This is a genomic window from Streptomyces luteolifulvus (assembly GCF_008806595.1).
GTDB classification, from domain to species: domain Bacteria; phylum Actinomycetota; class Actinomycetes; order Streptomycetales; family Streptomycetaceae; genus Streptomyces; species Streptomyces luteolifulvus.
Map to the genome: position 1 here is coordinate 282,354 of NZ_VZRB01000003.1, position 56,423 is coordinate 338,776.

At 70.5% G+C, this 56,423-nt stretch carries 53 protein-coding genes and 2 tRNA genes (2 of these 55 cut by a window edge); 30 read left to right on the forward strand and 25 right to left on the reverse strand.

What is annotated here, in order from left to right; all coding sequences use genetic code 11:
- Both F7R91_RS06305 and F7R91_RS06310 read right to left on the reverse strand, forming a co-directional pair.
- A protein-coding gene (locus tag F7R91_RS06305) for a serine/threonine-protein kinase (RefSeq protein WP_150945325.1) crosses the window boundary here: on the reverse strand, positions 1-937 show its 5' portion. 764 nt of this gene lie to the left of the window's left edge; only the first 937 of its 1,701 coding nucleotides appear in the window; the start codon lies at positions 935-937; its stop codon lies beyond the left edge, outside the window.
- A 196-nt stretch (positions 938-1,133) separates the two neighbouring features.
- Positions 1,134-1,682, reverse strand: a complete 549-nt coding sequence (locus tag F7R91_RS06310) for a helix-turn-helix domain-containing protein (protein ID WP_150945327.1) — start codon at positions 1,680-1,682, stop codon at positions 1,134-1,136.
- A gap of 181 nt (positions 1,683-1,863) precedes the next feature.
- Here F7R91_RS06310 and F7R91_RS06315 point away from each other — a divergent pair.
- Positions 1,864-1,936 (forward strand) — tRNA-Ala (locus F7R91_RS06315).
- Positions 1,937-2,355: 419 nt separating this feature from the next.
- On the opposite strand, the gene F7R91_RS06320 is transcribed toward F7R91_RS06315, so the two are convergent.
- On the reverse strand, positions 2,356-3,060 hold the full coding sequence (locus F7R91_RS06320) for a DUF5324 family protein (protein ID WP_150945329.1): 705 nt from the start codon (positions 3,058-3,060) through the stop codon (positions 2,356-2,358).
- A 353-nt stretch (positions 3,061-3,413) separates the two neighbouring features.
- Between F7R91_RS06320 and F7R91_RS06325 the strand changes: the two genes are divergently transcribed.
- Both F7R91_RS06325 and F7R91_RS06330 read left to right on the forward strand, forming a co-directional pair.
- Positions 3,414-3,947, forward strand: coding sequence for a peptidylprolyl isomerase (locus F7R91_RS06325; protein WP_150945331.1), 534 nt, complete (start codon positions 3,414-3,416; stop codon positions 3,945-3,947).
- A 117-nt stretch (positions 3,948-4,064) separates the two neighbouring features.
- Complete coding sequence (locus F7R91_RS06330; RefSeq protein ID WP_150945333.1) at positions 4,065-4,967, forward strand: rhomboid family intramembrane serine protease; 903 nt, start codon at positions 4,065-4,067, stop codon at positions 4,965-4,967.
- Between the two features lie 259 nt (positions 4,968-5,226).
- Here the strand turns inward: F7R91_RS06330 and crgA are convergent, their stop codons facing one another.
- Complete coding sequence (gene crgA / locus F7R91_RS06335; RefSeq protein ID WP_150945335.1) at positions 5,227-5,481, reverse strand: cell division protein CrgA; 255 nt, start codon at positions 5,479-5,481, stop codon at positions 5,227-5,229.
- 142 nt (positions 5,482-5,623) lie between these two features.
- On the opposite strand from crgA, the gene F7R91_RS06340 reads away from it, so the two are divergent.
- Genes F7R91_RS06340 through F7R91_RS06365 form a run of 6 tightly spaced genes read left to right on the forward strand, consistent with a single transcriptional unit; the run spans position 5,624 to position 9,745 of the window.
- Positions 5,624-6,403, forward strand: a complete 780-nt coding sequence (locus F7R91_RS06340; RefSeq protein WP_150945337.1) for a DUF881 domain-containing protein — start codon at positions 5,624-5,626, stop codon at positions 6,401-6,403.
- Positions 6,404-6,431: 28 nt separating this feature from the next.
- Entirely contained in the window at positions 6,432-7,121 is a 690-nt protein-coding gene (locus tag F7R91_RS06345) for a class E sortase (protein WP_150945339.1), read from the forward strand.
- 52 nt (positions 7,122-7,173) lie between these two features.
- A complete protein-coding gene (locus F7R91_RS06350; protein WP_191971371.1) occupies positions 7,174-7,335 on the forward strand; it encodes a hypothetical protein in 162 nt (53 codons plus the stop codon).
- Entirely contained in the window at positions 7,332-7,970 is a 639-nt protein-coding gene (locus tag F7R91_RS06355) for an aminodeoxychorismate/anthranilate synthase component II (RefSeq protein ID WP_150945343.1), read from the forward strand. Before F7R91_RS06350 ends, F7R91_RS06355 begins: the two co-directional genes overlap by 4 nt.
- Positions 7,967-8,983 carry a class E sortase gene (locus F7R91_RS06360; RefSeq protein WP_150945345.1) on the forward strand — a complete coding sequence of 339 codons (1,017 nt, stop codon included), beginning with the start codon at positions 7,967-7,969 and terminating at the stop codon, positions 8,981-8,983. The genes F7R91_RS06355 and F7R91_RS06360 overlap by 4 nt, the downstream gene beginning before the upstream one ends.
- A gap of 12 nt (positions 8,984-8,995) precedes the next feature.
- A complete protein-coding gene (locus tag F7R91_RS06365) occupies positions 8,996-9,745 on the forward strand; it encodes a class E sortase (protein ID WP_408056010.1) in 750 nt (249 codons plus the stop codon).
- Between the two features lie 102 nt (positions 9,746-9,847).
- Here F7R91_RS06365 and pknB read toward each other — a convergent pair whose 3' ends face one another.
- The 6 genes from pknB to F7R91_RS06400 all read right to left on the reverse strand — a co-directional run bounded on the left by pknB (position 9,848) and on the right by F7R91_RS06400 (position 17,975).
- Positions 9,848-11,854 carry a Stk1 family PASTA domain-containing Ser/Thr kinase gene (gene pknB, locus F7R91_RS06370; RefSeq protein ID WP_150945348.1) on the reverse strand — a complete coding sequence of 669 codons (2,007 nt, stop codon included), beginning with the start codon at positions 11,852-11,854 and terminating at the stop codon, positions 9,848-9,850.
- 169 nt (positions 11,855-12,023) lie between these two features.
- Positions 12,024-13,490: a peptidoglycan D,D-transpeptidase FtsI family protein gene (locus F7R91_RS06380; protein ID WP_150945350.1), complete on the reverse strand. Its 1,467-nt coding sequence runs from the start codon at positions 13,488-13,490 to the stop codon at positions 12,024-12,026.
- On the reverse strand, positions 13,487-14,926 hold the full coding sequence (locus tag F7R91_RS06385; protein WP_150945352.1) for an FtsW/RodA/SpoVE family cell cycle protein: 1,440 nt from the start codon (positions 14,924-14,926) through the stop codon (positions 13,487-13,489). Before F7R91_RS06385 ends, F7R91_RS06380 begins: the two co-directional genes overlap by 4 nt.
- Positions 14,927-14,953: 27 nt before the next feature.
- Positions 14,954-16,522: a Stp1/IreP family PP2C-type Ser/Thr phosphatase gene (locus F7R91_RS06390; protein WP_191971383.1), complete on the reverse strand. Its 1,569-nt coding sequence runs from the start codon at positions 16,520-16,522 to the stop codon at positions 14,954-14,956.
- 90 nt (positions 16,523-16,612) lie between these two features.
- Positions 16,613-17,128 carry an FHA domain-containing protein FhaB/FipA gene (locus F7R91_RS06395; RefSeq protein ID WP_150945355.1) on the reverse strand — a complete coding sequence of 172 codons (516 nt, stop codon included), beginning with the start codon at positions 17,126-17,128 and terminating at the stop codon, positions 16,613-16,615.
- A 10-nt stretch (positions 17,129-17,138) separates the two neighbouring features.
- Positions 17,139-17,975: an FhaA domain-containing protein gene (locus F7R91_RS06400; protein ID WP_150945358.1), complete on the reverse strand. Its 837-nt coding sequence runs from the start codon at positions 17,973-17,975 to the stop codon at positions 17,139-17,141.
- 568 nt (positions 17,976-18,543) lie between these two features.
- Between F7R91_RS06400 and F7R91_RS06405 the strand changes: the two genes are divergently transcribed.
- The 4 genes from F7R91_RS06405 to F7R91_RS06420 all read left to right on the forward strand — a co-directional run bounded on the left by F7R91_RS06405 (position 18,544) and on the right by F7R91_RS06420 (position 21,630).
- Positions 18,544-18,627 (forward strand) — tRNA-Leu (locus F7R91_RS06405).
- Positions 18,628-18,898: 271 nt separating this feature from the next.
- Positions 18,899-20,335, forward strand: coding sequence for a DUF2252 domain-containing protein (locus tag F7R91_RS06410; RefSeq protein ID WP_225320551.1), 1,437 nt, complete (start codon positions 18,899-18,901; stop codon positions 20,333-20,335).
- Between the two features lie 91 nt (positions 20,336-20,426).
- Positions 20,427-21,272 carry a J domain-containing protein gene (locus tag F7R91_RS06415; protein WP_150945362.1) on the forward strand — a complete coding sequence of 282 codons (846 nt, stop codon included), beginning with the start codon at positions 20,427-20,429 and terminating at the stop codon, positions 21,270-21,272.
- A 28-nt stretch (positions 21,273-21,300) separates the two neighbouring features.
- Entirely contained in the window at positions 21,301-21,630 is a 330-nt protein-coding gene (locus F7R91_RS06420) for a rhodanese-like domain-containing protein (RefSeq protein WP_150945606.1), read from the forward strand.
- Positions 21,631-21,667: 37 nt separating this feature from the next.
- On the opposite strand, the gene F7R91_RS06425 is transcribed toward F7R91_RS06420, so the two are convergent.
- The 6 genes from F7R91_RS06425 to paaA all read right to left on the reverse strand — a co-directional run bounded on the left by F7R91_RS06425 (position 21,668) and on the right by paaA (position 26,548).
- Positions 21,668-22,816 carry an acyl-CoA dehydrogenase family protein gene (locus F7R91_RS06425; RefSeq protein ID WP_150945364.1) on the reverse strand — a complete coding sequence of 383 codons (1,149 nt, stop codon included), beginning with the start codon at positions 22,814-22,816 and terminating at the stop codon, positions 21,668-21,670.
- Between the two features lie 100 nt (positions 22,817-22,916).
- Positions 22,917-23,981, reverse strand: coding sequence for a 2Fe-2S iron-sulfur cluster-binding protein (locus F7R91_RS06430; RefSeq protein ID WP_150945366.1), 1,065 nt, complete (start codon positions 23,979-23,981; stop codon positions 22,917-22,919).
- On the reverse strand, positions 23,981-24,508 hold the full coding sequence (paaD, locus tag F7R91_RS06435; RefSeq protein WP_150945368.1) for a 1,2-phenylacetyl-CoA epoxidase subunit PaaD: 528 nt from the start codon (positions 24,506-24,508) through the stop codon (positions 23,981-23,983). Before paaD ends, F7R91_RS06430 begins: the two co-directional genes overlap by 1 nt.
- Entirely contained in the window at positions 24,502-25,227 is a 726-nt protein-coding gene (gene paaC, locus F7R91_RS06440) for a 1,2-phenylacetyl-CoA epoxidase subunit PaaC (protein ID WP_150945370.1), read from the reverse strand. The genes paaD and paaC overlap by 7 nt, the downstream gene beginning before the upstream one ends.
- Positions 25,224-25,511, reverse strand: a complete 288-nt coding sequence (gene paaB, locus F7R91_RS06445) for a 1,2-phenylacetyl-CoA epoxidase subunit PaaB (protein ID WP_073944895.1) — start codon at positions 25,509-25,511, stop codon at positions 25,224-25,226. The genes paaC and paaB overlap by 4 nt, the downstream gene beginning before the upstream one ends.
- Complete coding sequence (gene paaA / locus F7R91_RS06450) at positions 25,508-26,548, reverse strand: 1,2-phenylacetyl-CoA epoxidase subunit PaaA (protein ID WP_150945372.1); 1,041 nt, start codon at positions 26,546-26,548, stop codon at positions 25,508-25,510. Before paaA ends, paaB begins: the two co-directional genes overlap by 4 nt.
- A gap of 541 nt (positions 26,549-27,089) precedes the next feature.
- Here paaA and F7R91_RS06455 point away from each other — a divergent pair.
- From F7R91_RS06455 to F7R91_RS06465, 3 genes are read left to right on the forward strand one after another with little or no spacing between them, the layout of a single operon-like run.
- Positions 27,090-28,010 carry a DUF5819 family protein gene (locus tag F7R91_RS06455; RefSeq protein ID WP_225320542.1) on the forward strand — a complete coding sequence of 307 codons (921 nt, stop codon included), beginning with the start codon at positions 27,090-27,092 and terminating at the stop codon, positions 28,008-28,010.
- Entirely contained in the window at positions 28,007-29,221 is a 1,215-nt protein-coding gene (locus tag F7R91_RS06460) for an HTTM domain-containing protein (protein WP_150945375.1), read from the forward strand. The genes F7R91_RS06455 and F7R91_RS06460 overlap by 4 nt, the downstream gene beginning before the upstream one ends.
- Entirely contained in the window at positions 29,218-29,991 is a 774-nt protein-coding gene (locus F7R91_RS06465) for a TrmH family RNA methyltransferase (protein ID WP_150945378.1), read from the forward strand. Before F7R91_RS06460 ends, F7R91_RS06465 begins: the two co-directional genes overlap by 4 nt.
- A 48-nt stretch (positions 29,992-30,039) precedes the next feature.
- Here F7R91_RS06465 and paaN read toward each other — a convergent pair whose 3' ends face one another.
- Complete coding sequence (paaN, locus tag F7R91_RS06470) at positions 30,040-31,731, reverse strand: phenylacetic acid degradation protein PaaN (protein WP_150945380.1); 1,692 nt, start codon at positions 31,729-31,731, stop codon at positions 30,040-30,042.
- A gap of 160 nt (positions 31,732-31,891) precedes the next feature.
- Here paaN and F7R91_RS06475 point away from each other — a divergent pair, with 160 nt between their 5' ends.
- Both F7R91_RS06475 and F7R91_RS06480 read left to right on the forward strand, forming a co-directional pair.
- The gene (locus F7R91_RS06475) at positions 31,892-33,409 is read left to right on the forward strand and encodes a 3-hydroxyacyl-CoA dehydrogenase (protein ID WP_150945382.1); all 1,518 of its coding nucleotides are present in this window, start codon (positions 31,892-31,894) and stop codon (positions 33,407-33,409) included.
- Entirely contained in the window at positions 33,406-33,996 is a 591-nt protein-coding gene (locus F7R91_RS06480; RefSeq protein WP_150945384.1) for a TetR/AcrR family transcriptional regulator, read from the forward strand. The genes F7R91_RS06475 and F7R91_RS06480 overlap by 4 nt, the downstream gene beginning before the upstream one ends.
- Before the next feature lie 33 nt (positions 33,997-34,029).
- Here the strand turns inward: F7R91_RS06480 and F7R91_RS06485 are convergent, their stop codons facing one another.
- Positions 34,030-34,530 carry an Lrp/AsnC family transcriptional regulator gene (locus F7R91_RS06485; protein ID WP_408056009.1) on the reverse strand — a complete coding sequence of 167 codons (501 nt, stop codon included), beginning with the start codon at positions 34,528-34,530 and terminating at the stop codon, positions 34,030-34,032.
- Positions 34,531-34,705: 175 nt separating this feature from the next.
- Here F7R91_RS06485 and pdhA (F7R91_RS06490) point away from each other — a divergent pair, with 175 nt between their 5' ends.
- From pdhA (F7R91_RS06490) to F7R91_RS06515, 6 genes are read left to right on the forward strand one after another with little or no spacing between them, the layout of a single operon-like run.
- Positions 34,706-35,839, forward strand: a complete 1,134-nt coding sequence (gene pdhA, locus F7R91_RS06490) for a pyruvate dehydrogenase (acetyl-transferring) E1 component subunit alpha (RefSeq protein WP_150945386.1) — start codon at positions 34,706-34,708, stop codon at positions 35,837-35,839.
- The gene (locus tag F7R91_RS06495) at positions 35,839-36,843 is read left to right on the forward strand and encodes an alpha-ketoacid dehydrogenase subunit beta (RefSeq protein ID WP_150945388.1); all 1,005 of its coding nucleotides are present in this window, start codon (positions 35,839-35,841) and stop codon (positions 36,841-36,843) included. Before pdhA (F7R91_RS06490) ends, F7R91_RS06495 begins: the two co-directional genes overlap by 1 nt.
- Complete coding sequence (locus tag F7R91_RS06500; protein ID WP_150945390.1) at positions 36,843-38,198, forward strand: dihydrolipoamide acetyltransferase family protein; 1,356 nt, start codon at positions 36,843-36,845, stop codon at positions 38,196-38,198. Before F7R91_RS06495 ends, F7R91_RS06500 begins: the two co-directional genes overlap by 1 nt.
- A 55-nt stretch (positions 38,199-38,253) precedes the next feature.
- A complete protein-coding gene (locus tag F7R91_RS06505) occupies positions 38,254-39,240 on the forward strand; it encodes an NTP transferase domain-containing protein (protein ID WP_191971373.1) in 987 nt (328 codons plus the stop codon).
- A complete protein-coding gene (locus F7R91_RS06510; RefSeq protein WP_150945392.1) occupies positions 39,237-40,619 on the forward strand; it encodes a molybdopterin molybdotransferase MoeA in 1,383 nt (460 codons plus the stop codon). The genes F7R91_RS06505 and F7R91_RS06510 overlap by 4 nt, the downstream gene beginning before the upstream one ends.
- Entirely contained in the window at positions 40,607-41,713 is a 1,107-nt protein-coding gene (locus F7R91_RS06515; protein WP_150945394.1) for a potassium channel family protein, read from the forward strand. Before F7R91_RS06510 ends, F7R91_RS06515 begins: the two co-directional genes overlap by 13 nt.
- Here the strand turns inward: F7R91_RS06515 and F7R91_RS06520 are convergent, their stop codons facing one another.
- Both F7R91_RS06520 and F7R91_RS06525 read right to left on the reverse strand, forming a co-directional pair.
- Complete coding sequence (locus tag F7R91_RS06520) at positions 41,714-42,562, reverse strand: ABC transporter permease (protein ID WP_150945396.1); 849 nt, start codon at positions 42,560-42,562, stop codon at positions 41,714-41,716. It abuts the gene before it with no gap.
- Positions 42,559-43,572, reverse strand: coding sequence for an ATP-binding cassette domain-containing protein (locus F7R91_RS06525; RefSeq protein WP_150945398.1), 1,014 nt, complete (start codon positions 43,570-43,572; stop codon positions 42,559-42,561). The genes F7R91_RS06520 and F7R91_RS06525 overlap by 4 nt, the downstream gene beginning before the upstream one ends.
- A gap of 162 nt (positions 43,573-43,734) precedes the next feature.
- On the opposite strand from F7R91_RS06525, the gene F7R91_RS06530 reads away from it, so the two are divergent.
- The gene (locus F7R91_RS06530) at positions 43,735-44,715 is read left to right on the forward strand and encodes an NAD(P)H-quinone oxidoreductase (RefSeq protein WP_150945400.1); all 981 of its coding nucleotides are present in this window, start codon (positions 43,735-43,737) and stop codon (positions 44,713-44,715) included.
- Between the two features lie 135 nt (positions 44,716-44,850).
- On the opposite strand, the gene F7R91_RS06535 is transcribed toward F7R91_RS06530, so the two are convergent.
- Entirely contained in the window at positions 44,851-45,492 is a 642-nt protein-coding gene (locus F7R91_RS06535; protein ID WP_150945402.1) for a hypothetical protein, read from the reverse strand.
- Positions 45,493-45,636: 144 nt separating this feature from the next.
- On the opposite strand from F7R91_RS06535, the gene F7R91_RS06540 reads away from it, so the two are divergent.
- Positions 45,637-46,179, forward strand: a complete 543-nt coding sequence (locus tag F7R91_RS06540; RefSeq protein WP_150945404.1) for a bacterial proteasome activator family protein — start codon at positions 45,637-45,639, stop codon at positions 46,177-46,179.
- A gap of 68 nt (positions 46,180-46,247) precedes the next feature.
- On the opposite strand, the gene F7R91_RS06545 is transcribed toward F7R91_RS06540, so the two are convergent.
- The gene (locus F7R91_RS06545) at positions 46,248-47,909 is read right to left on the reverse strand and encodes a protein kinase domain-containing protein (RefSeq protein WP_150945406.1); all 1,662 of its coding nucleotides are present in this window, start codon (positions 47,907-47,909) and stop codon (positions 46,248-46,250) included.
- Positions 47,910-48,243: 334 nt separating this feature from the next.
- Here F7R91_RS06545 and F7R91_RS06550 point away from each other — a divergent pair, with 334 nt between their 5' ends.
- On the forward strand, positions 48,244-49,827 hold the full coding sequence (locus F7R91_RS06550) for a protein kinase domain-containing protein (RefSeq protein WP_150945408.1): 1,584 nt from the start codon (positions 48,244-48,246) through the stop codon (positions 49,825-49,827).
- A gap of 94 nt (positions 49,828-49,921) precedes the next feature.
- Here the strand turns inward: F7R91_RS06550 and F7R91_RS06555 are convergent, their stop codons facing one another.
- Positions 49,922-50,953: a phosphotransferase gene (locus F7R91_RS06555; protein WP_150945410.1), complete on the reverse strand. Its 1,032-nt coding sequence runs from the start codon at positions 50,951-50,953 to the stop codon at positions 49,922-49,924.
- Positions 50,954-51,362: 409 nt separating this feature from the next.
- On the opposite strand from F7R91_RS06555, the gene pdhA (F7R91_RS06560) reads away from it, so the two are divergent.
- The 3 genes from pdhA (F7R91_RS06560) to F7R91_RS06570 are packed head-to-tail and all read left to right on the forward strand — an operon-like array spanning position 51,363 to position 54,974.
- On the forward strand, positions 51,363-52,559 hold the full coding sequence (gene pdhA, locus F7R91_RS06560) for a pyruvate dehydrogenase (acetyl-transferring) E1 component subunit alpha (protein ID WP_150945412.1): 1,197 nt from the start codon (positions 51,363-51,365) through the stop codon (positions 52,557-52,559).
- 2 nt (positions 52,560-52,561) lie between these two features.
- Positions 52,562-53,542, forward strand: a complete 981-nt coding sequence (locus F7R91_RS06565) for an alpha-ketoacid dehydrogenase subunit beta (protein WP_150945414.1) — start codon at positions 52,562-52,564, stop codon at positions 53,540-53,542.
- A gap of 10 nt (positions 53,543-53,552) precedes the next feature.
- Positions 53,553-54,974 carry a dihydrolipoamide acetyltransferase family protein gene (locus F7R91_RS06570; RefSeq protein ID WP_150945416.1) on the forward strand — a complete coding sequence of 474 codons (1,422 nt, stop codon included), beginning with the start codon at positions 53,553-53,555 and terminating at the stop codon, positions 54,972-54,974.
- Between the two features lie 72 nt (positions 54,975-55,046).
- On the opposite strand, the gene F7R91_RS06575 is transcribed toward F7R91_RS06570, so the two are convergent.
- Complete coding sequence (locus tag F7R91_RS06575) at positions 55,047-55,985, reverse strand: D-alanyl-D-alanine carboxypeptidase family protein (RefSeq protein WP_150945418.1); 939 nt, start codon at positions 55,983-55,985, stop codon at positions 55,047-55,049.
- Positions 55,986-56,155: 170 nt separating this feature from the next.
- Positions 56,156-56,423, reverse strand: partial view of a D-alanyl-D-alanine carboxypeptidase family protein gene (locus F7R91_RS06580; protein ID WP_150945420.1) — the 3' end only. 635 nt of this gene lie beyond the right edge of the window; the window shows 268 of its 903 coding nt (coding positions 636-903); the start codon falls outside the window, past its right edge; the stop codon is at positions 56,156-56,158.

The following is a 56,423-nucleotide window of genomic DNA, read 5'->3' on the forward strand; positions in this document are numbered from 1 at the left end:
GGGAAGTCCCCGCACCCGCCCCGGCCCCCGGTCCCGCGACCACGCCCCGCGCAGGTTTGAGCGGACCGTCCGGACCGAACCCCGGTGGCAGTGGCCCGAGTTGGTCGAAGATCTCGATCAACTCGTCGTCGGGGCCCGGATCCGGCAGGAGGTCGGGCACCGAGGCGAGCGCCTTGCGCGCCCCCGTGGCCGTCCGGAACCGTGCCTGCGGATCCGGCTGCAGCAGCGAGGCCACAACCTGCCACAGCGGCTCGGGAACGCCCTTGGGCGCACTCGGTGTTCCGTGCTCCGCGAAGTACTGGATGATCGCCTTGGCGTCCGGTTTGGCGCCCTCCAGCAGATACAGCGCCACCAGTCCCACGGCGAACAGGTCGGCGGGGAAGTCCGGTTCCGCACCCATCATCTGTTCGGGCGCCAGATAACCCGGCGTCCCCACCACGAGGTTGGTCTCCGTCAGACGCGGCTCACCCAGCCGCATCGCGATGCCGAAGTCGGACAGCCGCAACCGCGGCCGTGCCGTGCCCGTGGCTTCGAGCAGCACATTGGCGGGCTTGACGTCACGGTGCACGACACCTTCCGCGTGCACCGCGGCCAGTCCCGCCAGCAGTTGGTCGAGCAGCGTGCAGACGAACGCCGGCGGCAGCGGGCCGTAGTCCCCGACCAGGTGGACCAGCGAACCGCCGCCGACCAGGTCCATCGTGAACAGGACCTTGTCGTCGTCGGCGGCCCAGCTGGCGGGCGCGAGCACATGGGGGTGATCGATCCGCAGCGCCTGCTCACGGACGAAGCGCAGCAGCGAGTGCGCGTCTCGCTGCTGAAGGACCTTGGCCGCCACATACCGTCGGCGGCGATGGTCCCAGGCACGCCATACGGCGCCGACTCCTCCACGCCCGATCGGGTCGGCCAGTTCGTACCGGCCGGCGAAGACCTCACCCATGGCAGTGCGCCGCTCCTCCCCCTTCGGTTACCCCCCTTGCTTCCCCCACGAGGAGCGATACGACCCTCCCGGCGCCGCATTCCTGTGAGGGACACACCCCCGCGTGTCCCGCACGGAGAGGGCGCGTACCCCCCTCGCGCCCCTCCTCGGCCGTCGGCCCGGTCCCCGAACCCCCTTCGGTGACGGGCCCGTTGGCTCAGTTCTGGTGGGACTGGTAGTGCGCGACCGCGTCAGAGGTCCGGCCCGCGCCGTACACCCGGAGGAACTCTGCCAGTTCCGGGTAGGTCGGGGCGAGGGTGTCGGCCGCATCGATGATGTCCCCCGCCGCCGCCACCGAGCGCAGCAGCGACTGGATCTCGCGGACCACCCGCTTGACGGTGGGCGCCCCCGAACTGCTCGTCGTCTGCGTCGTGTTGCTGAGCACCGATCCCCCCTGGGACTTCTTGATCTCGTCCATGCGATCGGTCGCCTCTGCCGCGCTCACGCTGCCGTCCGCGACCTGCCCCGCCAGATCCTGCAGCAGCTGGACCCGCTGCACCACTGCGGGATTGCCGATCTTCGCCCGCTGCCCGCTCATCAGCTGCGACAGCATCGGTGCCGACAGACCGAGTACCCCCGCCAGGCGAGCCTGATTGAGCCCAAGATCGTCTATGAGCTTACGGAAGAGCGCCCCCAGAGGCTCCCCGTACCAGTTCCGCTGCAGTTCCCGCGCTCTTGCGGTCGCTTCCTGCTGTGCGGCGTCCATTGCGTCTCCCCATCGCTTCCCCAAGTACTGTGGTTCGCTGTAGCGAACCACGCCGAGCATCTTACGGAGAGTGGTCGTTCATAGGGACCCCCAATCTTTTTGCGAGATACCCGGGGCGACCCGGTACTCTGGTCTGCGGCGCCCGACGGAATGCGGTTCACCGGTCGGACGCTCCTCTTCCGGGGCCTTAGCTCAGTTGGTAGAGCGCTGTCTTTGCATGGCAGATGTCAGGGGTTCGACTCCCCTAGGCTCCACACCTCGGACCGGCCGGACGCCCTCAACGGGCCTCTGGCCGGTTTTTGCATGCACGGGACTCGCCGACGTGACGTGCGTCACGCAGCATTGTGAGGGGCGTTGCAGGCCTTTGCGCAAACATCCCCGGCGGTCGGTCGCGGTGGGGTGGCGGCGCAGGTGCCCACGAGGAGGCTGGAGGTCCGTCGAGGGGTGCAGACCGTGCGTGAGCTGGGCTTCAGTAAGGTGCGTAATCAATGAGCAGCAGAGCGTAAGGAAAGTCTGCACGGAATCTGCACGCTCAAGCCGTTGCAAACGTCATCAAGGGCGGGGGCGGTAAACGCTCTGTGCCGGTTCCACGTGAAACATCGCCCGGGGGCAGGAGACATGAAGTCTCCTGCCCCCGGGCGATGTTGACGAGAACGAGCGAGGCCCGCCGGGCTCACGGACGATCGTCGCGGTCCGCGGCCTCCTCCTCGGCTTGCTTGGCCTCTACCTCGGGGTCAAGCACGGACTGATGGCCGCTGCCGTCCACCGACGACAATCCGCTCGACTCGGGCACCTCCGTCGCGGCAGGCGGCTCGACCAGCCAGTCCGGGTTGGCCTGCTTGTCCCACCACTTCCAGGCGGCGAAAGCGCCACCCGCGACAAGCCCCAGAACCGCCAGCGCCCTGGCGAGACGACCGGCCCGCGCCCGTCGCTCTTGCCTGCGGGCGAGCTTCTGGATCTCCTTCGCCGAGACCTGGCCGCGCAGTGCGGCCAACGCGGCGACGGACCGCGCGGCGGCTTCCTCCCTCACGGGCCCGGCCGCGGCCACCGCCTGCTCGATCCTCGGCCGGGAGTAGTCGGCGGCCTGCTGGGCAGCCTTGCGGGTACGGATGGCAGCCTCTTGCGCGGCCTGATCCACCTTCGGCGGCACATGGGTACGGGCCTGCTCCAGGCGCGGCACGACATGTGTGTCGTACTGGACGCGGGCCTGTTCGGCGGCCTGCGACACCCTCGGCGCGAGCCGTACGCGTGCCTCATGTGCGTAGTGCGCGGCCCTGTCCTTGGCCGTGTCGGCGTAGGGCGCCACCACTTCCGCGGCGTGCAGCACGCTGTCCTTCGCCGAGCCGGTCGCGGCGCGCACGCTGTCGATGCGGGTCACGGGTTCCTCCTCCTCGGTGGCGTACGGTATTTCGACTTTCCACCCTTTTACGGATCATGCCTGCCAACGAGCCCTGGGGCATGTGAGGGCGGGCATCCGGGTCACGCGGGATGACTCCGATCAGGAACTGCTCAACAGCTGATCAACTGCAATAGCGGATGAATACGGGGCAACAGGAGCTTGTCGTCGACAATGCCACGGATCGCCGCCCGGCGCCCCCGGCCCGGGACCACTCGACCGGCTTTTCTGCGACCGAACCTCCCGAACCGCCCGTCTTGCCCGGCTGTCGGGCGACGCACAGCCCGAAGCGTGCAAGGATCGGAGGGGCACAAGAAGACAACGGAAGGCAGATCGTGGCCGAGCAGCTCTACGCCACCCTGAAGACGAACCACGGCGACATCGAAGTCCGGCTCCTGCCGAACCACGCCCCCAAGACGGTCCGGAACTTCACCGAGCTCGCGCAGGGCGAGCGCGAATGGACCCACCCCGCCACCGGTGAGAAGTCCACCAAGAAGCTCTACGACGGCACGATCTTCCACCGCGTCATCAGCGGTTTCATGATTCAGGGCGGCGACCCCCTGGGCACCGGCATCGGTGGCCCCGGCTACGAATTCGAGGACGAGTTCCACCCCGACCTCGCCTTCAACAAGCCCTACCTGCTCGCCATGGCCAACGCCGGCCCGGGTACCAATGGCTCGCAGTTCTTCATCACCGTCGCCCCGACGGCCTGGCTGAACCGCAAGCACACCATCTTCGGCGAGGTCACCGACCCCGCCAGCCAGAAGGTCGTGGACGCCATCGCCACCGCCCCCACCACTCGCCCCAACGACCGCCCGGTCAACGACGTCGTCATCGAGTCCGTCGTCATCGAGACGCGCCAGAGCTGAGACACCCCTGCCCACGGGCAGATCCCAGCGGACCGCGCCCGAAGGGAACCATTCGCCCCGCTCGTCCGTATGGATGAGCGGGGCGGGGCATGTGCGGACGACGACTTAGGGGATCTCATGGACCAGGCGCCAGGCAGCCCGCAGGGCCCGGAGGACCACGGCACCCGGCCCGCCCAGAGCCTGCCCGGCTGCTACCGCCACCCGGACCGCGAGACCGGCATCCGCTGCACCCGCTGCGACCGCCCCATCTGCCCCGAATGCATGGTCAACGCCTCCGTCGGCTTCCACTGCCAGGACTGCGTCCGCGGCAGCGGACTCGCCCCCAACGCCGCCCGCCCGCGCACCATCGCCGGCGGTTCCGTCACCGCCGACCCCCGCCTCGTCACCAAAATCCTCATCGGGATCAACGTCGCGGTCTTCATCGCCGTCCAAGTCAGCACTTCGCTGCTGAACGACCTGGTCCTGCTCGGTGCATGGCCGCCGGCGCCGTTCACACCCACCGAGGGCGTCGCGGACGGCGACTGGTACCGCATGGTGACCACGATGTTCACCCACCAGGAAATCTGGCACATCGCGTTCAACATGCTCAGCCTGTGGTGGCTCGGCGGCCCACTCGAAGCAGCCCTCGGGCGGGCCCGCTATCTCACGCTCTACCTCGTCTCGGGCCTCGCGGGCAGCGCACTCGCCTATCTGCTCGCCTCCCCCACCACCGCCACCCTCGGCGCCTCCGGCGCGATCTTCGGCCTCTTCGGCGCCACCGCCGTGCTCATGCGCCGCCTCAACTACGACATGCGGCCCATCATCGCGCTGCTGGTCATCAACCTGATCTTCACCTTCAGTCCCGGGTTCAACATCTCCTGGCAGGCCCACATCGGCGGGCTCGTCGCCGGTGTCGTGACTGGCTACGCCATGGTCCACGCCCCTCGCAAGCACCGGGCGCTGATCCAGTACGGCACCTCCGCCCTGGTGCTGGCCGTGGTCGTGCTCATGACCGTGCTGAGGACCGCACAGCTCACCTGAGCAGGGCTTGTCCACAGCGTGTGGCGGATCTTGTGCATACGGTGCGGGAACAGGTGTGCCCCCTGACCCCGACCAACGTTCCTGCAGGTCAGAGCAGGGGGCGAACAAGTTTTCGGTTGCCGGTCAGTCAGTCACACCGGCGTCAACACTCGATGGGTTATCCACAGATCGTCTTTTCTTTTCCCCAGCGTGTGGACAGGGCCTGTGGATAACTCAGTGGATAGCCCTGGGTAGAGGTACGTTCACTGCCCGGTGGCCCTTACTTCCACTGCGTCGAGACGCCGAAGCCGGCCGCGATGAAGCCGAAGCCGACCACGATGTTCCAGTTGTCCAGCTTGTCGATGGGCAGCGAACCGTCGGTGACGTAGAAGACGACGATCCAGGCCAGGCCGATCACAAACATGGCCAGCATCACGGGCGCGACCCAGGCGCGGCTGTTCAGCTTGATGGAGGCCCCCTGCTTCGCGGGGGGCGGCGAGTAGTCGGCCTTCTTGCGGATACGTGACTTCGGCACGAGGGTCTCTCCTGTCGATGCGCTGCGTGGCCGCGCAGGGAACTGGCGTGGGCTCCGGGGCAGCGTACAAGGGGACACTGAGTGCTCCCCCGGGCGTCAGTTAGCGTAGTGCTTCCGCGGCGCCGAAGGAGATAAGGGTACGTTGAGCAATTCTGCCGACTCCCCCGGGACAGGATCCAGCCCTGCCGATGTGCGCCGTTTCCGGCCGGTGCGGGTGCTCACGGTGGGCGTCTTCGCTCTCGCGGGGCTCATCTTCTTCACCAGTTTCAATACGGCCAAGGGCACCAATATCCGCACGGATGCGTCGCTTCTGAAGCTGTCCGACCTCATTCATGAGCGCAGCCGCAAGAACGGTGAGCTGGAGGAGTCCAACGGGTCCTTGCGCAGCGACGTCGAGTCGCTCGCCGAGCGGGACGACGGCAGCACGAAGGCGGAGGACGACAAGCTGGCGGCCCTGGAGAAGCGTGCGGGGACGCAGAAGCTCAGCGGTGACGCGGTCACCGTGACGCTCAATGACGCTCCGCCGGACGCCACCGCCAAGCTCCCCGGCTATCCCGAGCCGCAGCCGGACTACCTGGTGATCCACCAGCAGGACCTGCAGGCGGTGGTGAACGCCCTGTGGAAGGGCGGTGCCAAGGGGATCAAGGTCATGGACCAGCGGCTGATCTCCACGAGTGCGGTGCGCTGTGTGGGCAACACGCTGATCCTGCAGGGCCGGGTCTACTCGCCGCCGTACAAGATCACGGCGGTGGGTGATCCGGACAGTCTCCAGAAGGCGCTCGCGGAGAGTCCCGCGATTCAGAACTACATGGTGTACGTCAACGTCTATGGGCTCGGCTGGAAAGTCGAGGAGGACGGGCCGGTGACTCTTCCCGGCTACTCGGGCACAGTGGATCTGCAGTACGCCCAACCCGTCGAGTAGGTCGTGTGAGCCCCCGGGGGAGCTGCCGGTGCGCGCCGTGGTCAGGACCGTCAGTGAACTGTGCATCACCGCCGGCACCCTGATCGTGTTGCTCGTGGTGTACGTGCTGTTCTGGACGGGTGTGCGGGCCGATGGGGCCATGGAGCACCAGATCGACCTGTTGCAGGACCAGTGGGCGAGGAGCAGTGCGCGGCCGTCGGCGTCCGGTGGCGATGCCGCTGCCGGTCCCGAGGAGCCCGCGCCCTACACGTACGGCCGGCCCTTCGCGCTCATGTACATCCCCCGGCTTGGTTTCACGTGGAACAAGCCCGTGCTGGAGGGCACCGGCACAGGAGTCCTCAAGAAGGGGCTGGGGCACTACGCGCGCACCGCGCAGCTGGGCCAGAAGGGCAATTTCGCGGTTGCCGGTCACCGACGTACATACGGGGATCCGTTCAAGGACTTTCCGAAGCTGCGTCGGGGGGATGCGGTGGTGCTGACGGACGGGCTGACCTGGTTCACGTATCGGATCGACCGAGGGCCTTACAAAACAGTGCCGTCGGACGTCGAGGTAATCGACGCTGTGCCACGTAAGTCGGGGTATACGCGTGCGGGGCGGTATCTGACGTTGACGACGTGCGACCCGGAGTGGGGGCACAGTCACCGGCTGATCGTCTGGGCGCACCTGGACTCGACACAGCCTGTGGAGGCAGGGAAACCTCGGGCTCTGCGCCGTTAGTCTGGTGCGGTACGGCGTGAGTCTGGTGCCGTGGTGCGATGGAAGGGACGGCATGTACGGCTGGATCTGGCGGCATCTGCCGGGGAACGCGTGGGTGAAGGCGTTCATCTCGCTCGTGTTGATCATGGCCGTGGTCTACGTCCTGTTCCAGTACGTGTTTCCGTGGGCCGAACCGCTGCTTCCCTTCAACGATGTGACGGTGGACAACCAGTGAGTGCGCGGATTCTCGTCGTCGACAACTACGACAGCTTTGTCTTCAACCTGGTCCAGTACCTGTATCAGCTGGGTGCCGAGTGCGAGGTTCTGCGCAACGACGAGGTGTCGACGGCGCATGCGCAGGACGGGTTCGACGGTGTGCTGCTCTCGCCGGGTCCGGGCACGCCGGAGGAGGCGGGCGTCTGCGTCGAGATGGTGCGGCACTGCGCGGCGACCGGGGTGCCGGTGTTCGGCGTGTGTCTGGGAATGCAGTCGATGCAGGTGGCGTACGGGGGTGTGGTGGACCGGGCGCCGGAGCTGCTGCACGGCAAGACCTCGCTGGTCGAGCACGAGGGCAGGGGTGTGTTCGCGGGTCTGCCGTCGCCGTTCACCGCGACGCGGTACCACTCGCTCGCGGCGGAGCCGGCTACCGTGCCGGGCGAGCTGGAGGTCACGGCGCGTACGCACGACGGGATCATCATGGGGCTGCGGCACCGTGAACTGCCGGTCGAGGGCGTGCAGTTCCATCCTGAGTCGGTGCTGACGGAGCACGGGCACCGGATGCTGGCCAACTGGCTGGTGGAGTGCGGTGACCAGGGTGCGGTGGCGAGGTCGGCGGGGCTTGCCCCGGTGGTGGGCAGGGCCACGGCGTGACCGCGCTGCGTCCCGAGCGCGAGGACTCGTACGGCGGTGCGTCGTACGCGTCGTACGGCTCGGTGCCGCCGTACGAACCACCGATCGACGACGAGACGGTGGGGCTGAGGATTCCGGCGCCTGCGGTCGGCAGCCCCAGATCGGCTTCTGGCGCCTCATCGGTCTCCTCTGCCTCGGGAGTTGCCCCGGGCGGCCGTGCGGCCCGCAGAAAGGCCGCCAAGCGCCGTCATGGGCGCCATGGCGGGGCACCCGGCGCGTCGCGTGCGGCATCGCGGGAGGACGGCCGGTCCGGCGCGCCGTTGTCGCGTGTGGAGGCCCGCCGCCAGGCGCGGGCGCGCAAGCCCGGTGCGGCGGTGGTCGCGAGCCGGGCGATCGGCGAGGTGTTCATCACCACCGGTGTGCTGATGCTGCTGTTCGTGACCTACCAGTTGTGGTGGACGAATGTGCGGGCGCATGCGCAGGCGGACAAGGAGACGAGCAGCCTCCAGGACGACTGGGCGAGCGGCAGGCGGGCGCCGGGCGAGTTCGAGCCGGGCCAGGGCTTCGCCATCCTGCACATACCGAGCCTGGACGTGGTGGTGCCGATCGCCGAGGGGATCAGCAACAAGAAGGTGCTGGACCGGGGCATGGTGGGCCACTACGGCGAGGGGCCGTTGAAGACGGCGATGCCGGACGCGAAGACGGGAAACTTCGCGCTCGCCGGGCATCGCAACACACACGGTGAGCCGTTCCGGTACATCAACAAGCTTGAGCAGGGCGACGCGATCGTCGTGGAGACGCAGGACGAGTACTACGTCTACAAGATGTCGTCGATGCTGCCGGTGACCGCTCCGAGCAACACGAGCGTCATCGACCCCGTCCCGAAAGGGTCCGGTTTCACCGCGCCTGGCCGGTACATCACCCTTACGACGTGTACACCGGAGTTCACCAGTAAGTACCGGTTGATCGTCTGGGGCAAGATGGTCGAGGAACGGCCGCGCAGCAAGGGCAAGCCGGATGCGCTCGTCGAGTAGGGGCAGATGAACGTGGCAGCGACCACCGACGACACTGAGCACGAAGAGCACATCGGCGCACCCGCGTACCCGCCCGCACCGCGGCGCGGCGGTATGGGCCGGATCGCGTTCGCGGTGAGCGTCTTCGGTGAACTCCTCATCACCGCGGGCCTGGTTCTGGGCCTGTTCGTCGTCTACTCGCTGTGGTGGACGAACGTCCTTGCCGACCGCAAGGCCGACCGGGAGGGCGACAAGGTCCGCGACAACTGGGCGGGCTCGGGGCCGGGTGCGCTCGACACGGGGAACGGCATCGGCTTTCTGCATGTGCCCGCGATGCGGAACGGCGAGGTGCTGGTCGAGAAGGGCACATCGGCGGAGATCCTCAACGACGGCGTCGCCGGCTATTACACGGACCCCGTCAAGTCGGCGCTGCCGACCACCGGAAAGAAGGGCAACTTCACACTCGCCGCCCACCGGGACGGCCACGGGGCGAAGTTCCACAACATCGACAAGGTGAAGGTCGGCGACCCGGTCGTCTTCGAGACGAAGGACAAGTGGTACGTCTACAAGGTCTACGACGTCCTTCCCGAGACGTCGAAGTACAACGTCAAGGTCCTCTCGGCCGTTCCGGAGGAGTCGGGCAGGAAAAAGCCCGGCCACTACATCACGCTGACGACCTGCACACCGGTGTTCACGTCGGAGTACCGGTATGTGGTGTGGGGGGAGCTGGTGCGGGTGGACGACGTGGACCGGGCACGGACCGTGCCGAAGGAACTGCGCTGACCGAGCTCCTGGAAGGCACCCGGCAGAGCCCCGACCCCCTGTCACCAGGGAGCCGGGGCTCTGTAGTGCTCTGTCGTGCTCTTTCGTGACGGCGGTGGAGGGTCAGTCCTCCGTGCGGGCCGCTGTTCCGTCGACGCCACCGAAGATGGTGCCTCCGTCGTCGCCGCCGTTGTTGCCGTTGCCTCCCTGGTCCACGGTGATGAGGTCGACGGTGGTGCCCTGGTCGACCTGGGTGCCCTGGACCGGGTTGGAGGTGACGACGAGGGCGTCGCCGTTCTGGGAGCCGGCGATGTTGCCGATCTGGAGGCCCGCCTGCTGCAGGAGCTTCTGGGCGTCCTTGAGCTTCTGGCCGTTGATGTTCGGGACGGCGACCTGGCTCTTGGCCTTGCCGATCTGGATGTTGACCGAGGAGTTCTTGTCGGCCTGGGTTCCGGCCTGCGGTGAGGTGGCGATGACCTTGCCGACCTGGTTCGGGTCGTCGGTCTCGACCTCGGTGCAGTTGCCGACGAGCTCATTGGCCGTCATCTGCGCCTTGGCCTCGTCACAGGTCTTGCCCAGGACGTCCGGGACGGTGGCCTTCTCCTCGGCCTTGGCGATGGTGAGGGTGATCGTCGATCCCTTCTCCACCTCCTCGCCCTTGATCGGGTCCTGGTCGAGGACGGTGTTCGGGTCGTCCGAGGAGGACTCCCGCGTCTCCGTCTTGATCTTGAACTGGTAGTCGTCACCCTGGAGTTTCGACGTGGCCTCGTCCAGGGACAGGCCGATCACGCTCGGCACCGTCACCTTCGGGGCGCCGGTCGAGATCACCAGTTCGACGGTGGAGTTCTTCTTGACCCTGCTGTTGGGTTTCGGGTCCTGGTCGCAGATCTTGCCCTTGGGCTGCTCCTCGCAGGGCTTCGGCGTGAAGTTCAGCTCCAGCTCTGCGTTGTTGGCCAGCTGTTGTGCCTCGACCCTGGTCTTGCTCACGAAGTCGGGCACGTTCGCCATGTCATTGGCCGCCCCGCCCCCGCTGAAGATCCACTTGCCGATGAGGATCGCGCCCACGAGCACCAGGATGCCTGCCACTACCAGCAGGACCGTCGAGGTGTGCGACTTCTTCTGGCGGCGCCGGTCGGGGCGGTCGTCGTAGCCGTAGCCGCCGTCGTCCGGGTTCATGGGGGGCAGCATCGACGTGGCGCCAGCGTCCGTGGCGCGCAGCGCGGTCGTCGGCTGGTCGTCGGGGTAGCCCCCGTAGCCGACCGAGCCCATCGCCGCCGTCGCCGCGACCGGCTGGCCGTCGAGGCAGGCCTCGATGTCGGCGCGCATCTCGTCGGCGGACTGGTAGCGGTAGTTCGGGTCCTTGGTGAGCGCCTTCAGGACGATCGCGTCCATCTCGGGCGTGATCTCGGCGTCGAAGACGCTCGGTGGCTGAGGCTCCTCGCGTACGTGCTGGTACGCGACCGCGACCGGGGAGTCGCCCACGAAGGGCGGGCGGACCGTCAGAAGCTCGTAGAGCAGGCAGCCGGTCGAGTACAGGTCGGAGCGGGCGTCGACCTGCTCGCCCTTGGCCTGCTCGGGCGAGAGGTACTGGGCGGTGCCGATGACGGCGGCGGTCTGCGTCATGGTCATGCCGGAGTCGCCCATCGCGCGGGCGATGCCGAAGTCCATCACCTTGACCTGGCCGTTGCGCGTCAGCATGACGTTGGCGGGCTTGATGTCGCGGTGGACGATGCCGTTGCGGTGGGCGTACTCGAGGCCCTGGAGGATGCCGATGGTCATCTCCATCGCGCGCTCCGGCAGCAGCTTGCGGCCGCTGTGAAGAAGCTCACGGAGCGTGGAGCCGTCGACGTACTCCATGACGATGTACGGGATCGAGACCCCGTCGATGTAGTCCTCGCCCGTGTCGTAGACCGCGACGATCGCGGGATGGTTGAGCGAGGCGGCCGACTGGGCCTCCCGGCGGAACCGGGCCTGGAAGGACGGGTCGCGCGCGAGGTCGGCGCGCAGCGTCTTCACCGCCACGGTGCGGCCGAGGCGGGTGTCATGCGCGAGGTAGACCTCGGCCATGCCACCACGACCGAGCACCTGGCCCAGTTCGTACCGGCCGCCGAGGCGACGCGGCTCTTCCATAGCTACCTACCAGCCCTCTCCGTCGGTCCCGGCCGACACGTCTGTGCGGCCGGAGGCTGCCGTCCGGGCATACCGTACCCGGCTCGTCGTGTGTGACCTGGCCAAGCCCGTCACCCGATACAGGACCGGTATCGCAACGTGCACCGATGTGAAGGGGACGTGAGCGGGGTCACTTCTTGCTGTTGATGACCGCCTCCATCACGCTCTTCGCGATGGGCGCCGCCAGACCACCGCCGGAGATGTCGTCACGGACGGCACTGTCGTCCTCGACCACCACGGCCACGGCGACCGGTGAGCTGTTGTCGCTGAGCTTGGCGTAGGAGATGAACCAGGCGTACGGCTTCTCGCTGTTGTCGACACCGTGCTGGGCGGTACCGGTCTTGCCGCCCACGGTGACGCCGTTGATCTGCGCGTTGGTTCCGGTGCCCTCCTTGACGACCGTCTCCATCATCGACTGAAGGATCTGGGCGTTCTCCTCGGACAGCGGCCGGCTGAGCTCCTCCGGATCGGTCTGCTCGAGGGTGTCGAGGTTGGGGGCCTGGAGCTTGTCGATCATGTACGGCTTCATCAGCTTGCCGTCGTTGGCGACGGCCGAGGCGACCATGGCCATCTGGAGCGGCGTCGCGGCGGTGTTGTACTGGCCGATCGAGGACAGCGCGGTCTGCGACTGGTTCATGTCGCCGGAGAAGACCGAGGCGTTGGAGCGGACCGGTGTGAACTGCTCGGAGGTGAAGCCGAACTTCTTGGCCTCCTCCAGCATCTTGTCGTTGCCGAGGTCGGCGCCGACCTTGCCGAAGACGGTGTTGCAGGAGTAGCGCAGGGCGATCCGCAGCGTGGCGTTCTTGCAGGGGATGCTGCCCTCGTTCTTCAGCGGGGTCGTGGTGCCCGGCATGATCCAGGGCAGCGGCGAGTCCGTCTTTTCGTCGGCGGACTTGTAGAGCCCGTTCTCCAGGGCCGCGGCGGCGGTGACGACCTTGAACGTGGAGCCGGGCGGGTAGGTCTCGCGCAGCGCCCGGTTGAGCATCGGGTCGTCGGGGTTGTTCTTCTTCTGGAGCTTGTTCCAGGCGTCGCCGTCGTTGGAGCCGGCGATCGTGGAGGGGTCGTACGACGGGTAGGAGGCCAGGGCCAGGATCGCGCCGGTGGACGGGTCGATGGCGGCGACGGCTCCCTTGCCGCGTCCCTTCAGGCCTTCGTAGGCAGCTTTCTGGGCGTCGGCGTTGAGCGTGGTGACGACGTTGCCGCCCTCCCGCTCCTTGCCCGTGAGCATGTCGAGGGTGTTGCGGAAGAAGAGCCGGTCGTCGGTGCCGGTGAGGATGCCGTCCTCGAGGTTCTCCAGCTGGTTGGTGCCGTAGGCCTGCGAGGCGTACCCGGTGACGGGCGCCCACATGGGGCCGTCCTTGTAGGTGCGCTTGTACAGGAAGTCGCCGCTGGCCGCCTCTTTGGAGCCGGTGATCTCCTTGCCGTCGACGATGATGTTGCCGCGCGGGGTGGCGTACTGCTCGATGGCGACGCGACGGTTGTTCTTGTCGGTCCGCAGCTCGTCGGCCTTGACGTACTGGAGCCAGTTGTCACGGATGAGCAGGGTGAGGACCAGGAGCCCGCAGAAGATCGCGATCCGGCGCAGGGGTTTGTTCATGACGGGCGGACCACCTGGGTCATCTCGGCGTCGGGGTTCGGGGCGGGCGCGGGCGCCGGGCGGCGCGCGGTGTCGCTGATGCGGATGAGGACGCCGATGAGGGCCCAGTTGGCGATGACGGAGGAACCGCCGTACGCCAGGAAGGGCATCGTCATACCGGTCAGCGGGATGAGGCCCATCACACCGCCGGCGACGACGAAGACCTGGAGGGCGAAGGCGCCGGACAGGCCGATGGCGAGGAGCTTGCCGAAGGGGTCGCGGGCGGCGAGGGCGGTGCGGACGCCGCGCTCCACGATCAGGGCGTAGATCAGCAGGATCCCCATCACGCCGGCCAGGCCCAGTTCCTCGCCGAAGGTGGCGAGGATGAAGTCGGAGTTGGCGGCGAAACGGATGAGCTCGGAGTGGCCCTGGCCCCAGCCGGTGCCGAGGGTGCCGCCGGAGCCGAAGGCCCACAGGGCCTGCATGGCCTGTTCGGAGTGACCGGCGACGCCCTGCCGACTGAGCATGTACTCCTTCATCGGGTCGAGCCAGGCCTGGACGCGCTGCTGGACGTGCGGTTCGAAGCTGGCCACGCCGACGGCGCCGGCGCCGGACATCAGCAGCCCGAAGACGATCCAGCTGGTCCGCTCGGTGGCGACGTACAGCATGATGACGAACATTCCGAAGAACAGCAGCGACGTACCGAGGTCGGTCTCGAAGACCAGGATGAGGATCGAGATGAACCAGACGACCAGGATCGGGCCGAGGTCGCGGCCGCGGGGCAGATACAGGCCCATGAAGCGGCGGCTGGCGAGGGCCAGCGCGTCACGCTTGACCATGAGGTAGCCGGCGAAGAAGACCGCGAGGACGATCTTCGCGAACTCACCGGGCTGGATGGTGAAGCTGCCGACCTGGATCCAGATCCTGGCGCCGAAGACATTCAGGCCGAGGCCCGGCACCAGCGGCAGGAGCAGCAGGATCAGCGCGCCGACCATGGAGATGTAGGTGTAGCGCTGCAGGACCCGGTGGTCCTTGAGGAAGATCAGCACGGCGACGAACAGGGCGATGCCCATGGCCGTGTAGATCAGCTGGTTGGTCGCCTTGCCGCCGGCCACGTTGATCGATTGGAGCAGCTTGGACTGGTCGAGCCGCCAGATGGCGACCAGTCCGAGGCCGTTGAGCAGGGTGGCCAGCGGCAGCAGCAGTGGGTCGGCGTACGGCGCGAACTTCCGTACGACGAGGTGGCCGATGCCGGCCAGCAGGCCGAGGCCGATGCCGTAGCCCAGCAGGCCGGCCGGCACCTCGTCGTTCATGGCCAGGCCCACGTTGGCGTACGCGAAAACCGGGATGACCACGGCGAACACCAGGAGCGCGAGCTCGGTGTTGCGTCGGCTCGGTGCGCCGATGGCGCCGATCGTGGACGTGTGGTGCGTCGGTGTGTTGGTACTGCTGCTCATCGTGTGACGGGGCCTCTCACGGCTTGGCTACTGCTTGTCGCACAGCGAGACGACCTTCTGCTCCTGGTCGGAGAGGCTGGGGCCGGGGCTGGGAGTGGTCGGGCTCGCTGACGGGGACGGGGACTTGGACCCCGAGGGGTTCGGGGTCGGCGACGCCTTGGACGCGAGGGAGGTACTGCTGGTTCCCTCGGTGCCTTCCGCCTGGCCCTTGTCGGTCTTGGAACTCTCCTTGCTGCTGCCCGCCGTGCTGCGCTCGGCCTGCTTCTTGCACGCGGAGGCCTGCACACCGAGCTCGGAGATCTTCGACCGGGCATCGGACAGCCCGCCTTCGGCGATCGTCGCCTTGACCTGCTTCTGCTGGTACGGCGGCAGGTACTTGAGTTCGATCTCGGGGTGGTCCTTCGCCACCTTCGACAGCGACACCCAGGCGAGGTCCTGGCTGATGCCCCGGTACAGCGCGACGTGCTCGCCGTTGGCGCCGACGTAGTACTGCGTCTGTGTCCAGCGGTAGCCGCCGTACAGACCGCCGCCGACGACGGCGAGCGCGAGCACGCTGTAGAAGGATCTCTTCAGCCATTTGCGGCTTTTATGGGGTTTGATGAAGTCTTCGTCGGTGTAGTCGCCGAAGCTGCCCGCCGGGGCGTAGCCGGTGGTGTCACCGGAGCCGGGCGGGCCGAACTCGCCGCCTCCGCCGCCCTGTCCGGGCAGTCTGCGGCCGAGGCCGGAGGCGCGGCCGGCAGGGGTCTGCATGATGCCGTTGTCGTGCAGCTGGAGCTGGTTCTCGGCGACCGCGCCGACCACGACCGGGGTGTCGGAGAGCTGCCCGGCGAGGGTGTCCCCGGTGTCGAGGTCGAGGACGTCGGCGACGATGACCGTGATGTTGTCGGGGCCGCCGCCGCGCAGCGCGAGCTGGATGAGCTCCTGCACGGTCTCCTGGGGGCCCTGGTAGCTGGCGAGGGTGTCCTCGAGGGTCTGGTGGGAGACAACCCCGGACAGGCCGTCCGAGCAGATCAGATAGCGGTCGCCGGCGCGGACCTCGCGGATCGACAGGTCCGGTTCGACGTGGTCGCCGCTGCCCAGCGCGCGCATCAGCAGGGAGCGCTGCGGGTGGGTGGTGGCTTCCTCCTCGGTGATGCGGCCCTCGTCGACGAGGCGCTGCACCCAGGTGTGGTCCTGTGTGATCTGCGTGAGCACGCCGTCGCGCAGCAGATACGCGCGCGAGTCGCCGACATGGACGAGGCCGAGCCGCTGGCCGGTCCACAGCAGGGCGGTGAGCGTGGTGCCCATGCCCTCCAGCTGGGGGTCCTCCTCGACCATCGAGCGCAGCTGGTCGTTGGCGCGCTGGACGGCGGTGCCGAGCGAGGTGAGGACGTCGGAGCCGGGTACGTCGTCGTCGAGGGCGACGATGGTGGAGATGGCCTCGGAGGAGGCGACCTCGCCGGCCGCGGCGCCGCCCATGCCGTCGGCGATCGCGAGCAGACGCGGACCGGCGTATCCGGAGTCCTCGTTGCCTTCCCGGATCATGCCTTTGTGCGATCCGGCGGCGAAACGCAGTGACAGACTCATGCGCACCTCGCCCGTTGGCTCCGGGTACATCCGCACGGTGCCCACCCTCCGGTCGGGAGCGCGCCGGGGCCCGGGGTGCCGGCCACCGCTGCGTGCTCGCTCCGCTCGCTCATTTTCGTACTACTTCCGCAGCTCGATGACTGTCTTGCCGATGCGGATCGGTGCGCCCGGCGCGATCGGCGTGGGGGTCGTCAGCCGCGTTCGGTCGAGGTACGTGCCGTTGGTGGAGCCCAGGTCCTCGACGATCCACTGGCCGTCTCGGTCCGGGTAGATCCTGGCATGCCGGCTGGAGGCGTAGTCGTCGTCCAGCACGATCGTGCTGTCGTGCGCCCGGCCCAGAGTGATCGTCTGGCCCTGGAGCGCGACGGTGGTGCCGGTGAGGGTGCCCTCGGTCACGACCAGCTTCGTGGGGGCGTTGCGGCGCTGGCGGCCGCCTCCCGCCTGCTGGCGCTGCTGCGGGGGCGCGGCCTGCTGCCGGGCGGCCTGCTGGGGCCGGCCCGCTTCGCGCCGGGAACCGCGCTGGGTGACACGCGTACCGAACAGGTCGCTGCGGATGACCTGCACGGCCACGATCACGAACAGCCACAGAACGGCCAGGAAACCCAGCCGCATGACCGTGAGGGTCAGCTCTGACATTGCCCCCGCTTCACCCTTCGGCTTGCCGGTAAATGATGGTGGTGCTGCCCACGACGATCCGCGAGCCGTCGCGGAGCGTAGCGCGGGTGGTGTGCTGCCCGTCCACCACGATGCCGTTGGTGGACCCGAGATCCTGGATCGTCGAGGGCGTTCCGGTCCGGATCTCACAGTGCCGGCGGGAGACGCCGGGGTCGTCGATCCGCACGTCGGCTTCTGTGCTGCGGCCCAGCACCAGCGTCGGGCGGGAGATCTGATGGCGGGTGCCGTTGATCTCGATCCAGTGGCGGGTCCGTCCGCCCGTCTGCGGTGTGGCCGGGGGCCGCCCGTAGGGGGCGGCGCCGGGGCGGCCGCCCACGGGCGGCGGCGCGGCCGGCATGGGCGGGGCGCCCGCGTGCGAGGGCTGCGGGTAGCCGTAGGCGCCGGGGCGGCCCGCGGGGCTCGCCGGGGCGGGCCCGGGGGCCTGCTGGCTGCTGGAGGAGGCGAGCGTACGGCTGCGGACCCGGTACAGGCCGGTGTCGAGGTCGTCCGCCTTCTCCAGGTGGACCTTGATGGGGCCCATGAAGGTGTAGCGCTGCTGCTTGGCGTAGTCGCGCACCATGCCGGCGAGCTCGTCGCCGAGCTGGCCGGAGTAGGGGCTGAGACGCTCGAAGTCCGGCGTGCTCAGCTCCACGATGAAGTCATTGGGTACGACCGTGCGGTCGCGGTTCCAGATGGTCGCGTTGTTGTCGCACTCCCGCTGGAGCGCTCCGGCGATCTCGACGGGCTGGACCTCGGACTTGAACACCTTGGCGAAGGTGCCGTTGACCAGACCTTCGAGACGCTGCTCGAACTTCTTCAGGACTCCCATGGGGCACCTCCTCCGTCGCTGCTTCCGTCCTGCATCCCGCTCGTCGTGCTGAGCGGGTACTGCCGTGCTGGGTACTGCTTGTGCTGGTCTTGCCGGTCGTACTGCTTACTGATCGTATCCACGCGCCGGTAAATCGGCTGGTTCCCCCTGTCGGCCCCGTCGACGGGTGTCGACGCCTGACGAGGTTCCCTGCGGAGCTCCACTTCGAACTCCTGCGGGACCCAGTCCTGCCGAGGCCGGGGACTGATGTCCTGCCAAGGATCGTAGAGGCGGCCGGAGACCAGTGTCCCGCACCTGACTGTGGACCCTGCCCGGCTCCTGGGGAGACGGGCGGGAACGGTACGAGGTTGATACGTGAACAGGTACACGTTGATACGTAGCCGAAGGGTCGACGGGTTGGTCGGACGGGACGGCCCGGCGGGCCGTGTTCGGGGCGGGCGGAACCGAAGCCGCTGGTGGGCGGCTGCCCCAGGACAAGTGATGTGAACCCACCCCTGCCAGCGTGCTAGTGTTCTGGATGTCGGAAGGCGCCGACCCCAAGGGGCGTCAGCCGGAGGACACACCCAATGCGCGGGTGGCGGAATAGGCAGACGCGCTGGATTCAGGTTCCAGTGCCCGCAAGGGCGTGGGGGTTCAACTCCCCCCTCGCGCACAGCTGGAAGCCCCGCAGGTCGTGGACCTGCGGGGTTTTTGCGTTGCCTGTTGCCCGTTGTTCGTTGCCCGTGCCCGTTGCCCGGTGCCGGAACGCCCCGGCAGGGTGACCGGGATTACCTGGTGAGGACAATCACACGGCACACCACCCGGACGGGACGAGGGTGTTTTCCACAGTCACGGAGTTGTCCACAGGGACTGACGTCTTTCGGCCACCGGCTGTACGGTCTGCACAAGTTGATGTTCGTGTGCGTACGGGGGAGGCGGTCGGTGTGGGCGAGGTCGGTGCAGAGGTGGTCTCACAGGAGCCCTCGCCGGAGGCTGCTCGGCGGCTTCCCCGGGTGCGGGGATTCGCCGAGTGGCCCTCCGAGGGGTCGGCCAAGCAGGAGGGCAAGGCGCTGCGGGAGCTCGTCCCGCGCAGCGCGCATGCCGCGCTGGACCTGGACTCCTCCCGGCCGGAAGCGGTCAGCGCGGTCGAGGAGTCCAACCGGGGCCGGCTGTCCGACCTCACGCCGATAAGGGTCGGCCGGATGGCGGCCACGCCGTTCGCCTTTCTGCGCGGTTCGGCGGGCCTGATGGCGTACGACCTGGCACGCACCCCCATGACCCGCATCCGCGCCCAGATCTGCGGCGACTCGCATGCGGCGAACTTCGGTCTGTACGGCGATGCGCGCGGCGGTCTGGTCATCGATCTGAACGACTTCGACGAGACGGTCCACGGCCCCTGGGAGTGGGACCTCAAGCGGCTGGCCGCCTCGCTCGTGCTGGCGGCGCGTGAGGCGGGCGCGGACGAGGACACCTGCCGCAAGGCGGCCAACGACGCGGCCGGCGCCTACCGCCGCACCATGCGCCTGCTCGCCAAGCTCCCGGTGCTCGACGCGTGGAACGCCATCGCGGACGAGGAGCTCGTCTCCCACACGGACGCCCATGACCTGCTCGGCACGCTGGAGCGGGTGGCGGAGAAGGCGCGGGCCAACACCAGCGGGCGTTTCGCGGCGAAGTCCACGGAGTCGACCGAGGACGGCGGGCGCCGGTTCGTCGACGCTCCGCCGGTCCTGCGGCGCGTCCCGGACGCGGAGGCAGCGGCTGTCGCCGCGTCGCTCGGCGAATATCTGAGCACCCTCTCCGAGGACCGCCTGCCGCTGCTGGCCCGCCACGCGGTGCACGACGTCGCGTTCCGCGTCGTCGGCACGGGCAGCGTCGGGACCCGTTCGTATGTCGTGCTGCTCCTGGACCACCGGGGCGAATCGCTCGTGCTGCAGGTGAAGGAGGCCCGGCCCTCTGCGCTGGTGCCGCATCTGGCCAGTGCCGGGTTCGAGACGCCGGACGTCGCCCACGAGGGCCGCCGGGTCGTGATCGGGCAGAAGCGTATGCAGGTCGTCAGCGACATCCTGCTGGGCTGGAGCTCGGTAGAGGGACGACCCTTCCAGGTACGGCAGTTCCGCAACCGCAAGGGCAGCGTGGATCCCGCGGCCCTGGCCGCCGACCAGCTCGACGACTACGGCCGGATGACCGGCGCGCTGCTGGCCCGCGCCCACTCCCACAGCGCCGACCCGCGCCGGATCGCGGGCTACTGCGGCAAGAACGAGGAACTGGACGAGGCGATCGCCGCCTTTGCCGTCGCCTACGCCGACCGCACGGAGGCGGACCACGCGGAGCTGGTGGCGGCGGTGCGCTCGGGGCGGATCGCGGCGGAGACGGGGGTGTGAGCGCGGGCGGGATGCCCCACAGCCACGGGGACCCCCGGTTCGAGGGACGAACCCGGACGGGGGCTGGCGGGCCGTGGCCTACGCTGGGCGGGTGACGAGCGCGGAAGCTGAGCAGGGCGGTGGTGTGGCCGGTGAGAGCCCGGTGACGCCCCAGGACGGTGCGGCCCGGCCCGAGGAGCGGCTGGAGCGAGCCGTTCGGGCGGCCGAGCAGGCGCTGATCGAGTACGAGATCGCGGTGGAGACCTTCCGTATCGAGGTCGAGAACTTCTCGCGCCTGCACCACCAGAAACTCGGCCCCATGTACACCCGGCTCGACGAGCTGGACGCGCAGATCGCCGAGGCCCGTGCCGAGCGCACCGGTGACCCGGAGGACCGGCGCAAGGCCGACGAGGCACGCGCCAGAGTCATGCCCATGCCCGGCGTGGAGGAGCTGTTCCACGGCTGGATGGACGGCGGCGGGCTGTTCCCGGAGGCGGCCGCGATGCTCACGGACCAGCCGGTACGGCCCCCGCAGCGGGTGCGCCCCAGCGACGGGGCCCGCAAGCTCTACCGCGAGCTGGCCCGCCAGGCCCACCCCGATCTGGCGCAGGACGACACCGAGCGGGCTCGGCGCGAGGAGTTCATCATCCGCGTCAACGCCGCCTACGCCCGGGGCGACGAGCCGCTGCTGAAAGAGCTCGCCGAGGAGTGGGCGGCCGGCCCGGCTCCCGAGCAGCCGCGTCCGACTCCCGCCGACGAGCTCTACGCCCGTCTCGAATGGCTCGCCCGGCGCAAGGAGATGCTCGCCCAGGTCGCCCGCGAACTGGAGGAGAGCGCGATCGGCGGGATGCTCCGGCTGGCCCCGGACGACCCGGACGCCCTCCTGGATGAGATCGCCGAACAGCTCCTTGCCCAGGTCGCCGAACGCGAGGCGGAACTCGCGGCGCTGCTCGGGTAGCGTCGGGAGCATGCATTTCGGAGCTGGTGTGCCCACGGTCGAGGTCGCGGACCTCAAGGACGACGACTTCCTGCTGGACGTCCGTGAGAACGACGAGTGGCGGGCCGGTCACGCCGCAGGGGCACTGCACATCCCCATCAGCGAGTTCGTGGCCCGATACGGCGAGCTGACCGAGGCCGCGCCGCAGGACGGGCGGGTCCATGTGATCTGCCGCTCCGGCGGCCGCTCGGCCCAGGTCGCGATGTACCTCGTCCAGCAGGGCATCGACGCCGTGAACGTCGACGGCGGGATGCAGGTGTGGGAGGCGGCGGGCCGTCCGGTCGTGACCGACGAGGGACAGTCCGGGTTCGTCCTCTAGACGGCGCCGTCCCGGCAGACGGCTCCCTCCCCGGCGGTCAGCCCAGTGGGTGGGCCGCCAGCAGGTCCCCCAGGGCCTCCTCGTGCGCCGCCGCCGGGCCGAGGGACAGCTCCAGGTGCTTGGCCCAGGCGTGATACCGGTGCAGCGGATAGTCGACGTCGGCGCCGAAGCCGCCGTGCAGATGCTGTGCCGTCTGCACGACCCGCCGTACGCCCTCCGAGGCCCAGATCTTGGCGACCGCGACATCTCCGGACGCGGGCAGCGCAGCCTGCGCCCCCGAACCGATCCGCCACGCGGCCTGCCACAGCGTGGCCTCCATCGCGCGCAGGTCGATGTAACGGTCGGCGGTCTGCACGGCGACGGCCTGGAAGGTGGCGACCGGGAACCCGAACTGCTCCCGCTTGCCGGTGTATTCACCGGTCATGCGCAGCACCCGCCGGCCCAGGCCGAGCGCCAGCGCACAGGTCCCGGTGGCCAGCAGATCACGCAGCCACTCCCAGGCGCCCTCGGCGTCAATGACGTCACGCGCCGCGATCCGCACCGAGTCCAGACGCACCTCGCCCAGCCGCTCGCCGGTGGTGGAGATCTGCTCGGCGATCACGACTCCCGCGTGGACGCGCGGCACCAGGGCGAGCACGGTCCGGTCGGCGGCCGTGTGGGCGGGTACGACGACGAAGTCGGCGTTCTGCGCCCAGGGCACCGCCGTCTGCACCCCGTCCAGGATCCACTCGGCGCCCTCGCCCTCGTCGCCGGACTGCCGTGCGGTCACGGCGAGTTCGGCCGGGTCATGGCCGGTGCGACCGCTCGCGGCGACGGTCAGCACGACCTCCCCGCGGCCGGCGCGGGCCAGCAGACCGGACTTCAACTCCTCGCCGCCGTAGGCCTGTACGGCCGCCGCGGCCGCGCTGTTCTCCAGCAGCGGCACCCGGGCCAGTACCTTCGCCGACTCGCGCAGCACCAGGCACAGCGCGACGGCGTCCAGGCCCGCCCCGCCGTACTCCGCGTCCAGCAGCAGGCTCAGCAGATCCGCCTCGGCGAGCCTGGCCCACAGGGCGCGGTCGAAGTCGTCGGCGACGGCGCCCGCGGTGAGGGCCGGGCTGGGCACGGTGTCCGGCGCGACCCCGGCGAACACGCCGCGCGCCGCCTCGGCCGCCGCCTGCTGCTCCTCGCTGAAGGTGAAGTCCACGGTCCTGTCCTTCCGGCGGGTCTGATCTGACGACCCGTCAAGATAGAACAGGTTCTACAAGAAGGGAACGGGCCCGCAGACCCGCCCCACAGCCGCTCGCCTACCGGTCGAAGTCCAGCTCCACCTTCTCCGTCACCGGATGCGACTGGCACGCCAGCACATAGCCCGCCTCGGTCTCCTCGGTCTCCAGCGCGAAGTTGCGGTCCATGCGCACCTCGCCAGTGACCAGGAAGGCCCGGCACGTCCCGCACACCCCGCCCTTGCAGGCGTAGGGCGCGTCGGGCCGGTTGCGCAGCACTGTCTCCAGGAGCGACTCGCCGTCCTGGACGGGCCAGGTCCCGCCGCGGCCGTCGAGCCGCGCGGTCACCGTGCTGTGCGCGGGGGCCGGCCGGGCCGGTGCGGTCGTGGTGCCCTCGTCGACGTGGAAGATCTCCTCATGGATGCGGGAGCGCGGCACACCGAGGCCGCGCAGCGCCCGTTCCGCCCCCTGCACCAGCCCGAACGGCCCGCACAGGAACCAGCCGGCCACCTGCTCCACGGGCAGCAGAGCCGGCAGCAGCCCGGTCAGCCGCTCCTGGTCCAGCCGCCCGGACGGCAGCCCCGCCTGCTGCTCCTCCCGGGACAGCACGGTCACCAGCTGCAGCCGCTCGGGATAGCGGTCCTTGAGGTCGGCGACCTCCTCGAGGAACATCGTCGAGGTGGTCGTACGGTCGCTGCGTATCAGACAGAACCGGGCCTCCGGCTCGCGCGCCAGCAGCGTCGAGACGATCGACAGCACCGGGGTGATACCGCTGCCGCCGACCACCGCGGCGTACAGACCGGGCGCGGGCTGCAGGGTGAAGCGGCCCGCCGGGATCATCACCTCCAATTCGTCCCCGACGTTGATCTCCTTGAGCGCGTACGTCGAGAACGCCCCGTCCTCGACCAGCCGCACCGCGACCCGCAGGGTGCGGGGCGCTTCGCCGTCCGGCGCCGGGGCCGGGGAGCAGATCGAGTACGTGCGCCGGATCTCGGTGCCGTCGACGATGCGGCGCAGGGCCAGATGCTGGCCCGGCGCGTACCGGTAGTCCTCGCGCAGTTCCGGCGGCACCGCGAGCGTCAGGGCCACGGAGTCGTCGGTGAGCCGGTCGACCGCGGCCACCGGGAGCGGGTGGAAGCGGGCCATCACAGCTCCTTGAAGTGGTCGAAGGGTTCCCGGCAGGACAGACACCGCCGCAGCGCCTTGCACGCGGTGGAGGAGAAGCGGCTGAGCAGCTCGGTGTCGGCGGACCCGCAGTGCGGACAGCGCACGGGATCCGGTTCGCCGTCGGTCGTGCGCGTCGGTCCCAGCTCCAGGGAGACCGGTCCGGACGCATGGCGCTCACGCGGCGGCGCGATACCGAACTCTCGCAGCTTGCGTCGCCCTTCGGCCGAGATGTCGTCCGTCGACCAGGCGGGCGTGAGCACCCTGCGGACGGTGACCTCGCGCACGCCGTGGTCGTGCAGCACCCGCTCTATGTCCAGCGACATCGCCTCGACGGCCGGGCAGCCGGTGTACGTCGGGGTCAGCTCGACCTCGACCGAGTCCGCGCCCCGTATGTGCACCGCGCGCACCACACCGAGTTCCCGGAGCGTGATCACCGGCAGTTCGGGATCGGGCACCGAACCGGCGAGTTCGAGGAGTTCCGCCTCCAGTGCGGTGGCCGTCACCATGACGCCCCCGGGTGGCTGCGGTGCAGATGCTGCATCTCGGCGAGCATCCGTCCGAAGGGTTCGGTGTGCAGGCCCTGACGGCCGGCACCGGCCGTCCACGCCCCGGAGCGCGGGCCCTCGGGGACGGTCAGGGTGGCCCGGCCCAGCACCTCGCCGACGGAGGCGAGCCAAGCGGACTCCATGCGCTCACCGTCGACATCCAGCCCCTCGACCGGCCGGAACATCTCGCCGGTGAACCGCCACAGGGCCGCACACGCCCGCTGCATCCGCTCATGGGCGGCCTCCGTGCCGTCGCCGAGCCGCAGGGTCCACTGCTCGGCGTGGTCGCGGTGATAGGCGGTCTCCTTGACGGCCTTCGCGGCGAGCGGGGCGAACGGGCCCTCCCCGGCTGCCAGTTCGGCGTACAGGAGGTGCTGGTAGGTGGAGAAGTACAGCTGGCGTGCGATGGTGTGCGCGAAGTCGCCGTTGGGCTGCTCCACCAGCTGGAGGTTGCGGAAGGCGCGCTCCTCACGCAGATACGCCAGCTCGTCCTCGTCGCCGGCCATCGACAGCAGCACCCGGGCCTGGCCGAGCAGGTCGAGGGCGATGTTGGCGAGGGCGACCTCCTCCTCGAGGACGGGGGCGTGGCCCGCCCACTCGCCCAGGCGGTGGGAGAGCACCAGCGCGTCGTCGCCCAGGGCGAGGGCGGCCGTCAGGGGCACGGTCGTGGGCGTCGTCACAGGTGCTTCACCCCCTCCGGGATCTCGTAGAAGGTCGGGTGCCGGTACGGCTTGTCTGCGGCCGGTTCGAAGAACGGGTCCTTCTCGTCGGGGGAGGACGCGGTGATCGCGGACGAGGGGACGACCCAGATCGAGACGCCCTCGCCGCGCCGGGTGTACAGGTCGCGGGCGTTGCGCAGAGCGAGCTCCGCGTCCGGCGCGTGCAGGCTGCCGGCGTGGGTGTGGGACAGGCCGCGGCGCGAGCGCACGAAGACCTCCCACAGCGGCCAGTCGGTGTTGGTCATGCTCGCGTCGCTCCTGTCTCGCCCGTCTCGCCGGTCTGCCTGCCGCCGCTGTGCTTCGCCGCGTAGGCCGCGGCCGCCTCCCGCACCCAGGCGCCCTCGTCGTGCGCCCGTCTGCGCTGGGTCATGCGCTGTTCGTTGCACGGGCCGTTGCCCTTGAGGACGTCCCAGAACTCCGCCCAGTCGATCACGCCGAAGTCGTGGTGCCCGCGCTCCTCGTTCCACCGCAGGTCCGGGTCCGGCAGGGTGAGGCCGAGGGACTCGGCCTGCGGGACGCAGATGTCGACGAAGCGCTGGCGCAGCTCGTCGTTGGAGTGGCGCTTGATCTTCCAGGCCATCGACTGCGCGGAGTGCGGGGACTCGTCGTCGGGCGGGCCGAACATCATCAGGGAGGGCCACCACCAGCGGTCCACCGCGTCCTGCGCCATCGCGTGCTGTTCGGGGGTGCCGCGGCCGAGGGCCAGCAACAGCTCGTACCCCTGGCGCTGGTGGAAGGACTCCTCCTTGCAGATGCGGACCATCGCGCGCGCGTACGGGCCGTACGAGCAGCGGCACAGGGGGACCTGGTTGGTGATGGCGGCGCCGTCCACCAGCCAGCCGATCGCGCCCACGTCCGCCCAGGTCAGCGTCGGGTAGTTGAAGATCGAGGAGTACTTCTGGCGGCCGGTGTGGAGCTTGTCGAGCAGCTCGTCGCGGCTGGTGCCGAGGGTTTCGGCGGCGCTGTAGAGGTACAGGCCGTGACCCGCCTCGTCCTGGACCTTGGCCATCAGGATGGCCTTGCGGCGCAGGGAGGGCGCGCGCGTGATCCAGTTGGCCTCCGGCTGCATGCCGATGATCTCGGAGTGGGCGTGCTGGGCGATCTGGCGGATCAGCGTGGAGCGGTAGGCGTCCGGCATCCAGTCGCGGGGCTCGATGCGCTCGTCGGCGGCCACGGCGGCGTCGAAGGCCGTCTCGTACGCATCGGTGCCGGTGGTGTCGGTGGCGTCGCCTGTGCCGTACGCCTGTGTGCGAGCCGTCTCGTGAGCGGCTGCTGTCGCCATGGGGTCCCCTTCGACCTGGGCTCTCTGCCGGAGAAGTTCTCCCGACCGATCGTTCGGTTCGTGCGATTCCATGGTGTGACGGGCGCCCTGAGGTGTCAACCGCTGTGGATAACCTGCGGGAGCCCCTGTGGACAGCCGTGTGGCGATGGACACGGCGGTGCGGTCCGGGAGGGGGCTGTGCCGGGCGGGCGGGCCTGAGTACCGTTCCCGTGCGAGCGCCGGGGAGCGGCGGGCGCGGGTGCTGCGGCGCCGGGTGGCCGCACGAGGGAGCCGGGCGGCCGGAAGACGGACCGGATTCTTGGAACGGGGCGGAATGGACGCGTACGACGGAGGCTCCGACGCCCCGCACGGGCCGACAGGGCCGGGCGCGGCCGCCGGAACCGGCAAGCCGGACGCCCCGGCCGAGCCGCAACACGGGCCGGCTTCCGCCGCTGAATCGCAGGGTCCGTCTGCCTCCTCCGCCGAGTCGGAGCGTCCTCCGGCTTCGGGCGCTGAGCCCCGTCGCCGGGCTGTGTCTTCCGCCGAGTCGGAGTGTTCGTCTGTGTCTCCCGCGGAGTCGGAGCGTTCTCCTGTCGCCTCCGCTGAGTCGGAGCGTCCCTCTGCGTCTCCTGCCGAGTCGGAGCGTCCTCCTGCCGCCTCTGCCGAGTCGGAGCGTCCGCCCGCCGCCACCGAGCCGCAGCGCCCGCCCGCCGCCTCCGCCGAGCCGCAGCCCCCGTCCGCCTCTCCCGCCCCGTACCCTGCCGCGCTGTCGGCGCCGGGGCGCGCCGCCACCCCGCCAGCGCCTGCGCCTGCCCTGCCCCCCTCCTCCGTCGGCCGCGGCGGTGTCGCCGCGCTCTCCGTCGGCTATCAGATCGGTGTCGCGGTGGCCCTCGCTGTCGTCGCCATCGGCGTCTGGGTGCACCTCGGCATGGTCTTCCTGCACGTCGCCCCGTCGAACACGGTCACCAAACAGCACGGCACGGCGGTCTACGACTGGATCAACCCGGAGTTCGAGCAGAACTGGATGCTCTTCGCGCCCAATCCGCTCCAGCAGAACATCGCGGTCCAGGTCCGCGCCGAGGTCGCCACGGCGGAGGGCGGAGTGCGGACGACCGGCTGGTACGACCTGTCCGCGCAGGACGGCCGGGCCATCGACGGCAGCCTCCTGCCGAGCCACACGCAGCAGAACGAGCTGCGCCGGGCCTGGGACTTCTTCGTCTCCACGCACGACGGCCGGAACCGTGCGAGTGGCCTGCGCGGCTCGCTGTCCGAGACGTATCTGCGGCGCATCGTGGTGCTGCGCCTGGAGCGGGAGGACGCGGCCGGGCCGGGCGGAGTCGTCGAGCGTGTCCAGGTCCGTGCCCGCACGACCAATGTGCGCCCGCCGAAGTGGAGCCGCGAGCAGATCCCGGACGACCCGGTGTATCGCGAGCTGTCGTGGTGGTCGCTCCCGGCGGGCGAGGCCGAGGGGGGCGTACGGTGAACCGCTTCGCCCTGTCGGTCTCGCGCGGTATCGCCCGCGTCACCGAGTCGGCCCTCGGCCCCTACCAGACGGCCGTCATCCGCATCGGCTTCAGCGCGACCTGGCTGCTGTTCCTGTTGCGCGAGCTGCCCCACCGCCAGGAGCTGTACGGCCCCGACGGTCCCTGGAGCTGGGGTCTCGCCGAGCAGCTGATCGCGGACAACGGCGCCTTCACGGTGCTGATGTGGTCGGACGGCCGCGTCTGGTTCGAGACCGTCTACGTGCTCGCGGTCCTGTCGAGCGTGCTGCTGATGCTGGGCTTGCGCACGCGCGCGATGTCCGTGCTGTTCATGCTCGGCGTGCTCTCGCTGCAGAACCGCAGCGTCTTCATAGGGGACGGCGGCGACAACGTCCTGCACCTGATGTCCGTCTATCTGGTGTTCACCCGCTGCGGCCAGGTGTGGTCGCTCGACGCGCGACGGGCACGGCTCGCGCGGCAGGCACACGCGCGTGGGGAGCGCGCGGGGGACCGCGTCGGCCCTGCCCTGTGGGGTGTGCTGGGACTCGGACTGGCCGTGGCGACCCTGGCCGGCTGGCTGTTCGACGGTGACCCTTTCGTGCCGTCCCTTCTGTGGGCGGTGTGGCTCGCACAGGGGCTGTGGTGGGTCGTCGGGCGCCGGGCGCGGTTCGCCCAGCCGCGGATCATGCTCGATGTGATCGCCAACATCGTCCACAACGGCGCGCTGCTCGTGATCATGGCCGAGGCCTGTCTGATCTACGCGACGGCGGGCTGGTACAAGATCCAGGGCTCGCGCTGGCAGGACGGCACCGCCGTCTACTACCCGCTGCACCTCGACTCCTTCTCCCCCTGGCCGGCACTCGCCGACCTGATGTCGTCCAGCGGCGCGATGGTGATGATCGTGACGTACGGGACCGTCATCGTGCAGGTCGCCTTCCCGTTCACGCTGTTCAACCGGCGGGTCAAGAACGTCCTGCTGGCGGTCATGATCACGGAGCATGCCGTGATCGCGGTGGTGCTCGGGCTGCCGTTCTTCTCGCTGGCGATGATCACGGCCGACGCGGTCTTCCTGCCGACGTCGTTCCTGCGTCTGCTGGGCGACCGGGCGGCACGCGCGCGGGGACGGCTGAGGGCGGGCGGGAGCCGTACGAAGCTGCCGGAGCAGCGCGCCCCGGGGGACAGGGAGAACACGCACGTAGGCTTCACGGCATGACCGACCCCGCCCCCGATCCCGATCCCGTGAGCGTCTGGCACCGGCTCGCCGGCTCTCGCGTACTGCTCGACGGCTTCCACGCGCTCAAGCACGCGCTGCGCTTCGGGGCCGAGGTCCCGGTGGCGGTCACCACCGATCGCGCGGCCGCGCTCGCCCTGGCCGGCGCACTGGCCCCGGACGTACGCGACGCGCTGGACGCGCTGCTGGCCGAGGTGCCGGAGTCGACGTACACCTCTCTCGTGCCGCGCCCGCATCCCACCGCTGTGGCCGCCCTGGCCGTACGCCCGGAGCGCGCCGCGCATCTGGCGAGGCTGACGCGTCTGCCGCGCAGCACCCCCGTCGTGGTCCTCGACCACCCGCGCAACCTGGGCAACGCGGGGGCAGTGATCCGGCTGGCCGCCGGCTTCGGGGCGACCGGCGTCGTCACGACCGGGATGCTCGACCCCTGGCACTTCACGGTCGTGCGCGGCGGTGCGGGGCTGCACTTCGCGACCGCGGTGGAGCGGCTGGCGGTCGACGAGCTGCCGCCCGGGCCGCTGTTCGCCCTCGACCCGGAGGGCGAGGACATCCGGGGGCTGAAACTGCCGGACGACGCGCTGCTCGCCTTCGGCTCGGAGCGCAGCGGGCTGTCCGGGGAACTCCGCGCGCGTGCCGACCACTTGGTGTCGCTGCCGATGCGCCCCCAGGTCTCCAGCTACAACCTCGCGACCAGTGTGGCCATGACGCTGTACCACTGGAGCGCCACCGGGGGCGCACCGCACGTCCCTTAGAAGGCGTCAGGAGAGGCCGGTGCCGGCCAGTGGTGGCCGGCGATCCTGTCAGGCCTCCCGGCGGACCTCCACCACGCGGAAGCGGTTCGCCACGAACGCGCCGTCGCACAGGGCCGAGTTGGCCGCCGGGTTGCCGCCCGAGCCGTGGAAGTCGGAGAAGGCGGCCGTCTGGTTGACGTACACCCCGCCGGTGAGGTTCAGCGACAGCTGGGCCGACTCCTCCAGGCAGACCTCCTGCACGGCCTGCTCGAACTCCTCGTCGGAGGTGTACGCGCCGACGGTCATCGCGCCCTTCTCGCGGACCGTGCGCCGCAGCAGCTGAAGCGCCTCGGCCGCCGAATCGACGGCCACGGCGAAGGAGACCGGACCGAAGCACTCGTTCATGTAGGCGGCTTCGTCGTCCGGCTTGGCGCCGTCCAGCTTCACGATCACCGGCGTCCTGACGACCGCGTCCGGGAACTCCGGGTTGGCGATCTCCCGCGAGGCGAGGGCGACTTCGCCCAGACCGGCCGCCGCCTCCAGACGGGCCTTCACATCGGGATTGACGATGGCGCCCAGCAGGGCGTTCGCGCGCGCGTCGTCGCCGAGGAGACCGTCCACCGAGCGGGCGAGGTCGGCGACGACCTCGTCGAAGGTCTTGGGGCCCTCGTCGGTGCGGATGCCGTCGCGGGGGATGAGCAGGTTCTGCGGGGTCGTGCACATCTGGCCGCTGTACAGCGACAGCGAGAACGCCAGGTTGGCGAGCATCCCCTTGTAGTTGCCGGTCGACTCCACGACCACCGTGTTGACGCCGGCCTTCTCCGTGCAGACCTGCGCCTGGCGGGCGTTGGTCTCCAGCCAGTCGCCGAACGCCGTCGAGCCCGTGTAGTCGATGATCCGGATCTCGGGACGGGTGGCCAGCGTCTTGGCGATGCCCTCGCCGGGCCGCTCGGCGGCCAGCGCCACCAGGTTCGGGTCGAAGCCGGCCTCGGTGAGGACCTGGCGCGCGACCTGCACGGTGAGCGCGAGCGGCAGCACCGCGCGCGGGTGGGGCTTGACCAGGACGGCGTTGCCGGTCGCCAGGGAGGCGAACAGACCCGGGTAGCCGTTCCACGTCGGGAAGGTGTTGCAGCCGATGACCAGCGCGATCCCGCGCGGGACGGCGGTGAACTGCTTGGTCAGCGCGAGCGGTTCGCGCTTGCCCTGCGGCTTGGTCCACTCGGCCGTGTCGGGTGTGCGGATCTGCTCCACGTACGCGTACGCCACCGCCTCCAGGCCGCGGTCCTGCGCGTGCGGGCCGCCCGCCTGGAACGCCATCATGAAGGCCTGGCCGCTGGTGTGCATGACCGCGTGCGCGAACTCGTGCGTCCGGTCGCTGATCCGCTTGAGGATCTCCAGACAGACCACCGCGCGCATCTCCGGGCCCGCGTCGCGCCACGCGCGCTGACCGGCCTTCATGGCCGGCAGCAGCACCTCGATGTCCGCGTGCGGGTAGGTCACACCCAGCTCGATGCCGTACGGCGAGGTTTCGGCGCCCGTCCAGTCGTCCGTGCCCGGCTGGCCGAGGTCGAGGCGGGTGCCCAGGAGGGCGTCGAAGGCGGCCTTGCCCGCCGCCGCGTCCAGGCTGCCGCCCTCGCCGTAGGCCTTGGGATGTTCGGGATGCGGCGACCAGTACGCGCGTGTGCGGATTGCTTCCAGCGCCTGGTCGAGGGTCGGCCGGTGCTGGGCGATCAGCTGGAGCGCGGTGAGTTCGGCGGCCATCGGGGACCAACTCCTCGTTTCAAGAGCTCTTCCTCGAGCTCATGACCTGGGCAGAAAGATGGGCAGGAACAGCCAGTCAGAGTTAGAGTAACCGAACGATCGGTCGGGACAAGGGGGCCTGCCGCGTCTGTGGAAAACGCCGTGCGGGAGGATCGCGCACATGACAGCACTCGACCTCAGCAGCCCCGTGGCCGTGGTCGGCACCGGCACCATGGGCCAGGGCATCGCCCAGGTCGCGCTGGTCGCGGGCCACATCGTGCGGCTGTACGACACCGTCCCCGGCCGCGCTCGGGAAGCGGCCGCCGCGGTCGGTGCCCGCCTCGACCGGCTCGTCGCGAAGGACCGGCTCTCGGGCGCCGACCGGGACGCTGCGCGCGCCCGCCTGCTGCCCGCCGACCAGCTCGCCGACCTCGCTGACTGCGCCCTGGTCGTCGAGGCCGTCCTGGAGCGGCTGGACGTCAAGCAGGAGCTGTTCCGGAAGCTGGAGGACATCGTCGGCGAGGACTGTCTGCTCGCCACCAACACCTCCTCCCTGTCGGTGACCGCCATCGGCGGCGCCCTGCGCAGTCCCGGGCGGTTCGTGGGCCTGCACTTCTTCAACCCCGCACCGCTGCTGCCGCTCGTCGAGGTCGTCTCCGGGTTCGCCACCGACGTCACGTCGGCCACGCGCGCGTACGAGACGGCCCGCGCCTGGGGCAAGACACCGGTCGCCTGCGCCGACACCCCCGGCTTCATCGTCAACCGCATCGCGCGCCCCTTCTACGCCGAGGCCTTCGCGGTCTACGAGGCCCAGGGCGCCGATCCCGCCACCATCGACGCGGTGCTGCGCGAGTGCGGCGGCTTCCGGATGGGCGCCTTCGAGCTCACCGATCTCATCGGGCAGGACGTCAACGAGTCCGTCACCCACTCCGTGTGGCAGTCCTTCTTCCAGGACGTGCGCTTCACGCCGTCCCTCGCCCAGCGGCGCCTGGTCGAGTCGGGCCGCCTCGGCCGCAAGACCGGACAGGGCTGGTACGACCACCGGGACGGCGCCGAGCGCCCCGAGCCGCACACCGCCGAGCAGGCACAGCCGCCCGCGTTCGTCGTCGCCGAGGGCGACCTGGGCCCCGCGTCCGAACTGCTCGCGCTGATCCGCGAGGCGGGCATCCAGGTGCGCGAGGACGACGAGGACCACGGCACGCGTCTGGTGCTGCCCGGCGGCGGACAGCTGGCCCTCGCCGACGGCCAGACCTCCGTGGAGTTCCGGGACGTCGTCTACTTCGATCTCGCCCTCGACTACCGCAGGGCCACCCGCATCGCCCTGTCCGCCTCCCAGGACACCGCGTCCCGGACCCTCGCCGAGGCCACCGGCCTCTTCCAGGCGCTCGGCAAGCAGGTCAGCGTCATCGGCGACGTCCCCGGCATGATCGTTGCGCGTACGGTCGCCCGGATCGTCGACCTGGCGCACGACGCCGTCGCCAAGGGCGTCGCCACCCAGGAGGACATCGACACCGCGATGCGCCTGGGCGTGAACTACCCGCTCGGTCCCTTCGAGTGGAGCCGTCGGCTCGGCCGCAACTGGGCGTACGCCCTCCTCGACGACCTGCATCTGCGCGACCCCTCGGGGCGCTACGCGCCGTCCCTCGCGCTGTACCGCCACGCGTACGCCACCGACAAGCGGGAGGGCAGCGCCCCATGACCACCGCCAAGCGCGACACCTACACGCCGGAGACGCTGCTGTCCGTCGCGGTGCGGGTCTTCAACGAGCGCGGCTACGACGGCACCTCCATGGAGCACCTCTCCAGGGCCGCCGGTATCTCCAAGTCCTCGATCTACCACCATGTGGCGGGCAAGGAGGAGCTGCTGCGGAGGGCCGTGAGCCGGGCGCTGGACGGGCTCTTCGGGATCCTCGACGAGGAGCCCGCGCGCGCGGGGCGTGCCGTCGAGCGGCTCCAGTACGTCGTACGGCGCATGGTCGAGGTGCTCATCGCCGAGCTGCCGTATGTGACGCTGCTGCTGCGGGTGCGCGGGAACACGGACACCGAGCGATGGGCCCTGGAGCGGCGCCGCGAGTTCGACCACCGGGTCGCCGAGCTGCTGAAGGCCGCGGCCGCCGACGGGGACGTGCGCGGCGATGTGGAGGTGCGGCTGGCGACGCGCCTGGTGTTCGGGATGATCAACTCCATAGCGGAGTGGTACCGGCCCGACGGGCGGGGCGCGGGGGAGCGCGAGGTCGCCGACGCCGTGGCCCAGCTGGCCTTCTCGGGGCTGCGCAGGGAGCTCTGAGCCCCGTACGGAGCGCCGGGAGACGGCGGCGGCTCAGCCCTGTGGCTCCAGGTCCTCCTCCTCGAACACCAGCAGTGTGCGCGTGCTCAGCACCTCCTCGATCGCCTGGAGCCGGGTGAGCACCAGCTCGCGCAGCGCCCTGTTGTCCGGCGTGTGCACCAGCAGCAGCACGTCGAAGTCGCCGCCCACCAGGGCGATGTGGGACGCGCCGGGAAGCTGTCTGAGCTGTTCGCGCACCGTGCGCCAGGAGTTCTGGACGATCTTCAGGGTGATGTAGGCCGAGGTGCCGTGGCCGGCGCGTTCGTGATCCACGCGGGCGCCGAAGCCGCGGATCACACCGTCCTCGACGAGACGGTTGATCCGCGCGTAGGCGTTGGCGCGCGAGACATGGACCCGTTCGGCGACCGACCGTATCGACGCCCGGCCGTCCGCCTGGAGCATCTGAAGGATGTCCTGATCGATCGCGTCCAGCGGCCTGGGGGGCGGAAGAGCGGGCCCGCTGTCCGGGCCCTCGGCCATTTGTTCAGGTGCCATGTCCCCCCGCCTTCCCGGCATGGACGTACTGCCTCTATATGAGGCTGTGGAGAACCGTTTGTCCACAGCCCGAAGGGACCTGTAGCCAAAATGTGCCGGCGACCGAACAATCGGTAGGTGAGGCGGGTCACAGGACTGACGCGCCCGTAAGCCGCTCCCACAAGGAGGTGCCGTCATGACGGTCATGGAGCAGCGGGGCGCGTACCGGCCATCGCCGCCGCCCGCCTGGCAGCCCCGTACCGACCCCGCGCCGCTGCTGCCCGACGCGGCTCCGTACCGCGTCCTCGGCACCGAGGCCGCAGCCAAGGCCGACCCGGCCCTGCTGCGCCGCCTGTACGCCGAGCTGGTGCGCGGACGCAGGTACAACGCGCAGGCCACCGCCCTCACCAAGCAGGGCCGCCTCGCCGTCTACCCCTCCAGCACCGGCCAGGAGGCCTGCGAGGTCGCCGCCGCGCTCGTCCTGGAGGACCGTGACTGGCTCTTCCCCAGCTACCGCGACACGCTCGCCGCCGTCGCCCGCGGCCTCGACCCCGTCCAGGCGCTCACGCTTCTGCGCGGCGACTGGCACACCGGCTACGACCCGCACGAGCACCGCGTGGCCCCCCTGTGCACCCCCCTCGCCACCCAGCTCCCGCACGCCGTCGGCCTCGCGCACGCAGCCCGCCTCAAGGGCGACGACGTGGTCGCGCTGGCGCTGGTCGGCGACGGAGGCACCAGCGAGGGCGACTTCCACGAGGCGCTGAACTTCGCCGCCGTCTGGCAGGCGCCGGTCGTCTTCCTGGTCCAGAACAACGGCTTCGCGATCTCCGTCCCGCTCGCCAAGCAGACCGCGGCCCCGTCGCTGGCCCACAAGGCTGTCGGCTACGGCATGCCCGGCCGCCTGGTCGACGGCAACGACGCCGCCGCGGTGCACGAGGTCCTCGCCGACGCCGTGCGCCACGCGCGCGCCGGTGGCGGTCCCACGCTGGTCGAGGCGATCACCTACCGCGTCGACGCCCACACCAACGCCGACGACGCGACCCGCTACCGCGGCGACGCCGAGGTCGAGACCTGGCGCGGACACGACCCGATCGCGCTCCTGGAGCACGAGCTGACCGAGCGCGGCCTCATCGACGAGGACGGCATCCGGGCGGCGCGGGACGCCGCCGAGACCATGGCCGCCAATCTGCGCGAGCGCATGAACCAGGACCCGGTGCTCGACCCCATGGACCTCTTCGCTCACGTGTACTCCGAGCCCACAGCGCAACTGCGGGAGCAGGAGGCCCAGTTGCGGGCGGAGCTGGACGCCGAGCAGGAAGAGGCCCACTGATGACCACCGTCGCCCTCAAGCCGGCGACCATGGCGCAGGCCCTCACGCGCGCGATGCGCGACGCGATGGCCGCCGACCCGACCGTGCACGTCATGGGTGAGGACGTCGGCACCCTGGGCGGTGTCTTCCGGGTCACCGACGGCCTCGCGAAGGAGTTCGGCGAGGACCGCTGCACGGACACCCCGCTGGCCGAGGCCGGCATCCTCGGCACGGCCGTCGGCATGGCGATGTACGGGCTGCGCCCGGTCGTCGAGATGCAGTTCGACGCCTTCGCCTACCCGGCCTTCGAGCAACTGATCTCGCACGTGTCCCGGATGCGCAACCGCACGCGCGGCACGATGCCGCTCCCGATCACCATCCGCGTCCCCTACGGCGGCGGCATCGGCGGCGTCGAGCACCACAGCGACTCCTCCGAGGCGTACTACATCGCGACTCCGGGACTCCATGTCGTCACCCCCGCGACCGTCGCCGACGCCTACGGGCTGCTGCGCGCCGCCATCGCCTCCGACGACCCGGTCGTCTTCCTCGAGCCCAAGCGCCTGTACTGGTCGAAGGACTCCTGGAACCCCCAGCACCCGACGGACGTCGAGCCGATGGGCCGCGCGGTGGTGCGGCGCTCCGGCCGGAGCGCCACACTCATCACGTACGGGCCGTCCGTACCCGTCTGCCTCGAAGCCGCCGAGGCGGCACAGGCGGAGGGCTGGGACCTCGAAGTCGTCGATCTGCGCTCCCTGGTGCCGTTCGACGACGAGACGGTCTGCGCCTCGGTGCGGCGGACCGGGCGCGCGGTCGTCGTGCACGAGTCGGGCGGGTTCGGCGGCCCGGGCGGGGAGATCGCGGCCCGCGTCACGGAGCGCTGCTTCCATCACCTGGAGGCGCCGGTGCTGCGCGTGGCCGGGTTCGACATCCCCTACCCGCCGCCGATGCTGGAGCGCCACCACCTGCCCGGCGTGGACCGGATCCTGGACGCCGTGGGGCGTCTGCAGTGGGAGGCCGAGGGCTGATGGCACAGGTGTTGGAGTTCAGGCTCCCCGACCTCGGGGAGGGACTGACCGAGGCGGAGATCGTGCGCTGGCTCGTCCAGGTCGGCGACGTCGTCGCCGTCGACCAGCCCGTCGTCGAGGTCGAGACGGCCAAGGCGATGGTAGAGGTGCCGTGCCCCTACGGCGGCGTCGTGACCGCCCGCTTCGGCGAGGAGGGCACGGAACTGCCCGTCGGGGCCCCGCTGATCACGGTCGCGGTGGGCGCGCCGGCCTCCGACGGGCAGAGCGAGGGCTCGGGCAATGTGCTGGTGGGCTACGGCACCTCGGAGGCACCCGCGCGCCGCCGCAGGGTCCGGCCGGGGAGCAAGGCGCCCGCCGCGCCCTCCCCACCCCCCGCGTCCGCTGCGGCCAACGGGCATACAAACACGGACACCGCCGGCCCGCCCGACGGTCCCGTCCCGGTGATCTCGCCGCTGGTGCGCCGGCTCGCCCGGGAGAACGGCCTGAACCTCAGGGAGCTGACGGGCTCCGGCCCCGACGGGCTGATCCTGCGCGCGGACGTGGAGTACGCGCTGCGTGCGTCCGCCGCGCGGGGGCGGGCCCCGCAGCCCGCCACCGTGCCGCCCGCACAGGTGGCAGAGCCCCTGCGCCCTGCTCCCGCGCCGGCCGCGGCCGTACCCGCCGGTGCCGGCACCCGCATCCCCCTCAAGGGCGTCCGCGGTGCCGTCGCGGACAAGCTCTCCCGCAGCCGCCGCGAGATTCCGGACGCCACCTGCTGGGTGGACGCCGACGCCACGGAGCTCATGCGGGCGCGGACGGCCATGAACGCGGCCGGAGGGCCGAAGATCTCCCTCCTCGCCCTGCTGGCCCGTATCTGCACCGCCGCACTCGCCCGTTTCCCCGAGCTCAACTCGACGGTCGACATGGAGGCCAGGGAGGTCGTCCGGCTCGACGCGGTGCACCTCGGCTTCGCCGCGCAGACCGAGCGCGGGCTCGTCGTGCCCGTCGTCCGGGACGGGCACGCGCGTGACGCCCAGGGGCTCAGCGCGGAGTTCGCCCGGCTCACCGAGGCCGCTCGCGCAGGGACGCTGACCCCCGCGGAACTCACCGGCGGCACCTTCACGCTGAACAACTACGGCGTGTTCGGCGTCGACGGCTCCACGCCGATCATCAACCACCCCGAGGCGGCCATGCTCGGCGTCGGCCGTATCGTCCCCAAGCCCTGGGTCCACGAGGGCGAGCTGGCGGTGCGGCAGGTCGTGCAGCTCTCGCTCACCTTCGACCACCGGGTGTGCGACGGCGGCACCGCGGGCGGTTTCCTCCGGTATGTCGCGGACTGTGTGGAGCAGCCGGCGGTACTGCTGCGCACGCTCTGACCACACCGCCTCCCCCGCGTTCCCCTGTGATCGCGGCGGCACGCATACTCGTGGGGTGACCTCGTACGAGTCCGCCGGCGACCCCGGCGCCGGCACCGGCCGCGCGCCGGGCACCGCCGATGCCGTGCACGACGTCCCGTACGACGCCGTCGTGCTGGCCGGCGGTGCCGCCCGGCGGCTCGGCGGCGCGGACAAGCCCGGCCTGCAGGTGGGCGGCCGCCCGCTGCTCGACCGTGTGCTGGCCGCCTGCGCCGGTGCGCGCACCATCACCGTCGTCGCCGACGCCCGGCCGACCGCACGGCCCGTGACCTGGGCGCGCGAGGATCCGCCCGGCGGCGGACCGCTGGCCGCACTCGACGCGGGGCTCCGGCACACCACGGCGGAGCAGGTCGTCGTGCTCTCCGCCGACCTCCCGTTCCTCGGCGAACCGACCGTACGGCGGCTGCTGGCCGCCCTCCGCTCGAGCGGCACCGACGGAGTGCTGCTCACCGACGCCGACGGACGCGACCAGCCGCTCGTGGCCGCGTACCGCACCCAGGCGCTGCACCGGGAGCTGGCCGCGCTCACCGCCGCCGCACCGGCCGGCGGCCCCGAGTCGGCAGGTGGCCTGACCGGGCTGCCGCTGCGCCGGCTGACCGCCCGGCTCGATCTCACTCGCGTCCCCGACCCCGTCGCGTCCTTCGACTGCGACACCTGGGACGACCTCGCCACCGCCAGGGCACGCATCAGGGAGCATGGGCACGTGTTGGATGAATGGATTTCCGCAGTCAAGGACGAGCTGGGCATCGATCTCGACGTCGACACCGGCGTCCTGCTCGATCTGGCCCGGGACGCCGCCCACGGTGTGGCAAGGCCCGCGGCCCCGCTGACCACCTTCCTCGTCGGCTACGCGGCCGCGCGGGCCGGCGGCGGCCCGGACGCCGTGGCCGAGGCGTCCCGCAAGGCCGCGGCCCTCGCCGTGCGCTGGGCGGACGAGGACGCCGACGCCAAGACCGACGTGGCTCCCGACGCCACGCCCGACCGCCGCCCGGACGCCGGATGACCACGCGGGGCGCCCGGGCCGGCGAGGGCGCTCGGTACCGTGACGCCGACGACCTCGACGTCGAGGAGGCACTCGCCCTCGTGAAGGAAGACAACGGCCGCGCTCAGGCCGAGTCCGTGCCCGCGCCCGCAGCACAGGGCGCCCGGCCCGGCCCGGCCGCCCGCCACGCCGCCACCCCGTGGCCGCAGGCACGCGCCATCGCGGCACGCGCAGCCGCCCGCTCCGAGGCCCCCGGCACGCACCGCGCCGCCGTGTCCGTGCCCCTGGACCTGGCTCTCGGGCTCACCCTGGCCGCTCCCCTGACCGCCCTCACCGACCTGCCCTCCTTCGACACGTCGGCCATGGACGGCTGGGCGGTCGCCGGACCCGGCCCCTGGGACGTGCGCGACAAGGGCGTGCTGGCCGGGCATGCCGAGCCCGCGCCCCTCACCGACGGCGAGGCGGCCCGTATCGCCACCGGCGCCCGCATCCCCCCGGACACCACCGCCGTGCTCCGCAGCGAGCACGGCCGCACCGACGACAAGGGCCGGCTGCACGCCACCCGCGGCCTGGTCCACGGGCAGGACATCCGCCCCCGCGGCCAGGAGTGCCGCAGCGGTGACCAACTGCTGCCGGTCGGCACGCTGGTGACCCCGGCCGTGCTCGGCCTCGCCGCGGCCGCCGGCTACGACACCGTCACCGCGGTCCCCCGCCCCCGCGTCGACGTCCTGATCCTCGGCGACGAACTGCTCACCGAGGGTCTGCCGCATGACGGCCTGATCCGGGACGCACTCGGCCCCATGCTGCCGTCCTGGCTGCGCGCGCTCGGCGCCGAGGTCACCGGCGTCCGCAGACTCGGCGACGACGCCGAGGCACTGCACAAGGCGATCACGAGCTCCGACGCCGACCTGATCGTCACCACCGGCGGCACCGCCTCCGGCCCGGTCGACCACGTCCATCCCACCCTGCGCCGGATCGGCGCCGAACTCCTCGTGGACGGCGTCAAGGTGCGCCCCGGCCACCCCATGCTGCTGGCCCGCACCAAGGAGAACCAGCATCTCGTCGGACTGCCCGGCAACCCCCTCGCCGCCATCTCCGGCCTGCTCACCCTCGCCGAGCCGCTGCTGCGGACGCTCGCGGCACGCCAGGCCCCGGAGCCGTACACGCTGCCACTGAAGGACACGGCGCACGGGCATCCGTACGACACCCGGCTCATCCCCGTCGTCCTGCGCGGTGACCACGCCGTCCCGCTGCACTACAACGGCCCGGCCATGCTGCGCGGCGTCGCGGCGGCCGATGCCCTCGCCGTCGTCCCACCGGGCGGTGCCCGGGCGGGTCAGGAGGCCGAACTGCTCGATCTGCCGTGGGCCTCCGCGGGCATCGGGGTGTGTTTCACGTGAAACTTCCGGGTCATGACGCGATCGCCCGCCAGGCGGGCGAACATCTTGTGACCCATCGCGTGAGACTCCCGAGGAGGGTGGTGGAGCACCCTTTCCGGCAGGTCGCCAGGCGGCTGTTGCTGGCCCTGGGTCTGCTGGTCGCGACCGCGCTGATCGTCTTTGCAGACCGTGCGGGCTACAACGACAACTCCGACGGCTCCGTCGATCTGCTCGACTCCTTCTACTACGCGACCGTCACCCTCTCGACCACCGGATACGGCGACATCACCCCGGTCAGCGACGCCGCCCGGCTCACCAACATCTTCGTCATCACGCCCCTCAGGGTGCTGTTCCTGATCGTCCTCGTCGGCACCACCCTTGAGGTCCTCACCGAACGCACCCGTGCGGAATGGCGGCTCAACCGCTGGAGGTCCACGTTGCGTGATCACACCGTCGTCGTCGGCTTCGGCACGAAGGGGCGCTCGGCGATCCAGACCGTCCTCGCCACGGGGATGAAGAAGGAACAGGTCGTGGTGGTCGACCCGAGCGAAAAGGTGATCGAGGCGGCGACCGCCGAGGGGTATGCGGGGGTCGCCGGGGACGCGACGCGCAGCGATGTCCTCAACCGGGCAGAGGTACGGCGGGCACGGCAGATCATCATCGCGACCCAGCGCGACGACACGGCGGTCCTGGTGGCGCTGACGGCCCGGCAGCTCAACCGTGGCGCGAAGATCGTGGCGGCGGTGCGCGAGGAGGAGAACGCTCCGCTGCTGAAGCAGTCCGGCGCCGACGCGGTGATCACCAGTGCCAGCGCGGCGGGCCGGCTGCTCGGCCTGTCCGTGCTCAGCCCCGCGGCCGGCATGGTGATGGAGGACCTCATCCACCAGGGCAGCGGGCTCGACATCGTCGAACGGCCGGTCATAAAGGCCGAGGTGGGCAGGACGCCGCGGGAGACGGAGGACCTGGTGGTGAGCGTCGTACGCGGGCACCGGGTGCTCGGATACGACGATCCGGCCGTCGGCACGCTGGAGTTGACGGATCGGCTCATCACCATCGTGCGGGCGACGCCGGGCACCCAGATCGCGCCCGACGTCCGCCCGCTCCCGCGCGCCTGACTACTTGCGGTTGTACAGCCGCATCGTGATGGGCCCGAAGATCAGCACGAAGAGGCCGGCCCACCCCAGCGACCAGGCGATCTCGTCGACCGGCCAGTCACCGGCCATCAACTCCCGCACCGCCGACGACAGATGGGTGATCGGGCTGTTGTTGACGAAGGCCTGGAGCCAGCCCGGCATGGTCCTCGGGTCGACGAAGACGTTGGACAGGAAGGTGAGCGGGAAGATCACCATCATGCTGACGCCCATCACCGACTTCTCGGTCCGCAGCAGCAGCCCGAACATCGTCCAGATCCACGAGAACGCGAACGAGAAGACGATCAGCAGCGCGATCCCGGCGAGCACGCCGACGACCCCGCCGTCCGGCCGGTAGCCGAGGACGACGCCGACGGTGAGCATCACGACGGACGCGATCGCATAGCGCAGGGCGTCCCCGAGCAGATAGCCGACCATCGTCGACGGCCGCCAGATGGGCAGGCTGCGGAACCGGTCGAAGACGCCCTTCTCGATGTCCGTGTTGACCGAGACACCGGTGTACATGGTGATCATCACGACCGACATCACGAGGATGCCCGGCAGCAGGAACTGGATGTACTTCTCCGGGGAGCCGGCGAGGGCGCCCCCGAACAGGTACGTGTACATCAGCACCATCATGATCGGGAACGCGGTGACGTCGAAGAGCTGCTCCGGCACGTGCTTGATCTTGAGGATCGCCCGCCAGCCGAAGGTCAGCGAGGCCGAGAAGGCGCTGGGGCGCGGCGGACGCTGCCCCGCGACGAGCAGAGCGGCCAGCGACTCGGCGCTGACGGGGGCGAGGTCCTTGGCCTCCGTGGTCGTCACGGTGCTCATGCCGTCACCTGGTCCTTCGCGTCCTTGGTGTCCTGGGTGTCCTTGGTGTCGTGTCCGGTGAGGACGAGGAAGACCTCGTCCAGGCTGGGCTGCCCCAGCGAGAAGTTGTCGACGGTGACCCCGGCGCGGGCCAGTTCGCCGAGTGCCCGGGCCGCCTGCTCGGCGGCGGTGTCGCTCGCCGCCGTACCGACACGGGCGGTCAGCGCCACCGGATCCGGCTCCGGCTGCACCTGCGCGTCGAGGGTGCGACGCAGCACCTCGGCCGCGAGGGGCCGCTGTCCCGCGTCCCGCAGCCGCAGATGTACGGTCCCGGCGCCGACGGACGCCTTCAGCTCGCCCTTGGTGCCCTCGGCGATCACCCGGCCGTGGTCGATGACGGCGATCCGGGACGCCAGTTGGTCGGCCTCGTCCAGGTACTGCGTGGTCAGCAGCACGGTCGTGCCCTGGGCGACCACCGCGCGCACGATGTCCCACACCTGGTTGCGGCTGCGCGGGTCGAGCCCGGTCGTGGGCTCGTCGAGGAAGAGCAGCTCGGGGGTGTTGAGGATGGACGCGGCGATGTCGATACGGCGCCGCATGCCGCCCGAGTAGTGCTTGACCTGCTTTCCCGCCGCGTCCGTGAGCCCGAAGGCCTCCAGGAGTTGCCCGGAGCGCTCCCGGGCGGCCTTCTTGCCATGGCCGAGGAGCCGGCCGAGCAGGACCAGGTTCTCGGTGCCGGTGAGGTCCTCGTCCACCGAGGCGTACTGGCCGGTGAGGCTGACCCGGCCGCGTACCTCGTCGGCCTCGCGCACGACGTCGTGGCCGAAGACATGGGCCTCGCCGCCGTCGGGCCGCAGCAGGGTGGCGAGCATCTTGACGGTGGTGGTCTTGCCGGCGCCGTTCGGGCCGAGGACGCCGTAGACGGTGCCCGTGGGCACGGCCAGGTCGACGCCGTCGACCGCCCTCGTCTCACCGAACGTCTTCACCAGGCCCGCTGTCTCGATGGCCAGGCCGGACGTGTGCTGGCTCATGGTGGGGTGTCCTTCCGCGTACTCGGGTTACGCATGGGGAGACCTTTACGGTCGCGCAAACTCATCGGTCGCGCACCGGGATTTATGAGAGATCGGTCCCATGGCCGATGCGGGTCCGCCCGGGACAGAGGAGGGCCGGGGAGCAGGAGTAGCGTCCCCCTCATGCATGCGATCACGATTCCCGAACCTGGTGGGCCCGAGGCGCTGGTGTGGGACGAGGTCCCGGATCCGGTACCCGGCGAGGGCGAGGTGCTGGTCGAGGTGGCGGCCGGCGCCGTGAACAGGGCCGACATCCTGCAGCGGCAGGGCTTGTACGATCCGCCCCCCGGCACCTACCCGTACCCCGGTCTCGAGTGCTCCGGGCGGATCGCCGCGCTCGGCCCCGGTGTCTCCGGCTGGGCCGTCGGCGACGAGGTGTGCGCGCTGCTCGCGGGAGGTGGCTACGCCGAGAAGGTGGCCGTCCCGGCCGGCCAGCTGCTGCCCGTTCCCAAGGGGATCGGCCTCACACAGGCCGCCGCGCTGCCCGAGGTCACCTGCACGGTCTGGTCGAACGTCTTCATGGTCGCCCATCTGCGCCCCGGCGAGACGCTGCTCGTGCACGGCGGCTCCAGCGGTATCGGCACCATGGCGATCCAGCTCGCGAAGGCCGTGGGCGCGAAGGTCGCCGTCACGGCGGGCACACGGGAGAAGCTGGACCGGTGCGCCGAGCTGGGCGCCGACATCCTCGTCAACTACCGGGAGCAGGACTTCGTGGCCGAGGTGAAGAAGGCCACGGACGGCGCGGGCGCCGACGTCATCCTCGACAACATGGGCGCGAAGTACCTGGACCGCAACGTCCGGACCCTCGCCGTCAACGGGCGGCTCGCGATCATCGGCATGCAGGGCGGCATCAAGGCCGAGCTGAACATCGCCACGCTGCTGACCAAGCGCGCCGCGATCAGCGCGACCTCGCTGCGCGCCCGCCCGCTCGGCGAGAAGGCGGCCATCGTCGCCGCCGTGCGCGAGCACGTCTGGCCGCTGCTCGACGCCGGCCATGTACGCCCGGTCGTCGACCGCGAGCTCCCCATGAGCGACGCGGCCGCGGCCCACCGGGTCGTGGAGGAGAGCGCCCATGTGGGCAAGGTGCTGCTGGTGACGCCGTAACCCTGCCGGAGCTGAGCGCCCGCTTCACATGCCGCGATGTGCCGTCGATCGTCTGCGGCCCGTCGTGGATGGTCGCGCGGTTCCCCGCGCCCCTGGACGGCGCCGCCGAACCGCAGTGGCCTTCGCTCGACCTGCTCAGCCGCGGCGCAGCCGCAGCCCGAGGAACGCGAGGCCCAGGCCGAGGCCGACGAGCATCAGGCCGCTGCCGAGGGGCAGGATCGGCAGCGGGGAGCCGGCGGGGCTCCCGGGGTGCGCGAGCAGGTCGGGCGCAGTAGGGGGCCCGGACGGCATCCCGGCGGCCTCCCGCGACGGCTCGGGCACGACGGTGACCTCGCCGAGGCCGCCCTCGTCGGTGCCCGGCACGTTCTGCGCCGTCTCGTCCCGCGGCGGCGGTACCTCCTGCCGCCCGGGCCGCTGCCGCCCCTCACCCGCCAGGCTTCCCGCGCGCGACGGATCGGCCGCGGACGCGGAGGCATGCGGTGAGGCGGCGGGCCGGCCGACGGGCCCGGCCCCGGCGCGGTACGACGGCCCACGGCCGTGCGGCCACGCATCCTCCCGCCACCGGAGCCGGTCCCGTCCCTCGTCGTCCGCCCGGTGCCCGGCCCGCGAGCGCTCCGCCGCGGGTGCCGGGGTCCCGGCCGCGGGCGAGGACCAGTGGCCGCCGGGCAGGGACTCGGCGCCGTACGAAGGCATCGCACCGTACGGCGACACGAGGACGCCCGCCCCCAGGGCGATCAGCAGTCCCGTCGCGCGCAGTCCGCGCAGCCATGGCGTCACGGAACAAGCGTCACATTCAATGCGCATTCCGGCATTCCGGCATTCCGGGTTCCGCCGACGGGCCGACGGCCCCCGTAAAAGGTGGATCACCCACGACAGGGGGCACCACGGTGATGAGGTGTACGGGTGCGAGAGAATGGCGGCATGGAGATGCCGAGGAACGACAGGTCGCCGGAGAACCCCCAGATCCTGGTCGTGGGCCAGGACGGTATGGCTCTCGGCGGCACCGGAGACGAGGACTCCCGTGAAGTCCCGGTGACGGAGATGGTGGAACAGCCCGCCAAGGTCATGCGGATCGGCAGCATGATCAAGCAGCTCCTGGAGGAGGTGCGCGCGGCTCCTCTGGACGAGGCGAGCCGGGTCCGGCTCAAGGAGATCCACGCCAGCTCGGTCAAGGAGCTGGAGGACGGTCTGGCGCCGGAGCTGGTCGAGGAACTGGAGCGGCTCTCCCTGCCCTTCACCGACGAGGCGACCCCCAGCGACGCGGAACTGCGGATCGCGCAGGCCCAGTTGGTCGGCTGGCTGGAGGGTCTCTTCCACGGGATCCAGACCACCCTGTTCGCCCAGCAGATGGCCGCGCGTGCCCAGTTGGAGCAGATGCGCCGCGCCCTGCCGCCCGGCGTCGGCGGTCACGACGGCCTCGACGAACCGCGTTCGGGCGGCCGCACGGGCGGACCGTATCTGTAGGCGAGCGTCACCCACCGCAGGACAAGGGCCCGGCAGCCGTTGCTGCCGGGCCCTCTTACATCAGCGGGTCAGGCCGGATCCCCCGTGGAGATGTCGAACTGGATCTCCGGCGGGTTGTCCGGGTCGAAGTCCGTGCCCGCCTGCGGCGACTGGCGCATCACGGTGTCCTCGCCGTAGGTGTTCTCGTCCACCGGGTTCTTGTCGTAGGGCCATCCGGCGGCCTGGAGGCAGGCGAGGACCGAGGTCCAGTTCTTGAACGTGAAGTCCGGCATCTTCACCTTGTCGGGGTCGTTGTACGACTCCTGCGGCTCGGTGCACTCGGTCTTCTCGATCGTGCGCGAGGTGTCCGGCCCGCGGTGGCCCGCCACGGTGGCCGTGGACGCACTGGGGCTGCTGCCACCGCCGCCCTCCGGGTCGTCACCGCCGCCGTTCACCAGCAGGGCCGCGATCAGGCCGCCGACCGCTACCAGCGACACTACGATCGAACCGATGATCACCGGCTTGTTCCCCTTGCCGCCGCCCGTGGAGACAGCGGTCGCGGGCTGGGGTGTGAGGTTGTACGGCGGCGGGGTCGAGGGGACCTGCTGCGGCGCGTAGGCGGCCGGGCCGGGCGTCGCATAACCGCCCTGCTGCGGATAGCCGTACGCCGGGGAGGGCGTCGAGGGCTGCGGGGTGCTGTACGGGTTCGGGTTCGGGGCCGGCTGGTACGGCGTCTGCACGCCCCCCGTGGACGCCGGGGGCGCCTGGTCGACGGGCGGGAAGACGGCGGAGCCGACGCCGGCGCCGCTCGGAGTCGCCGCGCCCGGCACGATGTTCGGCGCGGCCGCCTGGAAGGAGCCGGCCACCCGCAGGCACTCGTCGCGCATGGCCTCGGCGCCCGGGAAGCGTTCGTTCGGGTTCTTCTTCAGGGCACGGGCGACCAGGGCGTCCACGGCCGGCGGCAGAGAGCGGTTGACCGCGGACGGCGCGACCGGCTCCTCCTGCACATGCGCGTAGGCGATGGCCAGCGGCGAGTCCGCGTCGAACGGCAGCCGCCCGGTGACCAGTTGGAACAGCATGATGCCGACCGAGTACAGATCGGAGCGGGCGTCCACGCCCCGGCCCAGCGCCTGTTCCGGGGAGAGGTACTGCGGGGTGCCGACGACCATGCCGGTCTGCGTCATCGAGGTGACGCCGGACTGCATGGCGCGCGCGATGCCGAAGTCCATCACCTTGACGACGCCGCGCTTGGTCATCATCACGTTGCCCGGCTTGATGTCCCGGTGGACCAGCCCCATCTCGTGACTGACCTCCAGGGCGGCCAGCACGTCCGCGGTGATCTTCAGCGCCTTGTCGGCGGGCATCGCGCCGTACTGGCGTACGTCCTCGTCGAGCACCGAGCCGAGCGGGCGGCCCTCGATGTACTCCATGACGATGTACGGCACCGGCATGCCGTCGCCCGCGCCGGAGCCGTCGGCCGGCGTGTCCTCGCCGGTGTCGAAGACGGAGACGATGTTCGTGTGGGTGAGCTTGGCCACTGCCTGGGCCTCGCGGCGGAAGCGCTCGCGGAAGGCCTGCTCCCGGCCCAGTTCGGTGAGGAGTGTCTTGATCGCGACCTGCCGGTCGAGCACGGAGTCGTAGGCGAGGTACACCGAGGCCATGCCGCCCTCGCCGAGCAAGTCACGCAGCTGATAACGGCCGCCGGCCAGCGACCGTCCCGCATACCGGCCCTGTGCGCCGTCCTGGCTCATGTTTCCGCGTCCCCCGTAGGCCTTCAGGCGCCGTGCCCGCCCTTGATCGAAAGTGCTATTCCCGGCCAAGTCTGCCGGAGGGCACCGACACGTCAAGCGCGGTGCCCGTTCCGTGACCGTACGCGAATGAAGCGTCGTGGAAGCGTTACAGGTGCCGTACGGCCGGTACACAGAATTTGCACGCCGGCACCTGGTACAGGTTTCATGACCGGCCGGTCTCGGGCCGGTCCCCGGGCTGATCCCGGACCGGCGGCTTGCGCGGAGGCTGTAGCGTGGCCGACGGAGACCGTAACAACACCGCGCGCACCGCGGGCAGAAACGACGGCGAGGACCGATGGCACAGCAGCAGCGCGCTCAGGGCCCGTCCGACCCCGAGGCGACTGGCGGCGGGATGTCAGATGCGCCCGAGACGTGGGGTAACGGCGGACTTGTGGGGGACGGCCGGTACCGGCTGACCCGCCGACTCGGCCGGGGCGGCATGGCGGAGGTCTTCGCGGCCGAGGACGTGCGCCTCGGACGCACCGTGGCGGTGAAACTGCTGCGCGCCGATCTCGCCGAGGACCCGGTCTCCAAGGCCCGCTTCACCCGCGAGGCACAGTCGGTGGCCGGCCTCAACCACCATGCGATCGTCGCCGTGTACGACTCCGGCGAGGACTTCGTGGGCGGCCAGTCGGTGCCGTACATCGTGATGGAGATCGTCGAGGGCCGCACCATCCGCGATCTGCTGCTCAACGCCGAGGCGCCCGGCCCCGAGCAGGCCCTGATCATCGTCTCCGGTGTGCTGGAGGCGCTCGCCTACTCGCACCAGCACGGCATCGTGCACCGCGACATCAAGCCGGCGAACGTCATCATCACCCACAACGGCGCGGTCAAGGTGATGGACTTCGGCATCGCCCGAGCCCTGCACGGCGCGTCCACGACGATGACGCAGACGGGCATGGTCATGGGCACCCCGCAGTACCTCTCCCCGGAGCAGGCGCTCGGCAAGGCCGTCGACCACCGCTCCGACCTGTACGCGACCGGCTGTCTCCTCTACGAACTGCTCGCGCTGCGCCCGCCGTTCACCGGCGAGACCCCGCTGTCGGTGGTCTACCAGCACGTCCAGGACATTCCGGTGCCCCCGTCGGAGACCTCGGACGGCGCGGCGCCGCCGGAGCTCGACGGGCTCGTCATGCGCTCCCTCGCCAAGGACCCCGACGACCGCTTCCAGACGGCCGAGGAGATGCGCGGACTGGTCCAGTACGGGCTGCAGATGCTGTACGACCAGGGCGGACACACCGGCACCTGGAACACCGGCCCGGTGCAGACGCACGACGGCCGGCACACCCCGGCCGCGGGCTTCGCCGGCACGACCGTGCTGCCGCACCCCGTGGGCGACTCCTCCGGCACCACGCAGATCCCGCAGCCGATCCTGCCTTCCGGGTACGGCGGTGGGGACGACGGCGGCTTCGAAGGGCACGGCAACCGGGGCAGCGGCCGCGGCAAGCTGTGGATCCTCGCCGTCCTCGCGGTGATCGCCATCGCCGCGGGCGTCGCGCTGGCGGTGAACAACACCGGCGACGGCACCGGCGGTTCGAAGACCACCAAGTCGCCGACCGCCACGAAGTCCGCCACGGACAAGGAGACCGAGGACAAGCCCACCGAGGAGGAGCCCGAGGAGCCCACCGCCACGTCCACCGACGACGGTACAGGGACGGGGACCGGCGGGGAGTGGCCGTCGCCCTCGTACTCGCAGTCGTACTCGCCGACCCCGAGCCACACCACCTCGCCGACCGGCGAGCCCTCGGGCGAACCGACCACCGCGGACCCGACGGGCGAGCCGACCACGGGCGAGCCCGAGCCGACCGGGGAGCCGACGGATCCGGTGGACGGCGGCACGGACAACGGCGGTACGTCGGCCGGGGGCGCAGGCCCCTGAGCGGGCGCCGGGCGACCGGCTCCGACCGACCCTCACGCGCGCGCGTGGCCCGGGAACGGGCTTCACGCGCGCGTGCGGCTGTTGTGACCCCGCTTCACGCCGTGAACGCGTCGCACACCGTGTCGTACTCCTGTGTCCACCACACGGCGAGTGCCGAGGCCGCCGGGAACTGGGAGTCCGCGCGGGTGTCGCCGCGCTCGTAGTGCCAGCGCAGCATCCAGAAGTCGTTGAGGCGCTCCCACCACACGCGGTGCACCGCGGCCGCGAGCTCGGAGGGTGTGGCACCGGCCGCGCGCCGGTACGCGTGCGCGTACGCCCGCACCTTCGGCAGGTCGAGGGTGCCGGCCGGGCGGACGAAGAAGATCGCGGCGGCCCGTACGGCCTCCTCCGCGCGGGGCTTCACACCGAGCCGGTCCCAGTCGACGATCGCGGCGGGCGCGTCCCCCTTGTAGAGCAGGTTGAACGGGTGGAAGTCCCCGTGCACCCAGCCCACCGAGCCGCCGCGCGGAGGCCGCCGGCCGGCGTGCTGCTCCAGGAGCGCGCGCCGTTCCAGCAGCCGGTGGCGGGCCAGCTCGTCGAAGGAGTCGGCGGGGCGGTGCCGGCGTACCCGGGCGAGCAGGTCGTCGATGAGGCCGAAGGTGTCGGCGGGGTCGGGGCTCTCGGCGGGCTCGGCGCGCGCCCGCCCGTGCGTCGGCATCACGCGCTCCAGGCTCGCGTGCACGACCCCCAGCAGCGCCCCCAGCCGGCTGCACTGCGCGGCGGTGAGCTGGCCGCCGTGGCGGTGCCGCCCGTCGATCCACGGGTGCAGGGCGTACGCGTGGCCGCCGACCACCGCCACCGTGCGCCCGTCGTGGCCGCTCAGCGGCGGCGCCACCGGGACGCCCAGGGCGGCCAGGCGCTGGGTGGCCCGGTGCTGCCGGGCGATCGCGGCCGGGTCGGCGGTCTCCGGGTCGAAGTGGTGCTTGAGGAAGTAGCGGCCGCGGGTCGTGCGGAGCCGGTAGCCCCGATTGAGCAGTCCCTGCTCCACGGGCTCGCAGGCGAGGGCGGAACCGGCGGCGTACTGGCGGAGGAGGGCGCCCAGCGGGGGCGTGTGATGCGAGGGGGGTGGTACACAAGGGCGCGGCACGCGCCAGATGCTAGGGCACAGGCCGAGCCCGTGAGCTGGGGGTTGTCACAGACAGTCATATTTGATCACGTCATGTGCTCGATGTGACGTTACAGGTCCAAGTGGACTCTTCCCGTGACCTGGGTCACCGGGATAACGTGCCGTTGTTCCGGCCCCCTGCAAGGCTGTGACCAGGAACTGTTCCCGATTTCGCGATTTACTTGGAAATCCAAGCAAAAACGCAGGTCAGGAGGGGTTTCACAGATATGTGGAGCTCTGGGTAACGTGCCTTCTGCAGGGCGCTCGCCGGGGCACCTGTCACGCCTGTTCCCGAACGAACCGCACCCACCCCGTGCGTCCGTGGGGCCAACAGGTGGAGCCGCACTGGCGCCCGGCGAACCCGGGTAGCCGGACCGACGGAGGAGCACACGTGACCGTGGAGAGCACTGCCGCGCGCACATCGCGACGCAGCGCCAGTACCAAAAGCACGGCCGGCAAGCGCACGACCGCGAAGAAGCCGCCGGGCACCGAGCCCGAGCTCGTGCAACTGCTGACGCCCGAAGGCAAGCGCGTGAAGAACGCGAGGAACTCGAAGAACGCCGAGTACGAGAGCTACGTCGCCGACATCACCCCCGACGAGCTGCGCGGTCTGTACCGCGACATGGTGCTCACCCGCCGTTTCGACGCCGAGGCCACCTCCTTGCAGCGCCAGGGCGAGCTGGGCCTGTGGGCCTCGCTGCTCGGCCAGGAGGCCGCCCAGATCGGCTCCGGCCGGGCCCTGCGCGACGACGACTACGTCTTCCCGACCTACCGCGAGCACGGCGTCGCCTGGTGCCGCGGGGTCGACCCGACCAACCTGCTCGGCATGTTCCGCGGTGTGAACAACGGCGGCTGGGACCCGAACGGCAACAACTTCCACCTCTACACGATCGTGATCGGCTCGCAGGCGCTGCACGCCACGGGCTATGCGATGGGCGTGGCCAAGGACGGCGCGGACAGCGCGGTGATCGCCTACTTCGGCGACGGCGCCTCCAGCCAGGGCGACGTGGCGGAGTCCTTCACCTTCTCCGCGGTCTACAACGCCCCGGTGGTGTTCTTCTGCCAGAACAACCAGTGGGCGATCTCCGAGCCGACCGAGAAGCAGACCCGTGTCCCGCTCTACCAGCGGGCGCAGGGCTACGGCTTCCCGGGCGTACGCGTGGACGGCAACGACGTGCTCGCCTGCCTCGCGGTCACCAAGTGGGCCCTGGAGCGCGCCCGCGGCGGCGAGGGCCCGACCCTGGTCGAGGCGTACACGTACCGCATGGGTGCCCACACCACCTCCGACGACCCGACCAAGTACCGGGCCGACGAGGAGCGCGAGGCCTGGGAGGCGAAGGACCCGATCCTGCGCCTTCGCCGGTACCTGGAGGACTCGAACCACGCGGACGAGTCGTTCTTCGCGGAACTCGAGGCCGAGAGCGAGGCGTTGGGCAGGCGAGTGCGCGAAGCGGTCCGTGCCATGCCGGACCCGGACCACTTCGCCATCTTCGAGAACGTGTACGCGGACGGGCATGCGCTCGTCGACGAGGAGCGCGCCCAGTTCGCCGCCTACCAGGCGTCGTTCGCGGACGTAGAGGGGGCCTGATCATGGCAGCGGAGAAGATGGCTGTGGCCAAGGCGATCAACGAGTCGCTGCGCCGCGCCCTGGATTCCGACCCCAAGGTCCTCATCATGGGCGAGGACGTGGGCAAGCTCGGCGGTGTCTTCCGGGTCACCGACGGCCTGCAGAAGGACTTCGGCGAGAGCCGGGTCATCGACACGCCCCTCGCCGAGTCGGGCATCGTCGGCACCGCGATCGGACTCGCCCTGCGCGGCTACCGCCCGGTCGTGGAGATCCAGTTCGACGGCTTCGTCTTCCCGGCGTACGACCAGATCGTCACGCAGCTCGCGAAGATGCACGCCCGCTCGCTGGGCAAGGTCAAGCTGCCGGTCGTCGTCCGCATCCCCTACGGCGGCGGCATCGGCGCGGTCGAGCACCACTCGGAGTCCCCGGAGGCCCTGTTCGCGCATGTGGCCGGCCTGAAGATCGTCTCCCCGTCGAACGCGTCCGACGCGTACTGGATGATGCAGCAGGCCATCCAGAGCGACGACCCGGTGATCTTCTTCGAGCCCAAGCGGCGCTACTGGGACAAGGCCGAGGTCAACACCGAGGCGATCCCCGGCCCGCTGCACAAGGCGCGGGTGGTCCGCGAGGGCACCGACCTCACCCTCGCCGCGTACGGCCCGATGGTGAAGCTCTGCCAGGAGGCCGCCGACGCGGCGGCCGAGGAGGGCAAGTCGCTGGAGGTCCTGGACCTGCGCTCGGTGTCCCCGCTGGACTTCGACTCCGTCCAGGCCTCGGTGGAGAAGACCCGCCGCCTGGTCGTGGTGCACGAGGCCCCGGTGTTCTTCGGCTCGGGCGCGGAGATCGCCGCCCGGATCACGGAACGCTGCTTCTACCACCTGGAGGCCCCGGTGCTGAGGGTCGGCGGCTATCACGCCCCGTACCCGCCGGCGCGTCTGGAGGAGGAGTACCTGCCGGGTCTGGACCGGGTGCTCGACGCCGTCGACCGTGCCCTGGCGTACTGAGGAGAAGGTCGTGACGACGATGACAGAAGCGTCCGTGCGCGAGTTCAGGATGCCCGACGTGGGCGAGGGACTCACCGAGGCCGAGATCCTCAAGTGGTACGTCCAGCCCGGCGACACAGTCACCGACGGCCAGGTCGTGTGCGAGGTCGAGACGGCCAAGGCGGCGGTGGAACTCCCCATCCCGTACGACGGTGTGGTCCGCGACCTGCACTTCCCCGAGGGCACCACGGTGGACGTGGGCACGCCGATCATCGCGGTGGATGTCGCGGGCGGGGGCGCCGCTCCCGCTCCTGCTCCCGCCGAGGCTCCGGCCGAGGCCCCCGCCCCGGCTCCGGCCGGGACGCAGCCCGAGGAGCCCGCGGCGTCCGAGGCGTCCGGCTCGGGCCGCCAGCCGGTGCTGGTCGGTTACGGCGTCGCCGCGTCCTCCACCAAGCGGCGCCCCCGCAAGGGGCCCGAGGTTCCCGTGCAGGAGGCGTCGGCGGCGATCCAGACCGAGGTGAACGGCCACGGTGCGGCGGCTGCGAAGCCGCGTCCCCTGGCCAAGCCGCCGGTGCGCAAGCTGGCCAAGGACCTCGGCGTCGACCTGACGACGGTGGTTCCGTCCGGCCCGGACGGCATCATCACCCGGGAGGACGTCCACGCGGCGGCGACGCCCGTGCCGATGCCCGAGCCCGTCCTCGCGGCTGTGGCGCCCGTCGCGCCGACGGCGCCGGTCGTCACGTACGACAGGGCCCGTGAGACCCGTGTCCCGGTCAAGGGTGTCCGCAAGGCGACGGCGGCGGCGATGGTCGGCTCGGCGTTCACCGCGCCGCACGTCACGGAGTTCGTGACGGTCGACGTGACCCGCACGCTGAAGCTGGTCGAGGAGCTCAAGCAGGACAAGGACATGCAGGGCGTGCGGGTCAACCCGCTCCTGCTGATCGCCAAGGCCCTGCTGGTCGCGATCAAGCGCAACCCGGACATCAACGCGTCCTGGGACGAGGCGAACCAGGAGATCGTGGTCAAGCACTACGTGAACCTGGGCATCGCGGCCGCGACGCCCCGCGGTCTGATCGTCCCGAACATCAAGGACGCGCACGACAAGACGCTGCCGCAGCTGGCCGAGGCACTGGGCGAGCTGGTCTCCACCGCGCGGGAGGGCAAGACGTCCCCCGCCGCCATGCAGGCCGGCACGGTGACGATCACCAACGTCGGCGTCTTCGGCGTCGACACCGGCACACCGATCCTCAACCCCGGTGAGTCCGCGATCCTCGCGGTCGGCGCGATCAAGCTCCAGCCGTGGGTTCACAAGGGCAAGGTGAAGCCGCGTCAGGTGACGACCCTGGCCCTGTCCTTCGACCACCGTCTGGTGGACGGCGAACTGGGCTCCAAGGTGCTGGCCGACGTGGCGGCGATCCTGGAGCAGCCGAAGAGGCTGATCACCTGGGCGTGAGATGACGCACACGAGGCCGGGGCCCACCGCGACGAGCGGTGGGCCCCGGCCGTGTACGGGAGTTCTCTCGGGTCAGTCGCGCTGGGCGCCCGCGGGCAGGGTGCGCAGCTGCATGGTGGTCGCCGTGCTGGTGCCGAAGGCGTAGTCCATCAGCTTGGCGGCGTCGGTGTAGCGGTACTGGTCGTTGAGGAGCACGCCGATGACCGTTTTGTCGCCCCTGGTCGCGGCGAAGACGAGGCAGGGGCCGGCCGGGGTGTTGGTGCCGGTCTTCACACCGATCGCGCCGCTGTAGGAGCCCAGCAGCTTGTTGGTGTTGTACCAGGTGTACGTGCGGGTCCCGCCGGTGCTCGTCGTCGCGTACTGCACGGTCTTCGTCTTCTTGACGATGCCGCGGAACGTCGAGTACTTCATAGCGCTGCGCGCGAGCTTCGCGAGGTCGCGCGGTGTCGTGTAGTTCGTGTTCTGCGTCGAGATGCCGTCGAACGAGTCGAAGTGGGTGTTCGTCAGATTGAGGGCCACGGCCTTGGAGTTCATCTTGCTGATGAACGACTTGGTACGGGCCGAGACGGTGGTGCCGGTGCCGAAGGTGTCCGCGAGCGCCATCGCGGCGTCGCAGCCGGACGGCAGCATCATCGCGTGCAGCAGCTGGCGGACGGTGACCTTGTCCCCGGTCTTCAGGTCCGCGGTGCTCGCGCCCTTGGCGGTGACGTAGTCCCGGTAGGCCTGCTTGATCGTGACCTTGCGGTCGAGGTTCAGGTCCGGGGTGCTCAGCACGACCCGGGCCGTCATGACCTTGGTGGTGCTCGCCATGGGCCGCTTGGTATCGGCGTACTTGCTGTAGAGCGTGGAACCCGTCGCGTTGTCGAGCATGAAGGCGCCCTTGGCGCTGACCGAGGGCGCGGTCGCCGCGTGAGCCGGCGCCGAGAGAACGCCGCCCGCCAGGACCGCGCCGGTGGTGGCGACGACGGCCGCGGTCCTGCGGAGACGTACACCCTGTATGACGGTTGTCACTATGAAAGCTCCGAATATGCGAAATGCCTGAGTCGCATCAGAGATGCGGAGGGGGGAGGCTCATAGAAGACCCATGAAGAGCGTCAAGGGATGTACGACGGACGGAAGAAATTCAAGCGTAAGGGGGGTGGCCACTGCAGTGGCCACCCCCCTTACGGGTGTGCGCTGTGTCAGCTGATCCTCGCGTAGCCGTAGTTGATGAGCTTCTTCACGTCCGCGGTGCGGTTGGCCGCCGAGGAGGCGGTGAGGACCGCACCCATGACCGACTCGCCGTTGACGGTGGCGGCGAAGACGAGGCAGTACTTGGCCTCGGTGCCGGAGCCGGTCTTGATGCCGAGCGTGCCGTTCCAGCCGAGCAGGGTGTTGGTGTTCTCCCAGGGAGTCATGGTGCGGGTGCTGCCGGTCTTGGTGATCGTCTTCGCCGTGTACTTCTTCGTC

Excerpts from the sequence above, each read along its gene's own strand:
- F7R91_RS06380 (WP_150945350.1), bottom strand. The coding sequence starts at position 13,490 with ATGAACAAACCCCTGCGCCGGATCGCGATCTTCTGCGGGCTCCTGGTC.
- F7R91_RS06550 (WP_150945408.1), top strand. The coding sequence starts at position 48,244 with ATGGCACAGCAGCAGCGCGCTCAGGGCCCGTCCGACCCCGAGGCGACT.
- F7R91_RS06310 (WP_150945327.1), bottom strand. The coding sequence starts at position 1,682 with ATGGACGCCGCACAGCAGGAAGCGACCGCAAGAGCGCGGGAACTGCAG.
- F7R91_RS06430 (WP_150945366.1), bottom strand. The coding sequence starts at position 23,981 with ATGGCCCGCTTCCACCCGCTCCCGGTGGCCGCGGTCGACCGGCTCACC.
- F7R91_RS06530 (WP_150945400.1), top strand. The coding sequence starts at position 43,735 with ATGCATGCGATCACGATTCCCGAACCTGGTGGGCCCGAGGCGCTGGTG.
- F7R91_RS06520 (WP_150945396.1), bottom strand. The coding sequence starts at position 42,562 with ATGAGCACCGTGACGACCACGGAGGCCAAGGACCTCGCCCCCGTCAGC.
- F7R91_RS06540 (WP_150945404.1), top strand. The coding sequence starts at position 45,637 with ATGGAGATGCCGAGGAACGACAGGTCGCCGGAGAACCCCCAGATCCTG.
- F7R91_RS06565 (WP_150945414.1), top strand. The coding sequence starts at position 52,562 with ATGGCAGCGGAGAAGATGGCTGTGGCCAAGGCGATCAACGAGTCGCTG.
- paaA (WP_150945372.1), bottom strand. The coding sequence starts at position 26,548 with ATGGCGACAGCAGCCGCTCACGAGACGGCTCGCACACAGGCGTACGGC.
- F7R91_RS06400 (WP_150945358.1), bottom strand. The coding sequence starts at position 17,975 with ATGGGAGTCCTGAAGAAGTTCGAGCAGCGTCTCGAAGGTCTGGTCAAC.
- F7R91_RS06385 (WP_150945352.1), bottom strand. The coding sequence starts at position 14,926 with ATGAGCAGCAGTACCAACACACCGACGCACCACACGTCCACGATCGGC.
- F7R91_RS06525 (WP_150945398.1), bottom strand. The coding sequence starts at position 43,572 with ATGAGCCAGCACACGTCCGGCCTGGCCATCGAGACAGCGGGCCTGGTG.
- F7R91_RS06390 (WP_191971383.1), bottom strand. The coding sequence starts at position 16,522 with ATGTACCCGGAGCCAACGGGCGAGGTGCGCATGAGTCTGTCACTGCGT.
- paaD (WP_150945368.1), bottom strand. The coding sequence starts at position 24,508 with ATGGTGACGGCCACCGCACTGGAGGCGGAACTCCTCGAACTCGCCGGT.
- F7R91_RS06330 (WP_150945333.1), top strand. The coding sequence starts at position 4,065 with ATGGACCAGGCGCCAGGCAGCCCGCAGGGCCCGGAGGACCACGGCACC.
- F7R91_RS06475 (WP_150945382.1), top strand. The coding sequence starts at position 31,892 with ATGACAGCACTCGACCTCAGCAGCCCCGTGGCCGTGGTCGGCACCGGC.
- F7R91_RS06485 (WP_408056009.1), bottom strand. The coding sequence starts at position 34,530 with ATGGCACCTGAACAAATGGCCGAGGGCCCGGACAGCGGGCCCGCTCTT.
- F7R91_RS06350 (WP_191971371.1), top strand. The coding sequence starts at position 7,174 with ATGTACGGCTGGATCTGGCGGCATCTGCCGGGGAACGCGTGGGTGAAG.
- F7R91_RS06545 (WP_150945406.1), bottom strand. The coding sequence starts at position 47,909 with ATGAGCCAGGACGGCGCACAGGGCCGGTATGCGGGACGGTCGCTGGCC.
- pknB (WP_150945348.1), bottom strand. The coding sequence starts at position 11,854 with ATGGAAGAGCCGCGTCGCCTCGGCGGCCGGTACGAACTGGGCCAGGTG.
- F7R91_RS06480 (WP_150945384.1), top strand. The coding sequence starts at position 33,406 with ATGACCACCGCCAAGCGCGACACCTACACGCCGGAGACGCTGCTGTCC.
- paaB (WP_073944895.1), bottom strand. The coding sequence starts at position 25,511 with ATGACCAACACCGACTGGCCGCTGTGGGAGGTCTTCGTGCGCTCGCGC.
- F7R91_RS06465 (WP_150945378.1), top strand. The coding sequence starts at position 29,218 with ATGACCGACCCCGCCCCCGATCCCGATCCCGTGAGCGTCTGGCACCGG.
- F7R91_RS06510 (WP_150945392.1), top strand. The coding sequence starts at position 39,237 with ATGACCACGCGGGGCGCCCGGGCCGGCGAGGGCGCTCGGTACCGTGAC.
- F7R91_RS06500 (WP_150945390.1), top strand. The coding sequence starts at position 36,843 with ATGGCACAGGTGTTGGAGTTCAGGCTCCCCGACCTCGGGGAGGGACTG.
- F7R91_RS06495 (WP_150945388.1), top strand. The coding sequence starts at position 35,839 with ATGACCACCGTCGCCCTCAAGCCGGCGACCATGGCGCAGGCCCTCACG.
- F7R91_RS06395 (WP_150945355.1), bottom strand. The coding sequence starts at position 17,128 with ATGTCAGAGCTGACCCTCACGGTCATGCGGCTGGGTTTCCTGGCCGTT.
- paaN (WP_150945380.1), bottom strand. The coding sequence starts at position 31,731 with ATGGCCGCCGAACTCACCGCGCTCCAGCTGATCGCCCAGCACCGGCCG.
- pdhA (WP_150945386.1), top strand. The coding sequence starts at position 34,706 with ATGACGGTCATGGAGCAGCGGGGCGCGTACCGGCCATCGCCGCCGCCC.